Annotated in this window: 48 protein-coding genes, 1 tRNA gene and 2 pseudogenes (2 of these 51 only partly in view); 32 read left to right on the top strand and 19 right to left on the bottom strand. The window is 72.0% G+C overall.

Features of this window, described 5'->3' with window-relative positions:
* Positions 1 to 444 carry the final stretch of an SDR family NAD(P)-dependent oxidoreductase gene (locus ABZY20_RS28460; protein ID WP_356444948.1) on the top strand. Its footprint begins 6234 nt before the window's first position, so the window shows 444 of its 6678 coding nt (coding positions 6235-6678); its start codon lies beyond the left edge, outside the window; its stop codon occupies positions 442 to 444.
* Positions 445 to 605: 161 nt separating this feature from the next.
* Here ABZY20_RS28460 and ABZY20_RS28455 read toward each other — a convergent pair whose 3' ends face one another.
* Genes ABZY20_RS28455 through ABZY20_RS28445 form a run of 3 tightly spaced genes read right to left on the bottom strand, consistent with a single transcriptional unit; the run spans position 606 to position 3735 of the window.
* Positions 606 to 1403, bottom strand: coding sequence for a sugar phosphate isomerase/epimerase family protein (locus ABZY20_RS28455; protein WP_356445020.1), 798 nt, complete (start codon positions 1401 to 1403; stop codon positions 606 to 608).
* A gap of 32 nt (positions 1404 to 1435) precedes the next feature.
* A complete protein-coding gene (locus ABZY20_RS28450; protein WP_356444946.1) occupies positions 1436 to 2587 on the bottom strand; it encodes a dihydrodipicolinate synthase family protein in 1152 nt (383 codons plus the stop codon).
* Positions 2584 to 3735, bottom strand: coding sequence for a Gfo/Idh/MocA family oxidoreductase (locus ABZY20_RS28445; protein WP_356444945.1), 1152 nt, complete (start codon positions 3733 to 3735; stop codon positions 2584 to 2586). Before ABZY20_RS28445 ends, ABZY20_RS28450 begins: the two co-directional genes overlap by 4 nt.
* Before the next feature lie 290 nt (positions 3736 to 4025).
* On the opposite strand from ABZY20_RS28445, the gene ABZY20_RS28440 reads away from it, so the two are divergent.
* A complete protein-coding gene (locus ABZY20_RS28440; RefSeq protein ID WP_356445018.1) occupies positions 4026 to 5075 on the top strand; it encodes a LacI family DNA-binding transcriptional regulator in 1050 nt (349 codons plus the stop codon).
* A gap of 258 nt (positions 5076 to 5333) precedes the next feature.
* Positions 5334 to 6137, top strand: coding sequence for a sugar phosphate isomerase/epimerase family protein (locus tag ABZY20_RS28435; RefSeq protein WP_356444943.1), 804 nt, complete (start codon positions 5334 to 5336; stop codon positions 6135 to 6137).
* Positions 6138 to 6165: 28 nt separating this feature from the next.
* Here the strand turns inward: ABZY20_RS28435 and ABZY20_RS28430 are convergent, their stop codons facing one another.
* Positions 6166 to 7113, bottom strand: a complete 948-nt coding sequence (locus ABZY20_RS28430) for an EamA family transporter (protein WP_356444941.1) — start codon at positions 7111 to 7113, stop codon at positions 6166 to 6168.
* A gap of 114 nt (positions 7114 to 7227) precedes the next feature.
* Between ABZY20_RS28430 and ABZY20_RS28425 the strand changes: the two genes are divergently transcribed.
* The 4 genes and pseudogenes from ABZY20_RS28425 to ABZY20_RS28410 all read left to right on the top strand — a co-directional run bounded on the left by ABZY20_RS28425 (position 7228) and on the right by ABZY20_RS28410 (position 11295).
* Positions 7228 to 8145 (top strand): LysR family transcriptional regulator, encoded by a 918-nt coding sequence (locus ABZY20_RS28425; protein ID WP_356444939.1) that lies wholly within the window; start codon positions 7228 to 7230, stop codon positions 8143 to 8145.
* A 42-nt stretch (positions 8146 to 8187) separates the two neighbouring features.
* Positions 8188 to 8358, top strand: a pseudogene (locus tag ABZY20_RS28420) (LysR family transcriptional regulator); the annotation flags it as partial.
* Between the two features lie 328 nt (positions 8359 to 8686).
* Positions 8687 to 10525: a glycoside hydrolase family 3 protein gene (locus ABZY20_RS28415; protein WP_356444937.1), complete on the top strand. Its 1839-nt coding sequence runs from the start codon at positions 8687 to 8689 to the stop codon at positions 10523 to 10525.
* A gap of 113 nt (positions 10526 to 10638) precedes the next feature.
* On the top strand, positions 10639 to 11295 hold the full coding sequence (locus ABZY20_RS28410; RefSeq protein WP_356444935.1) for a hypothetical protein: 657 nt from the start codon (positions 10639 to 10641) through the stop codon (positions 11293 to 11295).
* Between the two features lie 38 nt (positions 11296 to 11333).
* On the opposite strand, the gene ABZY20_RS28405 is transcribed toward ABZY20_RS28410, so the two are convergent.
* The 3 genes from ABZY20_RS28405 to ABZY20_RS28395 form a co-directional block, all read right to left on the bottom strand.
* Positions 11334 to 12767, bottom strand: coding sequence for a S28 family serine protease (locus ABZY20_RS28405; protein WP_356444933.1), 1434 nt, complete (start codon positions 12765 to 12767; stop codon positions 11334 to 11336).
* 115 nt (positions 12768 to 12882) lie between these two features.
* Entirely contained in the window at positions 12883 to 13275 is a 393-nt protein-coding gene (locus ABZY20_RS28400; protein WP_356444931.1) for a hypothetical protein, read from the bottom strand.
* A 493-nt stretch (positions 13276 to 13768) separates the two neighbouring features.
* Positions 13769 to 17509, bottom strand: a complete 3741-nt coding sequence (locus ABZY20_RS28395) for an ABC transporter ATP-binding protein (protein WP_356444930.1) — start codon at positions 17507 to 17509, stop codon at positions 13769 to 13771.
* Positions 17510 to 17715: 206 nt separating this feature from the next.
* Between ABZY20_RS28395 and ABZY20_RS28390 the strand changes: the two genes are divergently transcribed.
* The 4 genes and pseudogenes from ABZY20_RS28390 to ABZY20_RS28375 all read left to right on the top strand — a co-directional run bounded on the left by ABZY20_RS28390 (position 17716) and on the right by ABZY20_RS28375 (position 20567).
* Positions 17716 to 18546, top strand: coding sequence for an endonuclease (locus ABZY20_RS28390; RefSeq protein WP_356444928.1), 831 nt, complete (start codon positions 17716 to 17718; stop codon positions 18544 to 18546).
* Between the two features lie 152 nt (positions 18547 to 18698).
* Entirely contained in the window at positions 18699 to 19496 is a 798-nt protein-coding gene (locus ABZY20_RS28385; RefSeq protein WP_356444926.1) for a helix-turn-helix transcriptional regulator, read from the top strand.
* Positions 19489 to 19701 (top strand): annotated as a pseudogene (locus tag ABZY20_RS28380) (DUF397 domain-containing protein); the annotation flags it as partial. The gene ABZY20_RS28385 and the pseudogene ABZY20_RS28380, both read left to right, overlap by 8 nt.
* A 278-nt stretch (positions 19702 to 19979) precedes the next feature.
* Positions 19980 to 20567 carry a hypothetical protein gene (locus ABZY20_RS28375; protein WP_356444924.1) on the top strand — a complete coding sequence of 196 codons (588 nt, stop codon included), beginning with the start codon at positions 19980 to 19982 and terminating at the stop codon, positions 20565 to 20567.
* A 76-nt stretch (positions 20568 to 20643) separates the two neighbouring features.
* Here ABZY20_RS28375 and ABZY20_RS28370 read toward each other — a convergent pair whose 3' ends face one another.
* The 3 genes from ABZY20_RS28370 to ABZY20_RS28360 are packed head-to-tail and all read right to left on the bottom strand — an operon-like array spanning position 20644 to position 24829.
* Positions 20644 to 22329, bottom strand: coding sequence for a thiamine pyrophosphate-binding protein (locus tag ABZY20_RS28370; RefSeq protein WP_356444922.1), 1686 nt, complete (start codon positions 22327 to 22329; stop codon positions 20644 to 20646).
* On the bottom strand, positions 22326 to 23306 hold the full coding sequence (speB, locus tag ABZY20_RS28365; protein WP_030838119.1) for an agmatinase: 981 nt from the start codon (positions 23304 to 23306) through the stop codon (positions 22326 to 22328). The genes ABZY20_RS28370 and speB overlap by 4 nt, the downstream gene beginning before the upstream one ends.
* 56 nt (positions 23307 to 23362) lie before the next feature.
* On the bottom strand, positions 23363 to 24829 hold the full coding sequence (locus ABZY20_RS28360; protein ID WP_356444920.1) for a sodium:solute symporter: 1467 nt from the start codon (positions 24827 to 24829) through the stop codon (positions 23363 to 23365).
* Between the two features lie 129 nt (positions 24830 to 24958).
* Here ABZY20_RS28360 and ABZY20_RS28355 point away from each other — a divergent pair, with 129 nt between their 5' ends.
* Both ABZY20_RS28355 and ABZY20_RS28350 read left to right on the top strand, forming a co-directional pair.
* Complete coding sequence (locus ABZY20_RS28355) at positions 24959 to 26434, top strand: PucR family transcriptional regulator (RefSeq protein ID WP_356444918.1); 1476 nt, start codon at positions 24959 to 24961, stop codon at positions 26432 to 26434.
* Positions 26435 to 26527: 93 nt separating this feature from the next.
* A complete protein-coding gene (locus tag ABZY20_RS28350; protein ID WP_356444916.1) occupies positions 26528 to 27316 on the top strand; it encodes a phosphatase in 789 nt (262 codons plus the stop codon).
* On the opposite strand, the gene ABZY20_RS28345 is transcribed toward ABZY20_RS28350, so the two are convergent.
* From ABZY20_RS28345 to ABZY20_RS28335, 3 genes are all read right to left on the bottom strand, one after another.
* A complete protein-coding gene (locus ABZY20_RS28345; RefSeq protein WP_356444914.1) occupies positions 27309 to 28205 on the bottom strand; it encodes an acyl-CoA thioesterase II in 897 nt (298 codons plus the stop codon). The genes ABZY20_RS28350 and ABZY20_RS28345 overlap by 8 nt on opposite strands.
* A gap of 35 nt (positions 28206 to 28240) precedes the next feature.
* Positions 28241 to 29398 carry an acyl-CoA dehydrogenase family protein gene (locus ABZY20_RS28340; protein WP_356444913.1) on the bottom strand — a complete coding sequence of 386 codons (1158 nt, stop codon included), beginning with the start codon at positions 29396 to 29398 and terminating at the stop codon, positions 28241 to 28243.
* A gap of 226 nt (positions 29399 to 29624) precedes the next feature.
* Entirely contained in the window at positions 29625 to 30218 is a 594-nt protein-coding gene (locus ABZY20_RS28335) for a TetR/AcrR family transcriptional regulator (protein WP_356444911.1), read from the bottom strand.
* An 86-nt stretch (positions 30219 to 30304) separates the two neighbouring features.
* Between ABZY20_RS28335 and ABZY20_RS28330 the strand changes: the two genes are divergently transcribed.
* From ABZY20_RS28330 to ABZY20_RS28315, 4 genes are read left to right on the top strand one after another with little or no spacing between them, the layout of a single operon-like run.
* Positions 30305 to 31921 (top strand): carboxyl transferase domain-containing protein, encoded by a 1617-nt coding sequence (locus tag ABZY20_RS28330; protein WP_356444909.1) that lies wholly within the window; start codon positions 30305 to 30307, stop codon positions 31919 to 31921.
* Between the two features lie 14 nt (positions 31922 to 31935).
* Entirely contained in the window at positions 31936 to 33852 is a 1917-nt protein-coding gene (locus tag ABZY20_RS28325; protein ID WP_356444907.1) for an acetyl/propionyl/methylcrotonyl-CoA carboxylase subunit alpha, read from the top strand.
* The gene (locus tag ABZY20_RS28320; protein WP_356444905.1) at positions 33849 to 34799 is read left to right on the top strand and encodes a hydroxymethylglutaryl-CoA lyase; all 951 of its coding nucleotides are present in this window, start codon (positions 33849 to 33851) and stop codon (positions 34797 to 34799) included. The genes ABZY20_RS28325 and ABZY20_RS28320 overlap by 4 nt, the downstream gene beginning before the upstream one ends.
* Before the next feature lie 5 nt (positions 34800 to 34804).
* Positions 34805 to 35965: an acyl-CoA dehydrogenase family protein gene (locus ABZY20_RS28315; protein ID WP_356444903.1), complete on the top strand. Its 1161-nt coding sequence runs from the start codon at positions 34805 to 34807 to the stop codon at positions 35963 to 35965.
* A 110-nt stretch (positions 35966 to 36075) separates the two neighbouring features.
* Here the strand turns inward: ABZY20_RS28315 and ABZY20_RS28310 are convergent, their stop codons facing one another.
* Positions 36076 to 36387, bottom strand: coding sequence for an Imm53 family immunity protein (locus ABZY20_RS28310; RefSeq protein ID WP_356444901.1), 312 nt, complete (start codon positions 36385 to 36387; stop codon positions 36076 to 36078).
* A 13-nt stretch (positions 36388 to 36400) separates the two neighbouring features.
* The gene (locus ABZY20_RS28305; protein WP_356444899.1) at positions 36401 to 36886 is read right to left on the bottom strand and encodes a polymorphic toxin-type HINT domain-containing protein; all 486 of its coding nucleotides are present in this window, start codon (positions 36884 to 36886) and stop codon (positions 36401 to 36403) included.
* On the opposite strand from ABZY20_RS28305, the gene ABZY20_RS28300 reads away from it, so the two are divergent.
* From ABZY20_RS28300 to ABZY20_RS28270, 7 genes are all read left to right on the top strand, one after another.
* Positions 36855 to 37592, top strand: a complete 738-nt coding sequence (locus ABZY20_RS28300; RefSeq protein ID WP_356444897.1) for a hypothetical protein — start codon at positions 36855 to 36857, stop codon at positions 37590 to 37592. The two genes, ABZY20_RS28305 and ABZY20_RS28300, sit on opposite strands and share 32 nt — an antisense overlap.
* 204 nt (positions 37593 to 37796) lie before the next feature.
* Positions 37797 to 38840 (top strand): ABC transporter substrate-binding protein, encoded by a 1044-nt coding sequence (locus tag ABZY20_RS28295; RefSeq protein WP_356444895.1) that lies wholly within the window; start codon positions 37797 to 37799, stop codon positions 38838 to 38840.
* A gap of 67 nt (positions 38841 to 38907) precedes the next feature.
* A complete protein-coding gene (locus ABZY20_RS28290; protein WP_356444893.1) occupies positions 38908 to 39762 on the top strand; it encodes a siderophore-interacting protein in 855 nt (284 codons plus the stop codon).
* 154 nt (positions 39763 to 39916) lie between these two features.
* A complete protein-coding gene (desA, locus tag ABZY20_RS28285) occupies positions 39917 to 41359 on the top strand; it encodes a lysine decarboxylase DesA (protein WP_356444891.1) in 1443 nt (480 codons plus the stop codon).
* Positions 41343 to 42620: a lysine N(6)-hydroxylase/L-ornithine N(5)-oxygenase family protein gene (locus ABZY20_RS28280; RefSeq protein ID WP_356444889.1), complete on the top strand. Its 1278-nt coding sequence runs from the start codon at positions 41343 to 41345 to the stop codon at positions 42618 to 42620. Before desA ends, ABZY20_RS28280 begins: the two co-directional genes overlap by 17 nt.
* Entirely contained in the window at positions 42617 to 43168 is a 552-nt protein-coding gene (locus tag ABZY20_RS28275) for a GNAT family N-acetyltransferase (RefSeq protein WP_356444887.1), read from the top strand. Before ABZY20_RS28280 ends, ABZY20_RS28275 begins: the two co-directional genes overlap by 4 nt.
* The gene (locus ABZY20_RS28270) at positions 43165 to 44934 is read left to right on the top strand and encodes an IucA/IucC family siderophore biosynthesis protein (protein WP_356444885.1); all 1770 of its coding nucleotides are present in this window, start codon (positions 43165 to 43167) and stop codon (positions 44932 to 44934) included. The genes ABZY20_RS28275 and ABZY20_RS28270 overlap by 4 nt, the downstream gene beginning before the upstream one ends.
* 152 nt (positions 44935 to 45086) lie before the next feature.
* On the opposite strand, the gene ABZY20_RS28265 is transcribed toward ABZY20_RS28270, so the two are convergent.
* Positions 45087 to 46691, bottom strand: coding sequence for a beta-N-acetylhexosaminidase (locus ABZY20_RS28265; RefSeq protein WP_356444883.1), 1605 nt, complete (start codon positions 46689 to 46691; stop codon positions 45087 to 45089).
* 80 nt (positions 46692 to 46771) lie between these two features.
* Between ABZY20_RS28265 and ABZY20_RS28260 the strand changes: the two genes are divergently transcribed.
* From ABZY20_RS28260 to glmS, 3 genes are all read left to right on the top strand, one after another.
* Positions 46772 to 47650 carry a DUF4429 domain-containing protein gene (locus tag ABZY20_RS28260; RefSeq protein WP_356444881.1) on the top strand — a complete coding sequence of 293 codons (879 nt, stop codon included), beginning with the start codon at positions 46772 to 46774 and terminating at the stop codon, positions 47648 to 47650.
* A 138-nt stretch (positions 47651 to 47788) separates the two neighbouring features.
* Positions 47789 to 48046, top strand: a complete 258-nt coding sequence (locus ABZY20_RS28255) for a hypothetical protein (protein ID WP_030241288.1) — start codon at positions 47789 to 47791, stop codon at positions 48044 to 48046.
* 12 nt (positions 48047 to 48058) lie between these two features.
* A complete protein-coding gene (glmS, locus tag ABZY20_RS28250; protein WP_356444879.1) occupies positions 48059 to 49876 on the top strand; it encodes a glutamine--fructose-6-phosphate transaminase (isomerizing) in 1818 nt (605 codons plus the stop codon).
* Between the two features lie 200 nt (positions 49877 to 50076).
* Here glmS and ABZY20_RS28245 read toward each other — a convergent pair whose 3' ends face one another.
* Both ABZY20_RS28245 and ABZY20_RS28240 read right to left on the bottom strand, forming a co-directional pair.
* Complete coding sequence (locus ABZY20_RS28245; protein ID WP_356444877.1) at positions 50077 to 50634, bottom strand: GPR1/FUN34/YaaH family transporter; 558 nt, start codon at positions 50632 to 50634, stop codon at positions 50077 to 50079.
* A gap of 128 nt (positions 50635 to 50762) precedes the next feature.
* Positions 50763 to 51290: a universal stress protein gene (locus tag ABZY20_RS28240; RefSeq protein ID WP_356444875.1), complete on the bottom strand. Its 528-nt coding sequence runs from the start codon at positions 51288 to 51290 to the stop codon at positions 50763 to 50765.
* 306 nt (positions 51291 to 51596) lie between these two features.
* Between ABZY20_RS28240 and ABZY20_RS28235 the strand changes: the two genes are divergently transcribed.
* The 4 genes from ABZY20_RS28235 to ABZY20_RS28220 all read left to right on the top strand — a co-directional run bounded on the left by ABZY20_RS28235 (position 51597) and on the right by ABZY20_RS28220 (position 54452).
* Positions 51597 to 51929 (top strand): hypothetical protein, encoded by a 333-nt coding sequence (locus tag ABZY20_RS28235; protein WP_356444873.1) that lies wholly within the window; start codon positions 51597 to 51599, stop codon positions 51927 to 51929.
* A 377-nt stretch (positions 51930 to 52306) separates the two neighbouring features.
* The gene (locus tag ABZY20_RS28230; protein ID WP_356444871.1) at positions 52307 to 53560 is read left to right on the top strand and encodes a helix-turn-helix domain-containing protein; all 1254 of its coding nucleotides are present in this window, start codon (positions 52307 to 52309) and stop codon (positions 53558 to 53560) included.
* A gap of 99 nt (positions 53561 to 53659) precedes the next feature.
* A complete protein-coding gene (orn, locus tag ABZY20_RS28225; RefSeq protein WP_356444869.1) occupies positions 53660 to 54262 on the top strand; it encodes an oligoribonuclease in 603 nt (200 codons plus the stop codon).
* Between the two features lie 117 nt (positions 54263 to 54379).
* A tRNA-His gene (locus tag ABZY20_RS28220) sits at positions 54380 to 54452 on the top strand.
* A gap of 98 nt (positions 54453 to 54550) precedes the next feature.
* Here the strand turns inward: ABZY20_RS28220 and ABZY20_RS28215 are convergent.
* Positions 54551 to 55606, bottom strand: a complete 1056-nt coding sequence (locus ABZY20_RS28215) for a LacI family DNA-binding transcriptional regulator (protein WP_356444867.1) — start codon at positions 55604 to 55606, stop codon at positions 54551 to 54553.
* 400 nt (positions 55607 to 56006) lie between these two features.
* Between ABZY20_RS28215 and ABZY20_RS28210 the strand changes: the two genes are divergently transcribed.
* Positions 56007 to 56899, top strand: the 5' portion of a protein-coding gene (locus ABZY20_RS28210; protein ID WP_356444865.1) for an extracellular solute-binding protein. Its footprint extends 412 nt past the window's final position; the window shows 893 of its 1305 coding nt (coding positions 1-893); the start codon lies at positions 56007 to 56009; its stop codon lies off the right edge, out of view.

Raw genomic sequence — 56899 nt, 5'->3', positions numbered from 1 at the left:
TTCAGGCGGTTCACGGAGTACGTGCGCACCACCTACGGACGCGATCTGGACCTCTCGTACGACGAACTGGCACGCACTCCCGAGCGGCAGCACATCGACGTCGTCATGCGCAAGGTGGCCGAAGCCGGTCTCGACATGAGTCCCGGCATCATGGAACACCAGCGCACGTCGTACATCGACGCGCGTGTCGGAGAACGCTACACGCCGCGGCCCACCGACCTCCCCGTCGTGCTCTACCGGGCACAGCAGCCGCAACCCCTGACGACCGCTCTCGACCCGCGGTACCTGAGGACGGAGGCGGACCTCGGGTGGGCACCCTTGTGCCCCCGTCTTGACGTCGTGCCCGTTCCGGGCGACCACCTCTCCCTCATCGACCCCCCGCATGTCACCGTCATCGCCCGGCACCTCACCGAGGCGCTCGACGCTGCCCATGGCCAGCCCTGAGTCCGCCGGTGGCCGCCCCTCGGGTCCTCGGCGGTCCCTCCGTGGTGCGCGGCCGGGCGGCCGGCCGGCGGCGCACCACGCCCGGTGGGGTGCCGCACCGGACGCCGGCGTCCGGTGCGGCACCCTGCGGCTCGCGCTCCGGGTACGGAGGCGTGGCGGCTCTACGCCGCGTGCCGCAGGAAGCGCTCCGCGGTCTCGGCGAGCACCTCGCGGCCGTCCCGGGCCCACAACGCGTCGTTGAACAGTTCGACCTCGATGGCACCGGTGTATCCGGCCGCCTCCACGTGGCCCTTCCACTCCCTCATGTCGATCGCGCCGTCGCCGATCTGGCCGCGGCCGGTCAGGACGCCCTCGGGGAGCGGGGTCGTCCAGTCGGCGAGCTGGAAGGTGTGGATGCGGCCGGACGCGCCCGCGCGGGCGATCTGCGCCGGGGCCGTGTCGTCCCACCAGATGTGGTACGTGTCGACCGTGACGCCGACCTGCCGCGCCGGGAAGCGTTCCGCGAGGTCCAGGGCCTGGGCCAGCGTGGAGACCACGCAGCGGTCCGAGGCGAACATCGGGTGCAGGGGCTCGATCGCCAGGCGCACCCCGTGCCGCTCGGCGTAGGGGCCCAGTTCCGCCAGGGCCTCCGCGATGCGCTCCCGCGCGCCGTGCAGGTCCTTCGAGCCGGCCGGGAGACCGCCCGAGACCAGCACCAGGGTGTCCGTGCCGAGCGTCGCCGCCTCGTCGACCGCGCGGCGATTGTCGGCCAGCGCCTCGGCCCGCTCGCGCGGGTCGATCGCCGTGAGGAAGCCGCCCCGGCACAACGTCGTCACCGTCAGGCCCGCGTCCCGGACCAGCTTGGCGGTGGCCTCCAGGCCGTGGCCCTGGACCGGCTCCCGCCACAGGCCGACGTTGCGGACACCCAGCTCGCCACAGGCGTCGACCAGTTCCGGCAGCGACAGCTGCTTGACCGTCATCTGGTTGATGGAGAAGCGCTCCGGCGATCCGCTCACTGTTCCACCCCGTACACGCCCAGCAGCGTCCTCATCCGCTCCTCCGCCAGCTTCGGGTCGGGGAACAGGCCCAGTCCGTCGGCGAGTTCGTAGGCCCGGGCGAAGTGCGGCAGCGAACGGGCCGACTGCAGCCCGCCGACCATCGTGAAGTGCGACTGGTGGCCGGCCAGCCAGGCCAGGAACACCACGCCCGTCTTGTAGAAGCGGGTCGGGGCCTGGAAGAGGTGGCGGGACAGGTCGACCGTGGGGTCCAGCAGGCCGCGGAAGCCCTGCACGTCACCGGTGTCCAGGACCCGGACCGCCTCGGCGGCCAGCGGGCCCAGCGGGTCGAAGATGCCGAGCAGGGCGTGGCTGTAGCCCTGGTCGTCGCCCGCGATCAGCTCGGGGTAGTGGAAGTCGTCGCCCGTGTAGCAGCGGACGCCCTTCGGCAGCCGGCGGCGGATGTCGATCTCGCGCCGGGCGTCCAGCAGGGAGACCTTGATGCCGTCGACCTTGTCGGGGTGCGCGGCGATGACGTCCAGGAAGGTGCGGGTGGCGGCGTCCAGGTCCGCCGAGCCCCAGTAGCCCTCCAGCGCCGGGTCGAACATCGGGCCCAGCCAGTGCAGGATCACCGGCTCGGACGCCTGGCGGAGCAGGTGCCCGTAGACCTCCAGGTAGTCCTCGGGGCCCTGGGCCGCCGCGGCCAGCGCACGCGAGGCCATCAGGATCGCCTGGGCGCCCGACTCCTCGACGAGGGCGAGCTGCTCCTCGTAGGCGCGGCGGACGTCCTCCAGCGTCCCGGAGGCGAGCTGGTCGGTGCCCACGCCGCAGGCGATCAGGCCGCCGACCGCCCTGGCCTCGGCGGCGGAGCGGCGGATCAGCTCCGCCGCGCCCGCCCAGTCCAGGCCCATGCCGCGCTGGGCGGTGTCCATGGCCTCGGCGACGCCCAGGCCGTGCGACCACAGGTGGCGGCGGAAGGCGAGGGTGGCGTCCCAGTCGACGGCGGCGGGCGAGTCGGGCGACACGTCCGCGTACGGGTCGGCGACGACGTGCGCGGCCGAGAAGACCGTGCGGGAGGTGAAGGGGGCACCGGACGTGACGGCGAGCGGCTCGGTACGGGGCTCGTAGGTCCGCGTCGAGCCGTCGCCGTCCGGGAGTCGGATGGTCACAGCGAGATCTCCGGCACCTCGATGCGGCGGCCCTCGGCCGAGGAGGCGAGGCCCAGCTCGGCGAGCTGCACACCGCGGGCGCCGGCCAGCAGGTCCCAGTGGTAGGGGGCGCCGGTGTAGACGTGCTTGAGGAACAGCTCCCACTGGGCCTTGAAGCCGTTGTCGAACTCGGCGTTGTCCGGGATCTCCTGCCACTGGTCGCGGAAGACCTCGGTGACGGGGATGTCCGGGTTCCAGACCGGCTTGGGGGTGGCCGAGCGGTGCTGGACGCGGCAGTTGCGCAGGCCGGCGACGGCCGAGCCCTCGGTGCCGTCCACCTGGAACTCGACCAGCTCGTCGCGGTTGACGCGCACGGCCCAGGAGGAGTTGATCTGGGCGATGGCGCCGCCCTCCAGCTCGAAGATGCCGTAGGCGGCGTCGTCGGCGGTGGCGTCGTAGGGCTTGCCGTTCTCGTCCCAGCGCTGCGGGATGTGGGTGGTGGCGGTGGCCTGGACCGACTTCACCCGGCCGAACAGCTCGTGCAGCACGTACTCCCAGTGCGGGAACATGTCGACGACGATGCCGCCGCCGTCCTCCGAGCGGTAGTTCCAGGACGGGCGCTGGGCGGCCTGCCAGTCGCCCTCGAAGACCCAGTAGCCGAACTCGCCGCGCACGGACAGGATCCGGCCGAAGAAGCCGCCGTCGATGAGGCGCTTCAGCTTCAGCAGGCCGGGGAGGAAGAGCTTGTCCTGGACGACGCCGTGCTTGATGCCGGCCTCGTCGGCCAGCCGGGCGAGCGCGAGGGCGCCTTCCAGGCCGGTGGCCGTCGGCTTCTCCGTGTAGATGTGCTTGCCGGCGGCGATGGCCTTCTTCAGGGCCTCCTCGCGGGCCGAGGTGACCTGCGCGTCGAAGTAGATGTCCACCGTCTCGTCGGCGAGGACCGCGTCCAGGTCGGTGGAGACGTGCTCCAGGCCGTGCCGCTCGGCCAGTGCCTTCAGGGCGTGCTCACGGCGGCCGACCAGGATCGGCTCGGGCCACAGCACGGTGCCGTCGCCGAGGTCGAGGCCGCCCTGGTCACGCAGGGCGAGGATGGAGCGGACCAGGTGCTGGCGGTAGCCCATGCGCCCGGTGACGCCGTTCATGGCGATACGCACCGTCTTGCGTGTCACGTCGTTCCCTTCGTACGCGGTCGTCGCGCCGCGTACGCCCGACTGGTGAGCGGTACAGCAAGCGCTTTCTATACAGAGAGAAGCTAGCCTCTGACGGCGGTCCGGACAAGACCGTGACCAGGACGAGTTGTTCGAGGGGGCGAACAAGTGGGGGCCGGGGGCTTAAGGTCTGCTCGGAACCATGGCCAAGGGTGAGTGCGGCGAAAGCCCTCGACCTGCCCGGAACCATGACCACGGGTCTGGATGTGTACGAGGGCGTACGACGAGATGCGCGACCGGAGGACGACGAGATGACGGTGACCCTGGCGGACGTGGCGGCCCGCGCGCAGGTCTCGCCCGCGACGGTGTCGCGCGTGCTGAACGGGAACTATCCCGTGGCGGCCTCCACCCGCGAGCGGGTGCTCAAGGCCGTGGACGAGCTGGACTACGTGCTCAACGGGCCCGCGAGCGCCCTGGCCGCCGCCACGTCCGACCTGGTCGGCATCCTGGTGAACGACATCGCCGACCCGTTCTTCGGGATCATGGCGAGCGCGATCCAGGCCGAGATCGGGGGTCCGGGGGGACGCGCGGGTGGGGAGAGGCTGGCGGTGGTCTGCAACACCGGCGGCTCCCCCGAGCGGGAACTGACGTATCTCACCCTGCTGCAGCGGCAGCGGGCCGCGGCCGTGGTGCTCACGGGCGGGGCGATCGTGGACGCGGCGCACCAGGCGGCGATGGACGCGAAGGTGCGCAAGCTGATCGACGCCGGGACGAAGGTCGTGCTGTGCGGGCGGCCCCCGGCGCCGGACACCGGGGCGATCGCGCTGACCTTCGACAACCGCGGGGGCGGGCAGGAGCTCACCGAGCACCTCATCGGGCTCGGGCACCGGCGGCTCGGATACATCGCCGGCCCCGAGGAGCGGACCACCACCCGGCACCGGCTGGAGGGACACCGGGCCGCACTCGCCGCGCACGGGATCGAGGAGGACCCCCGCTGGACCGTGCACGGGCGCTACGACCGGCAATCCGGCTACGAGGCGACGCTGGAACTGCTGCGGCGGGACCCGTCCCTGACGGCGGTCGTCGCGGCGAACGACTCCGTCGCACTGGGGGCGTGCGCGGCCCTGCGGGACTCGGGCCTGCGGATCCCGGAGGACGTGTCGGTGGCGGGCTTCGACGACCTGCCCTTCAGCATCGACGCCGTGCCCTCGCTGACGACCGTGCGCCTGCCGCTGGCGGAGGCGGGGGCCCGGGCCGGCCGGATCGCGATGGGCCGCGAGGAGGCACCGCCCGGGGGGATCGCCTCGGTGCGGGGGGAGTTGATGGTGCGGGGGTCTTCGGGGGTGCCGCGGGTTTCCTGAGGGGTGGGGGGTGAGCGCGGGGGCGCGTTTCACTTGGGGCGCCTTCCGTCCGGGGCGCCGCCGGGGGGCTGCCAGGGGGCGCTGCCGCTCCCGCCCGTCGCCACGAACGGCCGCGTACGAAGGACACGCGAACCGGTGGGGGAGGCCGACGCGGGTCCGACCGCACCCGCCCGGCCGGCACCGGCGTCCGGATCTTCACGCAACACCAGAGTGGTGAAGGGGAATCGAGGGCGGGGGTCGCGGGTAATCTCCCTCGACATGAAGCTGGCGTTCTCCACCCTCGGTGTCCCCGGCCTGCCCCTGCCCGACGTGCTGCGGCTCGCGACCGCGCACGGCTACCACGGAGTCGAGCTGCGCGCCCATCCCGAGGAACCGGTCCATCCCGGCCTCGACGCGCAGCAGCGGGCCGAGGTGGCGGCCGAGTTCAAGGGCTCGGGCGTAGAGCTGCTGGGCCTCGCGGGCTACACGCGGGTCGCCGCGCCGGGCGACGACGAGCCCGTCCTGGCCGAGCTGCGCGCCCTCCTCGACCTGGCCCGTGACCTCGGTGCCCCGTACGTCCGGGTCTTCCCCGGCGGCGACCTGGACGTCCAGACCCCGGAGGAGGCCGACGCGACGGCCGCCCGGCGCCTGGGCACGGCCGCCGAGCACGCGAACGACCTGGGCGTGCGCATCCTGCTCGAGACCCACGACTCCCACCGCACCGCCGCCGACGCCATGCGCGTCCTGGGCCTGGTCGGCCACCGTCAGGTCGGCGCGCTCTGGGACGTCATGCACACCTGGCTCGGCGGCGAACAGCCCTCCGAGTCCTACGCGGCCCTCTCCCCCCACCTCGGCTACGTCCAGGTCAAGGACATCGCCTCCCCGGAGGACACCACCCCCCTCCCCCTGGGCGAGGGCGTCCTCCCCCTGGCCGAGTGCGTCGAGGTGCTCTCCCGCCACGGCTGGGACGGCTGGCTGTGCTGGGAGTACGAGAAGCGGTGGTACGAGTCGGCGGCACCCCTGCCGGACCTGCTCGGCCCCGGGCGGGACCATCTGTCCCGGCTGCTGAACGAGTCGGCGTGAGCGGTGGGGCGGCCCGCTCCGGTCCGCTTCAGGACTCCTGAGGCGCCGCTCCCGCCGTGCTGACCCTCCCGGCAGGCGCCGCGGGGGCGGGTCCGGCGTGCCGCGGGCTAGACGGTGTGCCGCGGCGCGGGGTCAGTGACGTCAGGGCCACCCCGCCCACCAGCAGCGCCGCCGCGCCCCAGCGCAGCGGGCTCACCGGCTCGCCCAGGAACAGGAACGCCGAGGACATGCCGAAGACCGGGACCAGCAGGGAGAAGGGCGCCACCGTCGAGGCCGGGTGGTGGCGCAGCAGCAGGCCCCACGCGCCGAACCCGAAGACCGTCGTGATCCAGGCGACGTAGACGACCGTGCCCGCGCCCTGCCAGTCCAGGGCGCGCAGGGCCGCCAGGTCGCGGGCCGGGCCCTCGGTCAGGAGGGACAGGACCAGCAGGGGCAGGACCGGGACGGTGCTGACCCACACCATGAAGTTCAGGGCGTCCGGGGGCGCCGCCCTGCGGGTGAGGACGTTGGAGGCTCCCCAGCAGGCCGCCGCCGCGACGACCAGGGCGAAGGCGCCGAGCGGGCCGGAAGCTCCCTCGTCCGCCGCCGCCACGGCGATGCCGGCCAGGGCGACGAGCATGCCCAGCAGCCGGACGCGGGAGGGGCGTTCGCCCAGGGTCAGGGCGGCGAACCCGGCCGTGAAGACCGCCTGGATCTGCAGGACCAGGGACGACAGACCCGCCGGCATGCCCGCGTCCATGCCGACGAACAGCAAGCCGAACTTGGCCACCCCCAGCACCAGGCCCACCGCCACGATCCACCGCCACGCCACCTTCGGGCGGCCCACGAGGAACACCGCCGGGAGCGCCGCCGCCAGGAAGCGCAGGGCGGAGAAGAGCAGGGGCGGGAAGTGGTCCAGGCCGATCTCGATGACCGTGAAGTTGACGCCCCAGACGGCGGCGACGAGGACGGCGAGAGCGGTGTGTGACGGGCGCATGCCGTGAGCATCGCCGCCCGCGACCGTGAAGCACCAGCGATGATTGCTGCATGGTTGGATGAAGCAGCGCTAAGCATCGGCTTCGCCGAGCTCATACGGAACACGGGAGGGCCCATGCTCGATCTCCAGCGGCTGCGCGCCCTGCACGCCGTCTCCGTGCACGGCACCGTCGGCGCCGCCGCCGTCGCGCTCGGGTACACGCCCTCCGCCGTGTCCCAGCAGATCGCCAAGCTGGAGCGGGAGACCAGGACCGTGCTGCTGGAGCGCGAGGGGCGCGGCGTGCGGCTCACCGACGAGGCCCGGCAACTGGCCGCCACCGCACGGGAGTTGCTGGCCATCGTGGAGCGTGCGGAGACCGAGCTCGAGCAGCGGCGGGGCCTGCCTGCGGGGCGGCTCACCGTCGCCGCGTTCGCGTCGGCGGCGCGCGGGCTGATGCCGGCCGTGCTGGCCGAGCTGGGCCGCAGGCACCCCGCCCTGGACGCCCGGCTCTCCGAGGTCGATCCGCATCTGTCCGTGGACCTGGTGGCGAAGGGGGCCGTCGACCTGGCCGTGGCGCACGACTGGGACATCGCGCCGCTGCCCGCCCCGCCCGGCGTCGAACAGGCCGTCATCGGCGACGACCTGTGCGACCTGCTCGTCCCCGAGGGGCATCCCTTCGCCGGGCGCGACGACGTACGGCGGGAGGAGCTGGGCGGCGAGCGGTGGATCTGCCAGCCGCCGGGGCGGGTCTGCCACGACTGGCTGCTGCGCACCCTGCGCGCGGCCGGGCACGAGCCGGACATCGTCCACCAGGCCGACGAGAACCCGACCCTCGTCGCCCTGGTCGCGGCCGGGCTCGGCGTCGCCCTCATCCCGCGACTGGGTCGCGGGCCGCTGCCCCCGGGGGTGGTGGAGGTGCGGCTCGACCCGATGCCGGTGCGGCGGCTGTACGCGCTGTGGCGGACGGGGGCCGCCCGGCGTCCGGCCATCGCCGAGACCGTGCGGACGCTGGGCGAGCAGTGGCCGAAGGCGTCGGCACACACGCCTCGCTGAGCCCTTGGCCCACACCCGTCCCGACGTGCGAGACATCCGGCCGGGCCGCTACCGCCATGAAGCGGCGTGACGGCGATGCCGCTCGTCCCGATGCCCGGCCGGCGGCTGTACGCGCTGCGGTGGACCGGAGCCGCCCGGCGTCCGGCCATCGCCGAGACCGTGCGGACGCTGGGCGAGCAGTGGCCGAAGGCGTCGGCCCACACGCCTCGCTGAGCCCTTGGCCCACACCCGTCCCGACCTGCGGGAAACCCGGGCGGGGCAGGGAACCCGGGTGGGGCCGGGACCGTCCCATCCGGGACCGCCGGAGAGTCACCGCGGTGCGGTGTCGGCCCTCGCTGCCGCAGCGTTCGCCGACCACCCTCTCCGCCGCACCGGGGCCGGCGGCACCGCCGCCATCGGTGCGCTCCCCTCCAGCCGCGCCGGTGGCGGCCCGCCGTGTGGGCGCGCGTTCCCTTGACTGGCAGAAACTTCCCGGTTATTGGTGGCCTCTTGGAAGTTTCCTTCAGCGGATCCGAGGGACCCCCCTCCGGAAGGAGCCCACGTGCACGACACCGGCACGGGAAGCACGGGAAACACCGCACAGCCCTCCAGACGCACCGTCCTGGCCGCCACCGCCACCGCCGGCGTCACCGCCGCCCTCGCGGCCGCGACGCCCTCCCACGCCGGCCCGGCCGGCGACCGCGAACTGCGCTCCCTGCTTTCCCGCATGACGCTGGAGGAGAAGGTCGGGCAGCTGTTCGTCATGCGGGTCTACGGCCACTCCGCCACCGACCCGGACCAGGCCGACATCGACGCCAACCTCAAGGAGATCGGGGTCCGGACGGCCGCCGAACTGGTGGCGAAGTACCGGGTCGGCGGCATCATCTACTTCGCCTGGGCGCACAACACCCGCGAGCCGCACCAGATCGCCGCGCTGTCCGACGGCATCCAGCGGGCCTCCCTCGGGCTGCCGCGCGGGCTGCCCGTGCTCATCTCCACCGACCAGGAGCACGGGATCGTCGCCCGGGTGGGCAAGCCCGCGACGCTGTTCCCGGGGGCCATGGCCGTCGGGGCGGGCGGGTCGCGGTCCGACGCCCGGACCCTCGGGCGCATCGCCGGACGCGAGCTGCGGGCCATGGGGATCCGGCAGGACTACTCCCCCGTCGCCGACGTGAACGTCAACCCGGCCAACCCCGTCATCGGCGTGCGCTCCTTCGGCGCCGACCCGCGGGCGGTCGCCCGGCTGGTGGCCGCCGAGGTGGCCGGGTACCAGGGCTCCGGGGTCGCCGCGACCGCGAAGCACTTCCCGGGGCACGGGGACACCAACGTCGACAGCCACACCGGCTTCCCGACCATCACGCACAGCCGGGAGGAGTGGGAGCGGCTGGACGCGCCGCCGTTCCGGGCCGCGATCGCCGCCGGCATCGACTCGATCATGACGGCCCATCTGATGGTCCCGGCCCTGGACGACTCCGGCGACCCGGCCACCCTCTCCCGCCCGATCCTCACCGGCATCCTGCGCGAGCGGCTCGGCTTCGACGGCGTCGTGGTGACCGACTCGCTCGGCATGGAGGGCGTACGGACCAAGTACGGCGACGACCGGGTGCCGGTGCTCGCGCTGAAGGCGGGCGTCGACCAGTTGCTGAACCCGCCCGACCTGGACCTCGCCTGGAACGCCGTCCTGACGGCCGTGCGCGAGGGCGAGCTGACCGAGCAGCGGCTCGACGAATCGATCCTGCGGATCCTGCGGCTGAAGTCCCGGCTCGGGCTGTTCCGTTCGCCGTACGTCGGTCAGGACGGGGTCGGCCGGCACGTCGGCACCCGGCCGCACCTGGCGGCGGCCGACCGCATCGCCGAGCGCACGACGACCCTGCTCGTGAACGAGGGGCGGCTGCTGCCGCTGTCCCGGCTGCGGTACCCGAAAGTGCTCGTGGTGGGCGCGGACCCGCTCTCGCCGTCGGGGACGACCGGCCCGCCCACGGGCGTCCTCGCGGGCGCGCTGTCCGAACTGGGCTTCTCCGCCACCGCCCTGTCGACCGGCACCGCCCCCTCCGCGGCGACCGTCGCGAAGGCGGTCGCGGCGGCGGGCGAGGCGGACGCGGTGCTGGTCGCCACGTACAACGTCACGGCGACCAGCAGTCAGAAGACGCTGGTGGAGCAGCTCGTGGCGACCGGGAGGCCGGTCGTGGCGGTCGCGATCCGCAATCCGTACGACGTGGCCCACCTGCCGTCCGTCCCGGCCTGCCTGGCCGCCTACTCCTGGACCGACGTCGAGCTGCGGGCAGCCGCACGGGTGATCGCCGGGCGGGTGGAGCCGCGCGGGAAGCTGCCGGTCGCGGTGCGGCGGGCGGACGACCCGGAGCAGGTGCTGTACCCCATCGGGCACGGTCTGTCGTACTAGACGTACGCCAGGGAACGGGCGCACCACCCCCAACGTGCGCAAACCGCCCCAGGTGCCTGGCGTGCGCCCGCCGCGGCGGGCCACGCTGGGCGGGGGCACTTCGGGGGTTCGCGATGCGTGAGAGAAGGTCCGCGGGGGTGGTCCGGGGACTGCTGGTGCTGCTGGGTGTGGTGCTGACCGGGTGCCAGAGCCCGGCCGGCGGCGCGGCGGAGGACGGGCGGCTGGGCGAGCCGGCGGCCGGGAGGGCCACCGCGCTCTCCCCGGCGCCGGCCCGGCCGTCCGGGTACGGGGCGGTGTTCCTGGGGAGCGGCGAGTGCAGTTCCTTCGGCACGACGAGCTTCACCGAGGTGCCGTGCACCGGCGAGCGGGCGGCGGCCCGGGTCGTGGCGCGGCACGACGGCGCGGTGCGGGACGGGCCGCGCTGCCCGGGCACCACCGACTTCGTGCTGCACATCAGCGAGCAGCGGCCCTCCTTGGACGAGGACGGCGACGGCGTGGTGCCGCAGGGCTACGCCTGTATGCGCAACCTCCAGCCGCCGCACCCCGGAGACCCGGGCGGCGGGGGCGGGCCGCGCACCATCGTCGGCGACTGCGTCTACAGCGTCGGGGACGGGCAGGTCCGCGAGACCGCGTGCGACGGCGAGGGCGGCCGGAAGCCGGAGTACGAGGTGACCCGGGCGGTGGCGAAGCGGTCCGGCTGTCCCGGCTCGACCGCGCTGTACGTCCGGCTCGGCGGGGACCGGCCCGTGGGGTGCGCCCGGCCGCTGTGAGCGACCGGGCGCGGGTGACGGGTGACCGGAGGCCGGGCTTACGGACGCAGCGTCATCTCGCGCTGCGGGTCCCGCTTGTCCAGCTTGGCGTCGAACTTCGCGAGCGGCTTCGCCGCCTGCGGGTCGGCCTGCACCGTGCCGGAGGCGACGCCGGCCCAGTCCAGGATGCGGGCGGTGGCGAGGGCCTTCTGCTCGGGCACGAGGCCGGCGACGTTGGCGCCGTGGTTCATGCCGGGGGCGGTGAAGACGTACGAGTCCTTCGCGCCCTTGCCGAGGCGGAACGGCTCGGCGCTCCACGGGTCGTTCTCGCCGTTGACGAACATCATCCGGCGGGCGTTGTGCCGGACCCAGGTGTCGACGTCGCGCATCGCCCACGGCTGGAACCGCATGGGGATGTCCCGCGGGACGAAGTTGCGCGGCGGCTGGTAGCCGTAGCGGATGTACTGCTTCTCGATGTGCGGGAAGCGGATGGTCGGCGCGCCGAGCTGCGTGCCGGCCTGGTAGTAGTACGGCGTGTAGTTCGACAGGCCCTGGTCGGCGTAGGCGGAGAAGCCGGAGATGGTGTCGACGGAGGTCCAGATCTCGTCGTCGGTGGCGTTCTTCGCGTCGGCCGGGATCTGCTCGCAGTCGGAGAGCCGGCTGTACTGCCAGAAGCCCCACACGTAGTCCAGGACGGTCGCCTCGTAGGCCTTGTCCAGGCTGCCGATGGTCGTGAAGGTGAGGCCGTTGTCCTGGGCGAAGGCGGCGTACTTCTTCTCCAGCGGCTCGCGGCGCACCAGCGCCTCGCGCTGCACGGCGTTCAGCCGGTCACGGCACTCCTTGGTGCCGACGGTGGCGAAGAAGCGGTCGTAGGCCGAGTCCTCCTTGTTCACGACGTCGTTGGGGGCGACGTAGGCGACGACGCCGTCCATGTCGCGGGGGTAGAAGCGCTCGTAGTAGGTGGCGGTCATGCCGCCCTTGGAGCCGCCCGTGGAGATCCACTTCTTGTCGTAGATGCCCTTCAGCGCCGTGAAGACGCGGTGCTGGTCGCTGGCGGCCTGCCAGATGTCCAGCTTGGACCAGTCGGCCGGGTCGGGCCGCGACGGGGTGAAGAAGCGGTACTCCAGGGAGACCTGGTTGCCGTCCACGATCTGGGTCGGCTCGCTGCGGCGGGGCGTCGTGGAGACGTTGTAGCCGCTGGTGAAGAACACCGTCGGGCGGGCGACGTCCTTGTGCAGCACGGTGATGCGCTGCTGGAACGTGCCCTTGGACGGCTTGCGGTGGTCGACCGGCTGCGTGTAGTTCAGGACGAAGAAGCGGTAACCGGTGTACGGCTTCTCCTCCACCAGGCTCATGCCCGGTACGGAGAGCAGTCTCTCCTTGATGTCGGTCGGGCCGGTGGCCTCCGGCTCGGCGGCGGTGGCCGCTCCGGCCGTGCTCAACGTGCCTATGAGCACTGTGAGCGCCAGCAGCCATCTGAGCGCCTTGCGCATGCGCACTCCCCTGTGAGACAGATGTGCGCCGGAAGCTAGCGGACCAACTCGCCCCAGCACCAGGGGACATGGGGAAAACCCTCGGTGCGGGCGGGCGCCGGGGGGTGCCGTGGCGTCAGCACAGGATCCAGCCGGAGCTGTACCGTCCCGCGCCCACCCTGCCCTTGAGCCACACGCAGCGGCGTCCGGCGTGCACGGTCACCGGGCCCGCGTGGTAGGCGTAGCGGCCCTCGTCGACGACCGGCCGGTTGCCGCGCGCCTGCACGCTCACCGACATCTTCCGCTTCACGCCGGGCTTCTTGGTGACGGTGACGGCGCAGACGTAGCCGCCGCGCTTGTAGACGAGCACGGTCCCGGTGGCGAACGGCAGGGTGCGGACCTTGCGGCCGGGGCACTGCGAGGCCGCGGCTGCCTGCGCCTCCCCCGGCGCGGCGACGGCGAGCAGCCCGGAGGCGGTCAGCACGGCCAGACCGAGGGCCAGCCGCCGGCGTATCGCTCCACTGTCCACTGTCGTCCTCCCGCACCGCGTCGTCCGCGTCCATCGGCGTACTGCTGTACGGACGCATGACGTACGCCGGACGGTTGCGCGGCCGACGCGGACCCGCCGGGCGGCGTCCGTCCGTCGGCGGCGCCACGGACGGACGGGACAGGCCGCCCGGCCTCCCGGCGTCAAGGAAGGGCGGGGACCCGCCACCGGCCTCCCGGCGGCACGGGAGGGCGGCAACCCGTCACCCGGCCCACCGGCGGCACGGGAACCCGGCAACCCACCATCCAGCCCACCGGCGGCACGGAAAGGCAGCAACCCGCCCGCCCTCCAGCCCACCGGCGGCACGGAAAAGCGGCGACCCGCCACCCGGCCCACCAGCGGCACCGGCGGGACACCGCGTCAAGCCCCCGGCACCGTCCGAGGCGGCACGCGACGCTCGGCCGATCCAGCCCCCGGGCTTCAGCGGCGGCACCTGCGGGAACACCACGCCCGGGCCTCCGGCCCGGCGGCGCGGTCAGCGGGAGGCGCCGACCGGCTCCTCCGGCTCGGCCGCGCCGATGAACGTGCGCCACAGCCGCGCGTAGCGGCCGTCGCGGGCCAGCAGTTCGTCGTGGGTGCCGTCCTCGGCGACCCGGCCGTGGTCCATGACGACGACCCGGTCGGCGCGGGCCGCGGTGGTGAGGCGGTGGGCGACCACGAGAGTGGTGCGGCGGCCGGCGAGGCGGTCGGTGGCCTGGTTGACCTGGGCCTCGGTGGCCAGGTCCAGGGCGGCCGTCGCCTCGTCCAGCAGCAGCACGTCCGGGTCGACCAGCTCGGCGCGGGCCAGGGCGATCAGCTGGCGCTGGCCCGCGGAGAGGTTGCGGCCCCGCTCGGCGACCTCGTGGAGGTAGCCGCCCTCCAGGGTGGCGATCATGTCGTGCGCGCCGACCGCGCGGGCCGCCGCCTCGACCTCGGCGTCGGTGGCGTCCGGGCGGCCGTAGGCGATGGCGTCGCGGACGGTGCCCTTGAACAGGTACGCCTCCTGCGGGACGACCCCCAGACGGTGGCGGTACGACGTGAGGTCCAGGTCCCTGAGGTCGGTACCGTCGACGGTGACCCGGCCGCCCGTGGGGTCGTAGAAGCGGGCCACGAGCTTCACCAGGGTCGACTTGCCCGCGCCGGTCTCGCCGACGAACGCGACGGTCTGCCCGGCCGGGATGCGCAGGGAGACCCCGTCCAGGGCCGCGTCGCCCGCGTCACCGGCGCCGTAGGCGAAGCGCACGTCCTCGAAGGCGATCTCGCCGCGCAGGGCGCGCACGCCCAAGGGCTTCTCGGCGGACTTCGTCGACGTGGGCTCGCGCAGCAGTTCCTGGATGCGGCCCAGCGAGACGGTCGCCTGCTGGTAGCCGTCGAAGACCTGGGAGAGCTGCTGCACGGGCGCGAAGAACAGGTCGATGTAGAGCAGGTACGCCACCAGCGAGCCGATGGCGAGCGTGCCGTCGTCGACCCGGGCGCCGCCCACGACCAGCACGGCCGCCGCCGCCACCGACGACAGGAACTGCACGAACGGGAAGTACACGGAGATCAGCCACTGGCCGCGGATGCGCGCCCGCCGGTAGCTGTCGCTGCGCTCGGCGAAGCGCCGCCCGCCGTCCCGCTCGCGCCGGAACGCCTGCACGATCCGCAGCCCGGACACCGACTCCTGAAGGTCGGCGTTGACCGCCGAGACCCGTTCCCGGGCCAGTTCGTACGCCTTCACGCTCGCCCGGCGGAAGAAGAACGTGGCGATGATCAGCGGCGGCAGTGTCGCGAACACGACCAGGGCGAGCTGCACGTCCAGCACCAGCAGGGCGACCATGATGCCGAAGAAGGTGACGACCGAGACGAAGGCGGTGACCAGGCCCGTCTGCAGGAACGTCGACAGCGCGTCGACGTCCGTGGTCATCCGGGTCATGATCCGGCCGGTCAGCTCCCGCTCGTAGTAGTCGAGCCCGAGGCGCTGGAGCTGGGCGAAGATCTTCAGGCGGAGCGAGTACAGGACCCGCTCGCCCGTCCGCCCGGTCATCCGGATCTCGCCGACCTGGGCGGCCCACTGCACGGCCACCGTCAGCAGCGCCAGCAGGGACGCCGCCCACACGGCGCCGAGCGCGGCCTCGGTGACGCCCGAGTCGATGCCGTGCCGGATCATGATCGGCAGCAGCAGGCCCATGCCCGCGTCGACGGCGACCAGACCGAGGCTGACCAGCAGCACCGCCCCGAAGCCGCGCAGCAGCCGGCGCAGGCCGTAGGACTCCTCCGGGCGCACGGCCCGTGACTCGTCGACGTCGGGCACGTCGGTGGCCGGGGGCAGCGCCTCCACCTGGGCGAGCAGTTCGGGGGTGGCGGGGCTCTCGGCGAGGGCGGTGTCCTTTTGCTCGCGGTCGCCGCTCCACAGCCGCGGGGTGACGCCCCGCTCGGCGTCGAACTCGGCGTCCAGCTCGTCCCGGACGGAGGTGTCCTCCCGGGGGCCGGCCGCCGGGGTGTGGCCCGGGGAGACGCCGCCCAGCTCGTCCGGGTCGGTGAGCAGCCGCCGGTAGAGGGCGGAGCGGCGCTGCAGCTCGTCGTGGGTGCCGATGTCGGCGAGCCGGCCGCCGTCCAGGACGGCGATGCGGTCGGCGAGGTTCAGGGTGGAGCGGCGGTGGGCGATCAGCAGGGTCGTGCGGCCCCGCATGACCCCCTTGAGGGCTTCGTGGATCTCGTGCTCGACCCGGGCGTCCACGGCGGAGGTGGCGTCGTCCAGGACCAGCAGGCGCGGGTCGCTGAGGATCGCGCGGGCGAGGGCGACGCGCTGGCGCTGGCCGCCGGAGAGGGTGAGTCCGTGCTCGCCGACGGTGGTGTCGTAGCCGTCGGGCAGCTCGCTGATGAAGCCGTGCGCCTGGGCGGCTCGGGCGGCCTTCTCGATCTCCTCCTGGGTGGCGTCCGGGCGGCCGTAGGCGATGTTGCTGCGGACGGTGTCGGAGAAGAGGAAGGAGTCCTCCGGGACCAGCCCGATCGCGGCCCGCAGCGACTCGGTGGTCAGCTCGCGCACGTCGTGCCCGCCGACCAGGACGGCACCGCGGGTGACGTCGTAGAAGCGCGGCAGGAGCAGGGAGACGGTGGACTTGCCGGAGCCGGAGGAGCCGACGACGGCGAGGGTCTCGCCGGGCCGGATGTCGAAGGAGAGGCCGTCGAGGACCGGGCCGGTGCTGCCGGGGGTGGCCTCGTAGCCGAAGGAGACGTCGTCGAACTCGACCGTCGCGGGGGCGTCGGCCGGCAGTTCCTTGTGGCCGTCCTTCAGGAAGGGCTCGGTGTCGATCAGCTCCAGGACGCGCTCGGTGCCGGCGCGGGCCTGCTGGCCGACGGTGAGCACCACGGCGAGCATGCGGACCGGGCCGACGAGCTGGGCGAGGTAGGTGGAGAAGGCGACGAACGTGCCGAGCGTGATGTCGCCGCGCACCGCCAGCCAGCCGCCGAGCGCGAGCATGGCGACCTGCCCGAGGGCGGGGACGGCCTGCAGGGCGGGGGTGTAGAGGGAGTTCAGGCGGATGGTGCGCATCCGGCCCGCGAAGAGCCTGCGGCTGACCTCCCGCAGCTTGCCGGTCTCCTGCTCCTCCTGCCCGAAGCCCTTCACGACGCGTACGCCGCTGACGGAGCCGTCGACCACGCCCGCGACGGCGGCGGCCTGGGCCTGGGCGTACCAGGTGGAGGGGTGCAGCCGGGTGCGGCTGCGCCGGGCGATCCACCACAGGGCGGGTGCGACGGCCAGCGCGACCAGGGTCAGCGGCACGGACAGCCACGCCATGACCACCAGGGAGATCACGAACAGCGCGATGTTCCCGATGGTCATCGGGAGCATGAAGAGCAGGCCCTGGATCAGCTGGAGGTCGCTGGTGGCGCGGCCGACGACCTGGCCGGTGGACAGCTCGTCCTGGCGGCGGCCGTCGAGCCGGGTGATCGTGCCGTACATCTCCGTCCGCAGGTCGTGCTGGACGTCGAGGGCGAGGCGGCCGCCGTAGTAGCGGCGGACGTAGGTGAGGACGTAGACGGCCAGGGCGGCGACGATCAGCAGGCCGGCCCAGGTGGTCATGGACCGGGTGTGGTCGCTGATGACGTCGTCGATGATCACCTTGGTGATCAGGGGGACGAGGGCCATGACGGCCATGCCGGCGAGGGAGGAGCCGAGGGCGAGTACGACGTCCTTGGGGTGGCGCCAGGCGTAGCCCCACAGTCGTCGTGCCCATCCCCGTTGCGGTGTCACGCCGGTGCCTTCCTGTCGTTCTGGTCTGCGTTCTGGTCTGCGTTCTGGTCTGCGTTCTGGTCTGCCGGAAGGCTCCAACGCCGCAGGCGGCGGTTTTCATCCCCGCCGACACGCAATCGCCACGTCCCGTCCATTCCCTCGGCTACATGTTCATGTCACGCTCTCGGCATCCCCTTCGTGCAACCCGCGTAGATCGGACACCCCACATGCTCGCGACACGCATCCGGCGCCGGAAGGCGTCGGCGCTCGCCACGGCCGCCGTACTCGCCGTCCTCGCCGCTCCCGCCGTCGCCGCCACCCCGGCCACGGCCACGGAGACCGCCCCGACGGCCGTGACGACGGCGGCGGACTACGACCCGGCGTACTACGAGGACGCCGTCGGCAAGAGCGGTGACAGCCTCAAGGACGCCCTCCACACGATCATCAGCGACCAGACGAAGCTGTCGTACTCGGCGGTCTGGGAGGCCCTGAAGGTCACCGACCAGGACCCGGCCGACAGCGGCAACGTGATCCTGCTGTACTCGGGCATCTCCCGCAGCAAGTCCCTCAACGGCGGTGACGTCGGCGACTGGAACCGCGAGCACGTGTGGGCCAAGTCCCACGGCGACTTCGGCACCTCCACCGGCCCCGGCACCGACCTGCACCACCTGCGCCCCGAGGACGTCCAGGTCAACTCCGTGCGCGGCAACAAGGACTTCGACAACGGCGGCGGCTCGTTCACCGACAGCGGCGGCAGCCTCACCGACTCGAACTCCTTCGAGCCGCGCGACGCGGTCAAGGGCGACGTGGCCCGCATGATCCTCTACATGGCCGTCCGCTACGAGGGCACCGACGGCTGGCCCGACCTGGAGCCCAACGACTCCGTCAGCAACGGCAGCAACCCGTACCACGGCCGCCTCCCGGTCCTGAAGCAGTGGCACCAGGAGGACCCGCCGAGCGCGTTCGAGCAGAACCGCAACAACGTCATATACGACTCCTACCAGCACAACAGGAACCCGTTCATCGACCACCCGGAGTGGGTCGAGGCGATCTGGTAGGCCGCCTCGGACGTCCCGCACGAGGCCGTCGTCGACTCCGCCGACTTCGAGGATCTCGCTTTCCGTAGCGATCGAGTCACGGAGTGGGACGGCGCGGTCTAGGCTCGCCAGGGGGTCGGATGTGACCAGTCATTCGTCACAAAGGAGTGGCCATGACCAGCACGTACGGTGACTGGCTGAGGCAGCGGCGGGAAGCGGCGGGGCTGACGCAGCAGCAGCTCGCGGACATGACGGTGATGACGCGTTCGCACATCGCCCACATCGAGGCGGGCCGCCGCGTCCCGTCCAAGGAGGACGCCCGGCGACTGGACACGGCCCTGAACACCGGCGACGTGCTGAGCAGTTTCCTGCCGACGGAGGACGTGGCGGTCGCCGACTACTTCGAGTCGGCCCGGCAGCTCGAACAACAGGCGGTGATGATCCGCGAGTTCGCCCTGTCGTTCGTTCCCGGCATCCTCCAGACGGAGGCGTACGCGCGAGCGGTCCTGAACACGGCGTTCCCTCGGGTGAGTGACGAGGAATGCGACAGGCGCCTTGTCACACGCCTTGAGCGGGCGAGGATCCTCGACGATCCGGTGACGCCGGTGGTGTGGGTGCTGCTGGACGAGGCGGTGCTACGCCGGGCTGTGGGCGGGCCGGAGGTGATGGCGGAGCAGGTCATGCACATGGTCCGCCTGGCGGAGAGAGGCCGCGTACGCGTTCACGTTCTGACGTTCGAGCTGGGTTTTCACCCACTGATGGAGAACATGCTCAGCCTCATGTGGTTCGACGACCAGCCACCCGTCGCGTACAGCGAGGGCCTCCGCATGGGGAGATTGCACGACTCCCCGTCCGTGGTACAGGAGTTGCAGGGCCGCTACGATCTCGCGATGAGTGATGCGCTGCCGCTCAAGGAGTCGATGTCCCTGCTGCGGGCCACAGCCGAGGAGTACGGACGCCGCCATGACTGATCCGATAGCCGCCAGGGCCGAAGCATCGCAGGGCTGGCGCGCGTCGTCCCACAGCAACAGCGAGGGCGGCAGCTGCCTGGAGGTGCTGGACGGACACCCGGCAGGCGTACCCGTCCGGGACTCCAAGGTCCCGGACGGCCCGGCCCTGGTCTTCGGCGCCGGAGCGTGGTCGCCGTTCGTGTCGGCCCTCAAGGCGGGTTTCCCCTCCTGGCAAGGAGAGCGACCACGGCAAGAGCACCAACTCGCAGTCGACTTGCGGCTCGCAGACCGCCGCCTCTCGCGGCCGGGCCAGTCGACGATCCACCGTCCGGACCCGTCCGACATCGGCTGATTCCCCGGCACCCGCCCTACCGGCGCACCCTGACGACCTCGGGCCCCCGGTCCGGGGCCGGCGGCGCGTCCCCGATCATGGACACCGGGTGTCCGGCGAACGGTGAAGGGAAGCACGCGGTGGGCCACTGCCTCGAGATGAGCACCGGCGACATGAGAACGGTGGTGCGGCTGCTCACCTCGGTGGAGCGGAGCGAGCAGCAGGAGCGCACGCTGGCCCGGATCCGCGCGGAGTGCGCGCGCACGGACGCCCGCTTCCGGGAGCAGGGCATCGACCTGGAGGTGTCCATCCGCCAGGCCCTGGACGAACTCGTCGACGGCACCCCGAGCACCGACCTCTGCCCCGCGTACAGCTACGCCTTCTACCAGGCCGTCGCCGCGCACTTCTCCGACCCCACCGACCTCGGCACCTGGCGGCGGCCGTCGTGGTTCTACGCGCTGGACGACGAACTGGCCCACCACGGCGTGCCGTCCGACCTGCTCCCCGGCACGTTCCTGTTCAGCGGCCCGCCGCTGCGCCTGCCCCACCCGGGCGACGCGGTGCCCGCCATCGGCACCCTGCCGGCCCGGCGGGCCGCCGCCCTCGCGGACGCCTACGAGTCCGTACTCGTCCGGCTGAGCCCCGAATTCCGTGACGCTGCACGCCGGTTCGCCGAGGCGATGCGGTTCGAGGCGGCGGAGTGGGAGAGCGCGCGCAGGCGCGGGACGAACCCGGACACGCTGCTGTTCTGGTTCCACTGACCGCTGCGGGAACGCCCGACGCCGCTCCTCGTACGGAGCGCCGCCCGTGCGTAGCAGGGGTGCGCCGGGGCCTCGCTCAGTCCAGGTGCGTCGGCGCGAACATCCGCAGCACCGCGGGCAGCAGGACCACCGAGGGCCCGGGCGTCCGCAGCGCCTTGGCGAGGTCCCGCTCCAGGCTCTCCGGGCTCGTCCGGACCCCGGGGACGCCGAAGGACTCCGCCAGGGCCACGTAGTCGGGCCGGGTCAGCTCCGTCGCGGTGGCCTGGCCGAACGCGTCGTTCATGTACTCCCGCAGGATGCCGTAGCCGCCGTCGTCGACGATGAGCCAGGTGACGTCCAGGTCGTACTGGCGGGCGGTGGCCAGCTCGGCGATGGAGTACAGGGCGCCGCCGTCGCCGGAGACCGCGAGGACGGGCCGGGTCGGGTCGGCCGCCGCCGCGCCGAGTGCCGCCGGGAAGCCGTAGCCGAGGCCGCCGGCGCCCTGGGCGGAGTGCATGTGGTTGGGGCCCTTGGCGTCGAAGGCCGACCACGCCCAGTACGCGAGGATCGTCATGTCCCAGAAGGACGGCGAGTCGGCGGGCAGCGCCCTGCGGACGGACGCCAGCACGTCCTGTTCCAGGGTGAGTTCCTGGGCGGCGATGCGGTCGGCGACCTTGCCGAGCAGCTCCCGGACCCGGTCCGGCGCCGTCCCGTCCTCCCTGGGCGACACCGTCTCCAGCAGCGCCTGCAGGGCCAGGCGGGCGTCCGCGTGGATGCCCAGGCCCGGGTGGTTGGACTCCAGCTTGCCGAGGTCGGCCTCGATCTGGACGACCCGGCCGCGCGGCCTGAACGTGTGGTAGTTCGAGGAGAGTTCGCCCAGTCCCGAGCCGACGACCAGCAGGACGTCCGCGTCCTCCAGGAAGTCGGTGGTGTGCCGGTCCTCGATCCAGGACTGCAGCGACAGGGGGTGCGTCCAGGGGAACGCGCCCTTGCCGCCGGGGGTGGTGACCACCGGGGCCTGGATCAGTTCCGCGAGCTGCCGCAGCTTGCCGCTCGCGTCCGCCCGCACCACTCCGCCGCCCGCGATGATCGCCGGCCGGATGGCCTTCGACAGCAGGTCGGCGGCGACGGCGGTCAGTTCGGGGCGCGGCGGCAGTTCCTCCGGGAAGGCGTCACCGCCCGTCACCACCGGGATCGCCGTCCCGGCGAGCAGCACGTCCTGCGGGATCTCCACCCACACCGGGCCGTGCGGGGCCGACAGCGCCGACTTCCAGGCCGCCTCGATCGCGGACGGGATCTGCGACTGCGTGCGGACGGTGTGGACGGACTTGACCACACCCCGGAACGAGGCCGCCTGGTCGGGGAGTTCGTGCAGATAGCCGTGCCGCCCGCCGCCCAGGCCCGCCCGCGGGACCTGGCTGCTGATCGCCAGCACGGGCGCGGAGGCGGCCGCCGCCTCCTGGAGCGCGGCGAGGGACGTCAGCGCGCCCGGCCCGGTCGACAGCAGCAGCGGCGCGGCCTCGCCGGTGATCCGGCCGTAGGCGTCGGCCGCGAACCCGGCGTTGTTCTCCACGCGCAGGCCGATGTACCTCAGGTCGGAGCGGCGCAGCGCGTCGAACATGCCGAGGGCGTGCTGGCCGGGCAGGCCGAAGACGGTCGTCGCGCCGAGGGCGGCCAGGGTCTCCACGACCAGGTCTCCGCCGTTGCGGCCGTCAGGAGGGTTCAGCGCGGCCTCCGTCTGGGCGGGTGTCGGGCGGAGCACCAGGTCGTGGTCGTGGGTCACTTGGCTTCCGAGTCCTTCCGGGCCGCGGCGATCTGGCGGGACATGATCGTGGTCAGTTCGTACGCCGTGTGGGACGCGGCCACCGACGTGATCTCCGCGTGATCGTACGCGGGCGCCACCTCGACGACGTCCGCGGAGACCAGGTTGCAGGAGGCCAGGCCGCGCAGGATCTCCAGCAGTTCGCGCGAGGTCATGCCGCCGGCCTCGGGCGTGCCGGTGCCCGGGGCGTGGGCCGGGTCGAGGCAGTCGATGTCGATGGAGATGTACAGCGGCCGGTCGCCGATGCGCTGGCGGAGCTGGTCGGCGACCTCGTCGGCGCCGCGCCGGTAGACGTCGGCCGAGGTGACGATGCCGAAGCCCATCTTCTCGTCGTCGGTGAGGTCCTGCTTGCCGTAGAGCGGGCCGCGGGTGCCGACGTGGGAGAGGGCGGAGGTGTCGAGGATGCCCTCCTCGACCGCGCGGCGGAACGGGGTGCCGTGCGTGTACTCGGCGCCGAAGTAGGTGTCCCAGGTGTCGAGGTGGGCGTCGAAGTGCAGCAGGGCGACCGGGCCGTGCTTCTTCGCGACCGAGCGCAGCAGGGGCAGCGCGATGGTGTGGTCGCCGCCGAGGGTCATCAGGCGGGCGCCCGTGCCGAGCAGGTCGTCCGCGGCGGCCTCGACGGTCTCCACGGCCTCGTTGATGTTGAACGGGTTCACCGCGATGTCGCCGCCGTCCGCGACCTGGGCGAGGGCGAACGGGGAGGCGTCCTGCGCCGGGTTGTACGGGCGCAGCAGCCGGGACGCCTCGCGGATCGCGTTGCCGCCGAAGCGGGCGCCCGGCCGGTACGAGACACCAGAGTCGAACGGCACGCCCACGACGGCGACGTCGGCCCGGCCGACCTCGTCCAGCCGGGGCAGCCGGGCGAAGGTCGCGGGACCGGCGTACCGGGGGACGCGGGAGGAGTCGACGGGCCCGCGGGGAGTCTCGTTGCTGCTCATGGAGAAATGCCTTCTTTCCTACGCTTCATCGCGTATGTGCTGCTTGCTCTACGACTCTACTGGGAAGCCGGGACCGGTTCGGACGGGCGTTCGGGAGAGCGCCCGGCGAGCCGCTCGCGCCAGGCGGCGAGCACGGCGGCGTCGGTGGCGGGGGTGGCCAGGGAGACGACCAGGTAGGCGGCGAGGGAGGCGAGCAGGCCGTAGTAGACCGGCTCGTTGGCGAGGATGCCCCGGGTCGCCATCAGCACGATCACCGCGACGCCGCCGACCACCACGGAGGCCAGGGCGCCGTGCACCGTGCCGCGCCTCCACACCAGCCCGCCGAGGATCGGCACGAGCAGACCGCCGACGAGGAGGTTGTAGGCGACGGTCAGGGCCTCCACGACGTTGTCGATGGCGATGGCCGTGGCGATGACGGCGAGGCCCATCAGCAGGATGAAGGCGCGGTTGCCCTTCACCTCGTCGCGGTCCTCCGCGGCCTCCGTCCTGCCGAGGCCGCGCAGCCGGGACCAGATGTCGTTGTTGGCGACGGTGGCGCAGGCGATCAGCGCGCCGGAGGACGTCGACATCACGGCGGCCAGGGCGGCGGCCAGCACCAGGCCGCGCACCCCGACGGGCAGCTCGTCCTTGACGATCGTCGCGAAGGCGTCGTCCGCGCTTCCCAGCTTCGGGTACAGCACCTTGGCGGCCGTGCCGATCACGGCGCCGGCGAGGGCGTAGGCGAGGCAGTAGGTGCCGGCGACGGTCCCGCCCCACTTGGCGGTGCGGTCGCTGCGGGCGGTGAAGACGCGCTGCCAGATGTCCTGCCCGATGAGCATGCCGAAGGTGTAGATCAGCACGTAGGTGAAGATCGTCTCGCCGCCGATGCCGAGCGGGTCGAAGTACTCGGTGGGCAGTTGGGCCTTCATCTCGGCGAACCCGCCGGCCTTGACGACGGCGATGGGCAGCAGCAGGAGCAGCACGCCGACGGTCTTCACGACGAACTGCACCATGTCCGTCAGGGTGATCGACCACATGCCGCCGAGCGTGGAGTACGCCACCACGATCGAGCCGCCGAGCACGATCGCGAGGGTGCGGTTCAGGTCGAACAGGACGTCGAAGATCGTGGCGTACGCGATGGTCGAGGTCACCGCGAGCATCAGCGTGTACGCCCACATGACGACACCGGAGATGATCCCGGCCCGGCCGCCGCCGTACCGCAGGTCGAGCATCTCGGAGACGGTGTAGACCTTCAGCCGGGCGATGCGGGCGGAGAAGAAGACGGACAGCGCCAGCAGGCCGAGGCCGATGGTGAAGACCATCCAGGCACCGGAGAGGCCGTACTGGTAGCCCAGCCCCACCCCGCCGATGGTGGAGGCGCCGCCGAGGACGATCGCCGCCATGGTGCCGGAGTACATGGTCGGGCCGAGGCGGCGGCCGGCCACGAGGAACTCGCTCTTGGACCGGGCGCGGCGCATGCCCCACCAGCCCATGGCCAGCATTCCGGCCAGGTAGACGACGATCACGAGGTAGTCGACGGCCATGGGGCCTCCTTCGCACACGCTCGCTCGTGGGGACGAGGTTGACGAGGACTGACCCTAGGTGGCCGGAAAGCGACTGCGAAGTGTACGTTTCATCCATTCGAGCCGCACCGAGTGGAGGGAACGCACACCATGCCGGATCCGGCGGTCCCGCCCACTCCGCCGGTCGCGCTGCCCGCCCTGCTGGCCCGGGAGGACCTGGCCCTGCGGCACATCGCCGGGCCGTCCGCGCCCGGCGTCGTCGTCCACTGGGTGCACACCTCCGAGATGGCGGACCCGTACCCGTATCTGCTGGGCGGGGAGCTGCTGCTCACGGCGGGCGTGCACGTCCCGGAGGGGGCGGGGCCGGACTACTTCGACGGGTACGTGTCCCGGATCGTGGCGGCGGGCGGCGCGGCGTTGGGCTTCGGGCTCGCGCCGGTGCACGACACGGTGCCGCAGGCGCTGGCCGCGGCCTGCGACCGGCACGGGCTGCCACTGCTGGAGGTGCCGCCCCGGACCACGTTCTCAGGCGTGGCCCGCGCGGTCTGGCAGCTGATGGCGCAGGCCCGCCTGTCCGAACTGCGCCGGGTGACGGAGGCCCAGCAGAGCCTCGCCTCGGCCGCGTCCCGTCCCGACCCGGTCCCCTCCGTCCTGCGCCGGCTCGCCCAGCGGCTGGGCGGGTGGGCGGCGCTGTACGGGCCGGAGGGGACGGAGATCGCGGGAGCGGGGCGGGAGCCGGAGGACGAGGCGCGCCAGGCGCTGGCACGGCTCGCGGAGGTGGTGCGGCCGGGCGAGGGCCCGGGCGAGCGCGCCGCCCCCGCCTCCGCGACCGACTCCGCCGCCGGCCTCCACCTCGCCGCCTGGGGTCTGGGCGCCGGGCAGGGATTCGTGCTCGCGGTCGCCACCCCGCGGCGGGCCCCCGGCGACCACACCGTCGCCTCCGTCGCGGCCGTGCTGCTGACCCTGCTCACCGGCGAGCAGCTCAGCGGCACCGGCACGGCCCGTTCCTCCGCCCTGGTCCGGCTGCTGCTGGGCGCCCGGCCCGAGGAGGTCGCCCCGCTGCTGGGCGACGGGCCGTGGGTCGTCGTGCACGCGCGGCCCGACACGGACGGCGCCCCCGGCCCCGTCGCGGCCTCCGCGGTGGGTGCCGCGCTCGGTTCCGCCCTGGCCGACCCGGCGGGCGAGACCGTACGCGTCCTGGTCCCGGCCGGCCGGGCACCGGACCCGCTGCCCGGCTGGACCCTGGGCGTCAGCGCCCCCGCCGGCCCGGAGGACTGGGCCGCCGCCGACACCCAGGCAGCCCGCGCCCTGGCCCGGGCCCGCGCGACCCGCGCCCCGCTGGTCCGGCACAGCGCCCGCCCCGCCCTGGCCGACCTGGTGCCGCCCGGCGAGGCGGCGGCCCACGCCCGCACGCTCCTGGCCCCCGTCACGGACCACCCGGCCCTCACCGAGACCCTGCGCACCTGGCTCTCCCTGCACGGCAGTTGGGACCGCACGGCCGTCGCCCTGTCCGTGCACCGCAACACCGTCCGCCAGCGCGTCGCCCGCTGCGCCGCCCTGCTGGGGGCGGACCTCGACGACCCGGACGTCCGGATGGAACTCTGGTTCGCGCTGCGGCGGCTGTGAGTACCCGAGCGGGGTCCGTCTGAGTACGTGACGCACGTCCCAGCGTGCGATACGCCAGGGACGCCCACAGGCGGCTGCCCCACAATGGATGCCATGCCGATATCCGGGACACCCAGCCGCGCCGAACTCGTCGAACACCTCGTCAGGACGCGCATCGCGGGCGACGTCGCCACCCCCCGCGAGAACAACCTCTCCCACTACCGCAAGCTGGCGAACGGCGACCGCCACTACTGGCTCGGCCTGGAACTCGGCGACCGCTGGAGCGACGAGCAGGACGTCCTCGCGGTGATGGCGGAACGGGCCGGTGTGAACGACGACCCGGAGCACCGCTACGGGCAGGACACCATCGACCCCGAGCTGACGGTCGCGGCCCTGGAGCGCCTCGCCGGCCGGCTGCGCAAGGCGGCGGACGGCGGCCAGCGCGTGCTGTTCGCCACCGGCCACCCCGGCGGCCTGCTCGACGTGCACCGTGCGACCGCGCAGGCCCTGCGCACGGCCGGCTGCGAGATCGTCGTCATCCCGGACGGCCTGACGACGGACGAGGGCTACGTCATGCAGTTCGCGGACGTGGCCGTCCTGGAGCACGGCGCCAGCCTGTGGCACACCCACTCGGGCGAACCGATGAAGGCGATTCTCACGGGCCTGGAGCGCGAGGGCCGCCCGCTGCCCGACCTGGTCGTCGCCGACCACGGCTGGGCGGGGTACGCGGGGCAGCACGGCGTCGACTCCGTCGGCTACGCCGACTGCAACGACCCGGCCCTCTTCATCGCCGAGGCGGAGGGCACCGTGCAGGTGACGGTGCCCCTCGACGACCACGTGGTCAGCCCGCGCCACTACGACCCGATGACGGCGTACCTGCTCGCGGAGGCGGGCCTCAGCTAGCGCCCGGCCCGCCGGCGCCCGGCCCGCGCGGGACGCGGACCACGCCCTCCTGGATGACGGTGATGGCCAGCCGCCCGTCCTGCGTGTAGATGCGGGCCTGGCCCAGTCCCCGGCCGCCGGACGCGGACGGGGACTCCTGGTCGTACAGCAGCCACTCGTCGGCGCGGAACGGCCGGTGGAACCACATCGCGTGGTCCAGCGAGGCCCCGACGACGTCCCCCACGGCCCAGCCGCCGCGCCCGTGCGCGAGCAGCACCGAGTCGAGCAGCGTCATGTCGGAGACGTACGTGGCGAGGACGACGTGCAGCAGAGGACCGTCGGCGAGCTTGCCGTTGGTGCGGAACCAGACCTGCGAGTGCGGCTCGCGCGGCTCGCCGAACCTCCCGTACGGCGGCTCGTCGACGTACCGCAGGTCGACGGCGGCCCGTGCCTCGAGGAACCGCTCCACGACCCCCGGGTCGAGGTGCGCGTAGCCGCGCAGCCGCTCCTCACCCGTGGGCAGCGTGGCCGGATCGGGCGAGGGGGGCATGGGCTCCTGGTGGTCCAGGCCGTCCTCGGCCACCTGGAAGGAGGCCGAGAGGTGGAAGATCGGCTTGCCGTGCTGGACGGCGACCACCCGCCGGGTGGTGAAGGAGCGGCCGTCGCGGATCCGGTCGACGGTGTAGACGATGGGCGCGCCGGGGTCGCCGGGACGCAGGAAGTACGCGTGCAGCGAGTGCGCGGGACGGTCCTCGGGGACCGTCCGCCCGGCGGCGACGAGCGCCTGGGCCGCGACCTGCCCGCCGAAGACCCGCGGGACGACGGCGGACCGGGACCGGCCGCGGAAGATGTCCTCCTCGATCTGCTCCAGGTCGAGCAGATCGAGGAGGTCCTGAAGTGCCTGGCTCATGAGGACTGTTGTACCGGCCAATGACTACGGCCGGCTTACAGCCCCATGTCCTTCGCGATGATCGACTTCATGATCTCGCTGGTGCCGCCGTAGATGCGGTTGACGCGGTTGTCCGCGTACAGGCGGGCGATCGGGTACTCGTTCATGTAGCCGTAGCCGCCGTGCAGCTGGAGGCAGCGGTCGATGACGCGGTGCGCGACCTCGGTGCAGAACAGCTTCGCGGAGGCGGCCTCGGCGGGCGTCAGCTCACCGGCGTCCAGGGCCTCGGTGGCGCGGTCGGCGACGGCCTCGGCGGCGTCCACCTCGGCCTGGCAGGCGGCCAGTTCGAACTTGGTGTTCTGGAAGGCCGCGACCGGCTTGCCGAAGACGGTGCGCTCCTGCACGTACTGCTTGGCGAACCGGACGGCGGCCTTGGCCTGGGCGTAGGCGCCGAAGGCGATGCCCCAGCGCTCGGAGGCCAGGTTGTGGCCGAGGTAGGAGAAGCCCTTGTTCTCCTCGCCGAGGAGGTCCTCGACGGGGACCTTGACGTCGACGAACGCGAGCTCGGCGGTGTCGGAGGTGCGCAGGCCGAGCTTGTCGAGCTTGCGGCCGACGGAGTAGCCCTCGGACTTGGTGTCCACGGCGAACAGGGAGATGCCGTGCCGGCGGTCCTCGGCGGTGGGCGCGGAGGTGCGGGCGCACACGATCACGCGGTCGGCGTGCACGCCGCCCGTGATGAAGGTCTTGGCGCCGTTGAGGACGTAGTGCGTGCCGTCCTCGCTCAGCTTGGCGGTGGACTTCATGCCCGCGAGGTCGGAACCGGTGCCCGGCTCCGTCATCGCGATGGCCCACATCTCCTCGCCGGTGACGAACTTCGGCAGGTACCGCTTCTTCTGCTCGTCCGTCGCCAGCATCTTGATGTACGGCAGGGCGAGCAGCACGTGCACGCCGGAGCCGCCGAACTGGACACCGGCGCGGGCGGTCTCCTCGTACAGCACGGCCTCGAACTTGTGCGACTCCAGGCCGGCACCGCCGAACTCCTCCGGCACGTTGATGCCGAAGATGCCCAGCTCACCGAGCTTGTAGTAGAAGTCGCGGGGCGCCTGACCCGCCGCGAACCACTCGTCGTACACGGGTACGACCTCGGCCTCGATGAAGGCGCGGATGGTCTCCCGGAACGCCTCGTGATCCTCGTTGAACACCGTACGGCGCACGCCGCCACCTCCACGGACCTCAGCATGTCTAAGCGCTTGCTCACTCAAGATACCGGCGAGTATCAACCACCGTCCAGGGTGGGGGCGGGGTAACGCTCGTCACGCCGCGGGGACGCCGGGTGAACCCGGGGCGAGGTGCACCTGTCGAGGCACCCGAGGTGCCGGAGGGCTGAGATGCCGAGGGGCCTGAGATACCGGGAAGCCCGAGATGCCGAAGGGCGTGAGGTCAGCCCTCCGCCGCCGCGAACGCCCCCCGCGCCATCCGGTGCAGCAACTCCGCCGTCGCCCCCCGCCCCGGCAGCGACCCGCCCCTCCCCAGGTGCGGCGTCGAGTTCAGCAGCCCGAACACCGAGTGCACGGCGGACCGCGCCGCCGGCTCCCCCAGCCCCGGGTAGACCTTCCGCACGACCTCCACCCACAGCTCCACGTACTGCCGCTGCAGCTGCCGCACCATCTTCCGGTCGCTGTCCCGCAGGCGGTCCAGCTCCCGGTCGTGCAGGGTGATCAGAGGCCGGTCGTCGAGCGCGAAGTCGATATGCCCCTCGATCAGCGAGTCGAGCACCCCCTCCGGCCCACCCCCGTCCGCCTCCGCCAGCCTCCGCTTCGCCCCGGTCAGCAACTGCCCGCTGATCCCCACCAGCAGCTCCGCGAGCATCGCGTCCTTGCCCGCGAAGTGCCGGTAGAGACCGGGCCCGCTGATCCCGACCGCGGCGCCTATCTCGTCGACTCCGACCCCGTGGAAGCCCCGCTCGGCGAACAGCCGCGCGGCCTCCTTGAGGATCTGCTCACGGCGGGTGGGGGCGTCGGTTCTGGTGGCCATGAAATCAATTCTAGACAGGGAGGTTAGCGGTCGTTAACCTGAAGGAAATGCGTTAACGCTCATTAACACGTGAGGGGACCCGCAGGATGCACGAGGCACCGGAGCTCACGAGCGCGGCAGACCCCGCGTCGGAGGCCTTTCGGGCCAACGAGGAGGCGCACCGCACCCTCGTGGAGGAGCTGCGCACCAAGCTGGCCGCGGCCGCACAGGGCGGCGGCGAGAAGGCCCGCGCCCGCCACACCGCGCGCGGCAAGCTGCTCCCCCGCGACCGGGTGGACACCCTCCTCGACCCGGGCTCACCGTTCCTGGAGCTGGCCCCGCTCGCGGCCGACGGGATGTACGAGGACCAGGCCCCGGCCGCGGGCGTCATCGCCGGCATCGGCCGGGTCAGCGGCCGCGAGACGGTGGTCATCGCCAACGACGCCACGGTCAAGGGCGGCACGTACTACCCGATGACGGTCAAGAAGCACCTCCGCGCCCAGGAGGTCGCCCTCGACAACCGCCTCCCCTGCGTCTACCTGGTGGACTCGGGCGGCGCCTTCCTCCCGATGCAGGACGAGGTCTTCCCGGACCGCGAGCACTTCGGCCGGATCTTCTACAACCAGGCCCGCATGTCCGGCGCCGGCATCCCCCAGATCGCCGCCGTCCTCGGCTCGTGCACGGCCGGCGGGGCGTACGTCCCGGCGATGAGCGACGAGGCGGTGATCGTCCGCAACCAGGGCACGATCTTCCTCGGCGGTCCGCCCCTGGTGAAGGCGGCCACCGGCGAGGTCGTCACCGCGGAGGAGCTCGGCGGCGGCGAGGTCCACTCCCGGATCTCGGGCGTCACGGACCACCTCGCGGAGAACGACGCGCACGCCCTGCGCATCGTCCGCACGATCGTCTCCACCCTCCCCACCCGGGGCCCCCTCCCCTGGGAGGTCACGCAGGCGATCGAGCCCAAGGTCGACCCGCAGGGCCTGTACGGCGCGGTCCCGGTCGACTCCCGCACCCCGTACGACGTGCGCGAGATCATCGCCCGGGTCGTCGACGGCTCCCGCTTCGCCGAGTTCAAGTCCGAGTTCGGCCAGACCCTGGTCACCGGCTTCGCCCGGATCCACGGCCACCCGGTGGGCATCGTCGCCAACAACGGCATCCTGTTCTCCGAGTCCGCCCAGAAGGGCGCCCATTTCATCGAGCTGTGCGACCAGCGCGGCATCCCGCTGCTGTTCCTGCAGAACATCTCGGGCTTCATGGTCGGCAAGGACTACGAGGCGGGCGGCATCGCCAAGCACGGCGCCAAGATGGTCACGGCCGTGGCGTGCACGCGCGTGCCGAAGCTCACGGTCGTCGTCGGCGGCTCGTACGGCGCGGGGAACTACTCGATGTGCGGCCGGGCGTACTCCCCCCGTTTCCTGTGGATGTGGCCGAACGCCAAGATCTCGGTCATGGGCGGCGAGCAGGCCGCCTCGGTGCTCGCGACCGTCAAGCGCGACCAGCTGGAGGCGCGCGGCGAGTCCTGGCCCGCGGAGGACGAGGACGCCTTCAAGGCCCCGATCCGCGCCCAGTACGAGCGCCAGGGCAACGCCTACTACGCGACGGCCCGCCTCTGGGACGACGGTGTGATCGACCCGATGGACACCCGTCAGGTCCTCGGCCTGGCCCTGACCGCGTGTGCCAACGCGCCCCTGGGTGACCCCCAGTTCGGCGTCTTCCGGATGTGAGGGGACGGACGACGATGTTCGAGACAGTACTGGTGGCCAACCGGGGCGAGATCGCCGTGCGCGTCATCCGGACGCTGCGGTCGATGGGCGTGCGCTCGGTGGCCGTCTTCTCCGACGCGGACGCCGACGCCCGGCACGTCCGCGAGGCGGACACGGCGGTGCGGATCGGCCCGGCCCCCGCGTCGGAGAGCTACCTGTCGGTGGAGCGCCTCCTGGAGGCCGCGGCCCGCACCGGCGCCCAGGCCGTCCACCCGGGCTACGGCTTCCTCGCCGAGAACGCCGCCTTCGCGCGCGCCTGCGCCGAGGCCGGACTGGTCTTCATCGGCCCCCCGGCGGACGCGATCGCGCTGATGGGCGACAAGATCCGCGCCAAGGAGACGGTCCGCGAGGCCGGGGTGCCGGTGGTTCCCGGCGGCCGGGACCCGGAGCTGGCCGAGGCGGCCCGCGAGCTGGGCGCGCCGGTGCTGCTGAAGCCGAGCGCGGGCGGCGGCGGCAAGGGCATGCGCCTGGTGCGGGACCTGACCCGGCTGGAGGAGGAGATCGCCTCGGCCCGCCGCGAGGCCCGCGCCTCCTTCGGCGACGACACGCTCCTCGTCGAGCGCTGGATCGACCGCCCCCGCCACATCGAGATCCAGGTCCTGGCCGACGGCCACGGCAACGTGGTGCATCTGGGCGAGCGCGAGTGCTCCCTCCAGCGCCGCCACCAGAAGATCATCGAGGAGGCGCCCAGCGTGCTCCTCGACGAGCGGACGCGCGCGGCGATGGGCGAGGCGGCGGTCCAGGCGGCCCGCTCCTGCGGCTACCGGGGCGCGGGCACGGTGGAGTTCATCGTCCCGGGCACCGACCCGTCGTCGTACTACTTCATGGAGATGAACACCCGCCTCCAGGTGGAGCACCCGGTCACGGAGCTCGTCACCGGCCTGGACCTGGTCGAGTGGCAGCTGCGGGTGGCGGCCGGGGAGCCCCTGGGCTTCACCCAGGAGGACGTACGGCTGACGGGCCATGCGGTGGAGGCCCGGATCTGCGCCGAGGACCCCTCCCGCGGCTTCCTCCCCTCCGGCGGCACGGTGCTGAGGCTGCGCGAGCCGCAGGGCGACGGCGTCCGCACGGACTCGGGCCTCACGGAGGGCACCGAGGTGGGCAGCCTCTACGACCCGATGCTCTCCAAGGTCATCGCGTACGGCCCCGACCGCGCGACCGCCCTGCGCAAGCTCCGCGCGGCCCTGGCGGACACGGTCACGCTGGGCGTGCAGACCAACGCCGGCTTCCTGCGCCGCCTGCTCGCCCACCCGGCGGTGGTCTCCGGCGACATGGACACCGGCCTGGTCGAGCGCGAGGTGGAGGACCTGGTCGCCACGGAGGTGCCGGAGGAGGTCTACGAGGCGGCGGCGGCCGTCCGCGGGGAGGCCCTGCAGCCGGAGCCGGGCGGCTGGACGGACCCCTTCTCGGTCCCCAGCGGCTGGCGCCTGGGCGGCACACCGAAGCCGCCGGCCTTCCACCTCCGGGTGCGGGAGCCGCTGGAGTACACCCCGCGCGGTACGGCGACGGTCACCGGCGACCGGGTCGTGGTGACCCTGGACGGCGTCCGCCACACCTTCCACCGCGCCGCCGACTGGCTCGGCCGCGACGGCGACGCCTGGCACGTGCGCGACCACGACCCGGTGGCCGCGTCCCTCACCCGGGCGGCCCACGCGGGCGCCGACTCGCTGACCGCGCCGATGCCGGGCACGGTGACAGTGGTGAAGGTGGCCGTCGGCGACGAGGTGAGCGCCGGTCAGAGCCTGCTCGTGGTGGAGGCGATGAAGATGGAGCACGTCATCTCCGCCCCGCACGCCGGCAAGGTCACCGAGCTGGACGTCTCGCCCGGCACCACGGTCGCCATGGACCAGGTCCTGGCGGTCATCGCACCGAACGAGGAGGCGGCGGAATGACAGTCCCGGGGCTCCCGATGACCGTCCCGGCCGCGGACCTGCCCGCCCGGGTCCGCATCCACGAGGTGGGCGCGCGCGACGGCCTGCAGAACGAGCAGGCGGCCGTCCCCACCGAGATCAAGGCGGCGTTCATCCGCCGCCTGGCCGAGGCGGGCCTGACCACGATCGAGGCGACCAGCTTCGTCCACCCCAGGTGGGTCCCCCAGCTGGCGGACGCCGAGCAGCTGTTCCCGCTCGTCAGCGACCTCCCGGTGGCCCTGCCGGTCCTCGTCCCGAACGAACGGGGCCTGGACCGCGCCCTCGCGCTGGGCGCCCGCCGTGTCGCGGTCTTCGCCAGCGCCACGGAGTCCTTCGCCAAGGCCAACCTCAACCGCACGGTGGACGAGGCGCTGGCGATGTTCGAGCCGGTGGTGGCCCGGGCGAAGGCGGACGACGTCCACGTCCGCGGCTACCTGTCCATGTGCTTCGGCGACCCCTGGGAGGGCGCGGTCCCGGTCCCCCAGGTGGTCCGGGTCTGCCGCGCCCTGCTGGACATGGGCTGCGACGAGCTGAGCCTGGGCGACACGATCGGCGTGGCGACCCCGGGCCACGTGGTCGCGCTCCTCGCGGCCCTGGACGAGGCGGGAATCCCGGCCTCTGCCCTCGGCGTCCACTTCCACGACACCTACGGCCAGGCGCTGGCCAACACCCTCGCTGCCCTCCAGCAGGGCGTGACGACGGTCGACGCCTCGGCGGGCGGCCTCGGCGGCTGCCCGTACGCGAAGTCGGCGACCGGCAATCTCGCCACCGAAGACCTCGTGTGGATGCTGCGGGGCCTCGGCATCGACACCGGCATCGACCTCGGCCGCCTCGTCGCCACCAGCGCGTGGATGGCCGCCCACCTGGGCCGACCCAGCCCGTCCCGCACCGTCCGAGCCCTGTCCCACGAGGACACCGAGGAGCAGTGACCACCATGGACTACCGCCTTCCCCCCGAGCTGGAAGAACTCCGCCGCACGGTCGAGGAGTTCGCGCACGAGGTCGTGGCGCCCAAGATCGGCGACTTCTACGAGCGGCACGAGTTCCCCTACGAGATAGTCCGGGAGATGGGCCGCATGGGCCTGTTCGGCCTGCCGTTCCCGGAGGAGTACGGCGGCATGGGCGGCGACTACCTGGCGCTGGGCGTGGCCCTGGAGGAGCTGGCGCGGGTCGACTCCTCGGTGGCCATCACCCTGGAGGCCGGCGTCTCCCTCGGCGCGATGCCGATCCACCTCTACGGCACGGAGGCCCAGAAGCGGGAGTGGCTCCCCCGCCTCTGCTCGGGCGAACTGCTGGGCGCGTTCGGCCTGACGGAGCCGGACGGCGGCAGCGACGCGGGCGCGACCCGCACGACGGCGCGGCTGGACGAGTCGACGAACGAGTGGGTCATCAACGGCACCAAGTGCTTCATCACCAACTCGGGCACGGACATCACGGGCCTGGTGACGGTCACGGCGGTCACGGGCCGCAAGCCCGACGGCAAGCCGCTGATCTCCTCCATCATCGTCCCCTCCGGCACCCCCGGCTTCACGGTCGCGGCCCCGTACTCGAAGGTCGGCTGGAACGCCTCGGACACCCGCGAGCTGTCCTTCACGGACGTCCGCGTCCCGGCGGCGAGCCTCCTGGGCGAGGAGGGCCGCGGCTACGCCCAGTTCCTGCGCATCCTCGACGAGGGCCGCATCGCGATCGCGGCGCTCGCCACCGGCCTGGCCCAGGGCTGCGTCGACGAGTCGGTCAAGTACGCCAGGGAACGCCACGCCTTCGGCAGGCCGATCGCCGCGAACCAGGCGATCCAGTTCAAGATCGCGGACATGGAGATGAAGGCCCACACGGCCCGCCTCGCCTGGCGCGACGCGGCGGCCCGCCTGGTCGCGGGCGACCCCTTCAAGAAGGAAGCGGCCCTGGCGAAGCTCCACTCCTCCACGGTCGCGGTCGACAACGCCCGCGAGGCCACCCAGATCCACGGCGGCTACGGCTTCATGAACGAGTACCCGGTCGCCCGCATGTGGCGCGACTCCAAGATCCTGGAGATCGGCGAGGGCACGAGCGAGGTCCAGCGGATGCTGATCGCGCGGGAGTTGGGGTTGGTGGGCTGACCTCGAGCGCGGCCTGCGCCGACCTCGGTGCAGGCCACCACCGGGCGCCGCCCAGGCACGGAGAAGGGGCCTTCCGCACTACATGCGGAAGGCCCCATCCTTTGTTCACCTCAGCGTTCCGGCTTCTCCGCCTCATCGCTGGCGGAGCCCTCAGCCACCCTTTCGAAGAGGGCGTCCACGTCACGAAGGGCCAGAGGACTGCAGGCCGCCTGGAAGACTTTCCCATCACTCCATGCGATCATCCATTCTCCGCCTGAGAGATCGCGCCTTTCGCGCGGAACGAGAACACCTTCCAAATTCGTTTCGCTCACATCGATGTGAATGTGCCAACCGGGATTGTCCGTCGTGGCGATCCTGATGCCGAACTCGTGCTCCCATTCACCATCGCAGTTGGCTGCGTACCAGGACTGGATGTAACGCATACCTCGGTCCTCATCACGGGCACCCGAGGGGCCTTTCCCAGTCTTCCGGCGCACGCGCGTCACCCCCGTTCGGAAGATTGATGTGCGGCGTTTCTACCACCGTACCGTCCGCATTCGTATGCGCGGGCCCTTCGAGGTCGAACCTTTTCACGAGTTCCCAAGGAGCCGGATTACGCGGGTTGGACTGCGGCGCCCACTCCGCATACTTCTTGATCTGCCCCGTTCCGCCGTGGCGGACAAAGGTGGTGTGAGGACCTTCAGCATCGTAATTGGGTCGCTGACCAGGCTTTCGTCCTCCCATATTGTGCACGAGAAGACTTTCGTCACCCGCCACCACATAGTAGGTGTGCAGATCACGGACTGTGAGGTTGTGAACCGCGGCCGAACCGACCGTCCACCGCTCCAGGGAAGCGACCTGGACACGCGCCCCCTCACGGGTCCGCAGCCATGCTCCGGCCTTCAGATCGGTGGCATCGACCCACTCCCCGAGCTCCGGCACCCAGAACGGATACGTCTACGACAAGGCCGGTTTCGAGGTCGCCGTCGACCTCACCACCGCCTGCGACGGCGCACCGCTTCCCGAGGGACTCTGGGACATCTCCCTCGCCATCGGCGCACAGGGCGTCTCCCGCGAGGTCCGCATCGGCAGCAACCGGGGCGCCCAGGTCTCCGGTGCCCCGACGACGCATGTCGTCGACACCGGCGACGACATGCGCGCTGTGACGCTGTACGCCACCACACCGCACGGCAACTTCACGCTCGACATCGGCGAGCGGAAGCACGCCGTCCTGCCGCAGCTGAACGTCGCCACTGTGCGTTGGGCCCCCGACTCGCCCACGGAACTGGAGTTCGCCGGCCGCTGCACACTGGCCGCCGCCCCGGACGGCGCTCTCGCCGTCCACCTGGAGGACGGCTGCGGCCACAGCGCCGACTTCCCGGCCCGACCGGCCTCGCAGGCCGGTGGTGACTTCCTGGTGCGGGTGCCCGTCACGGAGTTGCCTTCCGGGCTGTGGAAGGGGCGGCTCCGGCTGGGCCCCTGGACCGTGCCGCTGCCGCCCGCTCCCCCGCACCTCGCCCCCGCCAAGTGGCGCCGCCGCGGCCTGCCCTGGTACGCGAAGCCGACGGTGGAAGGCGGGGAGGAGTTCGCGCTCCAGGTCGCCCGCACCGACCTGGTACGGGCCGTGACGCGGCGCCTCAACTCCTAGGCGGCGCGGCCGGGAAGCCCTGGTACCCGTGATCCGGATCACGGGTTCCGCCGGCATTCCCGCCCCCTCCCCCGGGCACGCATATCAACGCCCCCTGGACAAGATCTGAGGTTAGGCTAACCTAATCCTCGTTACCTCGTTCCAGCCGGGCGGGTCTTCGCCGTGCCCCGCCGTGGCTCCGTACGCACGAAAGCAGACCCCGTCATGCCGAACGCCAGCACCGCCCGCTTCTCCCGCCGCGGCATCCTCGCCGCCGGCGGCGCCCTCGGACTCGGCGCCCTCGTGACCGCGTGCGGCAGCGGGGACTCCGAGGACGGCGGCTCGGACGCGACGGGTGCCGCCAAGTCCGGTCCGTGGTCCTTCAAGGACGACCGCGGCACCACGGTGAAGCTCGGCAAGGTCCCGGCGAACATCGTCGCCTTCACCGGCGTCGCCGCCGCCCTCCACGACTACGGCATCTCCGTCAAGGGCGTCTTCGGCCCCACCAGGACGCCGGACGGCAAGCCCGACGTCCAGGCCGGCGACATGGACATCAGCAAGGTCACCGTCCTCGGCAACACCTGGGACCAGTTCAACGTCGAGAAGTACGCGGCCCTCGCCCCCGACGTGCTGATCTCCACGATGTTCGACGACGCCGGCACGCTCTGGTACGTCCCCGAGGCCTCCAAGGACAAGATCGCCAAGCTCGCCCCGAGCGCCGGCATATCGGTGTACGACCGTCAGCTCACCGCCCCGCTGCAGCGGATGTGGGAGCTGGCCGAGTCCCTCGGCGGCGACATGAAGGCCGCGAAGGCCGCCGACGCGAAGAAGCGGTTCGAGGAGGCGTCCGAACGGCTGCGCAAGGCCGCCAAGGCGCACCCCGACCTCAAGGTGATGGCCGGCTCGGCGAGCCAGGAGCTGTTCTACGTCTCCGGCACCAACCTCTCCGTGGACCTGGAGTACTTCAAGGCCCTCGGCGTGAACTTCGTCGAGCCGCCGGAGAAGGCCAAGTCCGAGGGCGGCGGCTGGTTCGAGAGCCTGAGCTGGGAGAACGTCGACAAGTACGCGGCGGACATCATCATGATGGACGACCGCACCTCGGCCATCCAGCCGGACGACATCACCGAGGCGACGTGGAAGAAGCTGCCCGCGGTCAAGGCCGGTCAGGTCATCCCGCGTTCCGCCGAGCCGATCCTGTCCTACGACAAGTGCGTGCCGCTCGTCGAGAACCTGGCCAAGGCCCTCGAGACCGCGAAGAAGGTCAGCTAGGCGCTCAGCACCGCGGGGACGCCGCCCGGGGCGCCCCCGTCCCTGACGACGACTCGGGAGTCCCTTCATGACCACCGCCGTAGCCGCCCCGTTCCGCTTCTTCTCCCTCCAGGTCGCGCGGACGAGGCGGCTCGGGCCGTCTCTGGTCCGGGTCACCTTCGCGGGGCCCGATCTACACGCCTTCCACTCCGACGGGCACGACCAGTCGCTGTCGCTGTTCCTGCCGCACCCCGGGCAGCCCGAGCCGGTCGTGCCGCTCGAACTCGGCGACGGCTGGTGGCAGGGGTGGCGTGAACTGCCGGACGACGTCCGGGCCGTGATGCGGTCGTACACGCTGCGCGGGCTGCGCCGCGACCCGGACGAGATCGACATCGACTTCGCCCTGCACGGCATCGGGCCGGGCGCCGGCGTCCAGGCCGGCCCGGCCTCCCGCTGGGCCGCCCGGGCCGCCGCGGGCGACCGTGTGCTGCTGCTCGGCCCCGCCGTCGCCGACAACCGGGCCATCCGCTTCCGGCCGCCGGGGGACACCGATCTCGTGGTCGTCTGGGGCGACGAGACCGCCGTACCGGCCGCCTCGGCCATCGTCGAGGCGCTGCCGCCCGGCACCCGGGCCCGCGTCTGGCTGGAGGTCCCGCACGCCGGGGACATCCAGGACCTGGTCACCGAGGCCGACGCCGAGATCACCTGGCTGGTGCGCGAGGACCGGGGCGCCGAGGGCTCCCCCATGGCCCTCGACGCCCTGCGCGCCGCCCGGCTGCCGTCCGCCGGGCGGCCGTACGTCTGGATCGCCGGTGAGTCCGGGTGCGTGAAGGAACTGCGCCGGCACTTCGTGCGGGAGCGCGGGATCGACCGCCGCCGGGTCACGTTCGTCGGCTACTGGCGTCGCGGGATGAGCGAGGAGCAGTTGCGGGCGGAGCGCTGACCCCTGCTCCTCGCCACCTCTCGGGCACCACGCGTGATCATGGTCACGACTCCGACTGATCCACAGGCGACTTAGGTTAGGCTAACCTAAGTCAGACCGCGGCTCGGCCCGCTCCCTGACCCGCACCGGACTGTCCCCACCGGAGGACCCCCACATGCGCTCGCACCTGCTCAACGACACCACCGCGGAGCGGTATCGCCGCTCCGTGACCGCCGGAGTCGAGCGGGTGGCCGCCAAACTCGCCGCCACCGACCGGCCGTTCACCGGCGTCACCGTCGACGCCCTCGCCCCCCGCATCGACGGGATCGACCTCGACCAGCCGCTGCACGACACCGCCGCCGTGCTGGACGAACTGGAGGAGGTCTACCTCCGGGACGCGATCTACTTCCACCACCCCCGATACCTGGCCCACCTCAACTGCCCGGTCGTCATCCCGGCCGTCCTCGGCGAGGCCGTCCTGTCCGCCGTGAACTCCTCGCTGGACACCTGGGACCAGTCGGCCGGCGGCACCCTCATCGAGCGGAAACTGATCGACTGGACGGCTGAGCGCATCGGCCTCGGCCCGGCCGCCGACGGGGTGTTCACCTCCGGCGGCACCCAGTCCAACCTCCAGGCGCTGCTGCTGGCCCGCGAGGAGGCCAAGACCCAGGACCTGGCGAAACTGCGCATCTTCGCCTCCGAGGTCAGCCACTTCAGCGTGAAGAAGTCCGCGAAGCTGCTCGGGCTCGGCCCGGACGCCGTGGTGTCCGTCCCCGTCGACCACGACAAGCGCCTGCAGACCGTGGCCCTCGCCCGCGAGCTGGAGCGCTGCCGGCGGGACGGTCTCCTCCCCATGGCGGTCGTGGCCACCGCCGGCACCACCGACTTCGGCTCCATCGACCCGCTGCCCGAGATCGCCGGGCTGTGCGAGCAGTTCGACACCTGGATGCACGTCGACGCCGCCTACGGCTGCGGCCTGCTCGCCTCCCTGAAGCACCGGGACCGCCTGGACGGCATCGAGCGCGCCGACTCCGTCACCGTCGACTACCACAAGTCCTTCTTCCAGCCGGTGAGTTCCTCGGCCCTGCTGGTGCGCGACGCCGCCACGCTGCGCCACGCCACCTACCACGCCGAGTACCTCAACCCCCGCCGCATGGTGCGGGAACGCATCCCCAACCAGGTGGACAAGTCCCTGCAGACCACCCGCCGCTTCGACGCCCTCAAGCTGTGGATGACGCTGCGCACCATGGGCGCCGACGGCATCGGGCAGCTCTTCGACGAGGTGTGCGCGCTGGCGCGGGAGGGCTGGAAGCTGCTCGCCGCCGACCCGCGCTTCGACGTGGTGGTCGAGCCGAGCCTGTCCACCCTGGTCTTCCGCTACATCCCGGGGTCCGTCACCGACCCCGCCGAGATCGACCGCGCCAACCTCTACGCCCGCAAGGCCCTGTTCGCCTCCGGTGACGCCGTCGTCGCGGGCACCAAGGTCGGCGACCGTCACTACCTGAAGTTCACCCTGCTCAACCCCGAGACGCAGACGTCCGACATCGCGGCCGTCCTCGATCTGATCGCCGGCCACGCCGAGCAGTACCTGGGAGAGTCCCTTGACCGCGCGTCCTGAAAGCCCCGCCTTGGTCCATGACTTCGTGGGGATCGGGCTCGGCCCGTTCAACCTGGGCCTCGCCTGCCTGACCGAGCCGATCCGCGAACTCGACGGCGTCTTCCTGGAGTCGAAGCCCGACTTCGAGTGGCACTCGGGCATGTTCCTCGACGGCGCCCATCTGCAGACCCCGTTCATGTCGGACCTGGTCACCCTCGCCGACCCGACGTCCCCGTACTCCTTCCTCAACTACCTGAAGGAGAAGGGCCGCCTCTACTCGTTCTACATCCGCGAGAACTTCTACCCGCTGCGGGTCGAGTACGACGACTACTGCCGCTGGGCCGCCCAGAAACTGAGCAGCATCCGCTTCGGCACGACCGTCACCGAGGTGACCCACGAGGACGGGCTGTACGTGGTGCGGACCGCCGGCGGCGACACCTACCGGGCCCGCCACCTGGTCCTCGGCACCGGCACCCCGCCCCACATCCCCGACGCCTGCCGGGGCCTGGGCGGCGACTTCATCCACAACTCCCGCTACCTGGAGCACAAGGCGGAGCTGCAGCGGAAGGACTCGATCACCCTGGTCGGCTCGGGCCAGTCGGCCGCCGAGATCTACCACGACCTGCTCGGCGAGATCGACGTCCACGGCTACCGGCTGAACTGGGTCACCCGCTCCCCGCGCTTCTTCCCGCTGGAGTACACCAAGCTCACGCTGGAGATGACGTCCCCGGAGTACGTCGACTACTTCCACGCGCTGCCCGAGGCCACCCGCTACCGCCTCACCGCCGAGCAGAAGGGCCTGTTCAAGGGCATCGACGGCGACCTCGTCAACGAGATCTTCGACCTGCTCTACCGGAAGAACCTCGGCGGCCCGGTCCCCACCCGGCTGCTCACCAACTCCGCGCTGCACAGCGCCCGGTACGAGGACGGCACCTACCGGCTGGGCTTCCGCCAGGAGGAGCAGGGCAAGGACTTCGAGCTTCAGTCGCAGGGCCTGATCCTGGCGACCGGCTACCGGTACGCCGAGCCGGAGTTCCTGGCGCCGGTCCGGGACCGGCTCGTCTACGACTCCCAGGGCAACTTCGACGTCGCCCGCAACTACGCCATCGACGTCACGGGCCGGGGGATCTTCCTGCAGAACGCGGGCGTCCACACCCACAGCATCACCAGCCCGGACCTGGGCATGGGCCCGTACCGCAACGCGTACATCATCCGGGAGATGCTCGGCTCCGAGTACTACCCGGTCGAGAAGACCATCGCCTTCCAGGAGTTCGCGGTATGAGCACCACCCGCCCCATCGGCGCCCTGACCGTACGCCCGCTCGACCCGCTGAAGGACGCCGCGCTGCTGCACTCCTGGGTCACGCACCCCAAGGCCGCCTACTGGATGATGCAGGACGCGACCCTGGAGGACGTCGAGCGCGAGTACCTGCGCATCGCCGCGCACGAGCACCACCACGCCTGCCTCGGCCTGCACGAGGGCCGGCCGGCGTTCCTGATGGAGAAGTACGACCCGCGGTACGTGGAGCTGGCCGGGCTGTACGACCCGGAGCCCGGCGACGTCGGCATGCACTTCCTGGTCGCCCCGACCGACCGGCCGATCCACGGTTTCACCCGGGCCGTCATCACGGCCGTGATGGAGGAGCTGTTCGCCGACCCCGGCACCCGGCGGGTCGTGGTGGAGCCCGACGTCCGCAACAAGGCGGTGCACGCCCTCAACGAGGCCGTCGGCTTCGTCCCCGAGCGCGAGATCGACAAGCCGGAGAAGCGCGCGCTGCTGAGCTTCTGCACGCGTGAGCAGTTCTCCGCTGCCCGAGGAGTGGCGATATGACCCTGTCCGACGCCGTGGCGCACCTGTCCCCCGAGCGCTGGGACCTGGCCAACCGCCTGCTGATCCGCAAAGCGCTCGCCGAGTTCGCGCACGAGCGGCTCCTCACCCCCGAGCGGGACGGCGACCAGTACGTCGTCCGCAGCGACGACGGCGCGACGAGCTACCGCTTCACCGCCGCACGCCGGGCCCTGGACCACTGGCAGGTGGCGCCCGAGTCGATCACCCGCCACCGCGGCGGCGCCGAACTGCCGCTCGCCGCACTGGACTTCTTCATCGAACTCCGCGAGTCCCTGGGCCTGAGCGACAGCATCCTGCCGGTCTACCTGGAGGAGATCTCCTCCACCCTGTCCGGCACCTGCTACAAGCTCACCAAGCCGGAGACGACGGCCGCCGAGCTGGCCCGCGCCGACTTCCAGACCGTCGAGTCCTCGATGACCGAGGGCCACCCCTGCTTCGTCGCCAACAACGGGCGGCTCGGCTTCGGCATCCACGAGTACCTCTCCTACGCGCCCGAGACGGCGAACCCGGTCCGCCTGGTGTGGCTGGCCGCGCACCGCTCGCGGGCGGCGTTCACGGCCGGTGCCGGCATCGCGTACGAGTCGTTCCTGCGCGGGGAGCTGGGCGAGGCGACCGTCGAGCGCTTCCACGGCGTGCTGCGCGAGAAGGGCCTGGACCCGGCGGACTACCTGTTCATCCCGGTCCACCCCTGGCAGTGGTGGAACAAGCTCTCCGTCACCTTCGCGGCGGAGGTCGCCCGGGAGCACCTGGTGTGCCTGGGCGAGGGCGACGACGAGTACCTGGCCCAGCAGTCCATCCGCACCTTCTTCAACCGCACCAGCCCCGAAAAGCACTACGTGAAGACGGCCCTGTCCGTCATCAACATGGGCTTCATGCGCGGACTGTCGGCCGCCTACATGGAGGCCACCCCCGCGATCAACGACTGGCTGGCCCAGCTCATCGAGGGCGACCCGGTGCTGAAGTCCACCGGCCTGTCGATCATCCGGGAGCGGGCCGCCGTCGGCTACCGGCACCTGGAGTACGAGCAGGCGACCGACCGGTACTCGCCGTACCGCAAGATGCTCGCCGCGCTGTGGCGGGAGAGCCCGGTGCCGTCCCTGAGGGAGGGCGAGTCGCTGGCCACCATGGCCTCCCTGGTCCACGTCGACCACCAGGGGGCGTCGGTCGCGGGTGCGCTGATCGAGCGGTCGGGCCTGGCACCGGCGGAGTGGCTGCGCCGCTACCTCCAGGCGTACTTCACCCCGCTGCTGCACAGCTTCTACGCCTACGACCTGGTCTTCATGCCGCACGGCGAGAACGTCATCCTGGTGCTGAAGGACGGGGTCGTGCAGCGCGCGATCTACAAGGACATCGCCGAGGAGATCGCGGTCATGGACCCGGACGCGGTGCTGCCGCCGGCGGTGGAGCGGCTGCGCGTGGAGGTCCCGGAGGACAAGAAGCTCCTGTCCATCTTCACGGACGTCTTCGACTGCTTCTTCCGCTTCCTCGCGGCGAACCTCGCCACCGAGGGGATCCTGGCGGAGGACGACTTCTGGCGCACGGTCGCCGAGGTCACCCGCGCGTACCAGGAGTCGACGCCCGAACTCGCCGACAAGTTCCGGCAGTACGACATGTTCGCCCCCGAGTTCGCGCTGTCGTGCCTGAACCGTCTCCAGCTGCGCAACAACCAGCAGATGGTGGACCTGTCGGACCCGTCCGGCGCGCTCCAGCTGGTGGGCACCCTGAAGAATCCCCTAGCGGACTTCTGACCTCCCGGCGGACGGGCACCCCGGAGTACGGTCCTCCGGGGTGCCCGTCGTTTCCAGGGGCGCGCGGCAGAGCCCCCTCAGGGGCGGGGCCGTGTCGATGTGCGGCGGCTCCGCCGCGCGGGCGCGGCCAGCCCCCACGCACCCGCGGAGACTCACCCCCCGCCGGAACCCCACGGCACCTGCGGCGACCGATACCACTCCATGCCCAGCGCATCCCACCGCTCGGCCTGCGCGGCGAGCCGCACCCTGTACCGCTCCCAGTCGTGCGTGGCCGCCGGCGACCAGCCCAGCTCGGCGACGCCCGGCAGGCGCGGGAACGCCATGTACTCGATGTGCCCGGAGTTCTCGATCGTCTCCGACCACATCGGCGCCTCCACGCCCCGTACGGCATCCGCCGGCACCCCGGGCAGATACGCCCCCGGGTCCCAGTCGTAGGACCGCCGCACCTCGACGTACCCCGCCCAGGACAGCCCCAGCGGCGTGTCCTCGGTGTACTTCATGTCGAGGTACACCCGGTCGGCCGGGGACAGGATCAGCCCCGTCCCGCTCTGCGCGGCCTTGACCACCCGCGCCTTCTCCTCCGGGCTCGTGCGGTCCAGTCCCCAGTACTGCGCGAGGGCGCCCTTCGCCGGGTTCGCGCCGGTCAGCTGGTGCCAGCCGACGACCGTCTTGCCGTACTTCGCGACGACCGGCTGCACCCGGTCCATGAACGTCACGTAGTCCTCGTGACTGGTGGAGTGCGCCTCGTCGCCCCCGATGTGCAGGTAGCGGCCCGGCGTGAGCGCGGCCAGCTCCCGGATCACGTCGTCGACGAAGTCGTACGTGATCTCCTTGCCGACGCACAGCGAGCTGAAGCCCACCTCGGTGCCGGTGTACAGCGGGGGTGCCACGCCGTCGCAGTTCAGGTCGGCGTAGGAGGCGAGGGCCGCGTTGGTGTGGCCCGGCATGTCGATCTCGGGGACGACCTCCAGGTGGCGGGAGGCGGCGTACCGCACGATCTCCTTGTACTGCGCCTTGGTGTAGTAGCCGCCGGGGCCGCCGCCCACCTGCGTGGAGCCGCCGTGGGTCGCCAGGCGCGGCCAGGAGTCGACGGCGATGCGCCAGCCCTGGTCGTCGCTGAGGTGCAGGTGCAGCTTGTTGAACTTGTAGAGGGCGAGCTGGTCGACGTAGCGCTTGACCTGGTCGACGGTGAAGAAGTGCCGGGAGACGTCCAGCATGGCCCCGCGCCAGCCGTAGCGCGGGCTGTCGGTGATGGTGCCGCCGGCGACCGGCCAGGGGCCGGGCTGGACGGTGTCCTTCTCGACGGCCGCCGGGAGGAGCTGGCGCAGGGTCTGGACGCCGTGGAAGAGGCCGGCGGGGGTCCCGGCGCTGATCGTGACGCCGCGGCGGCCGCTGTCCAGCCGGTAGCCCTCGGGCCCGTGGTCGCCCCGGTCGAGCCGGAGCCGGATGCCGCCCGCCCCTTCGGTGGTGACCGGGAGGCGGTAGCCGGTGGAGGGCCGCAGGACACCGGCGAGGTACTCGGCGACGCGGTGTGCCTCCCGCGGGCCGTCGACGCGGATGTGGGTGCCGCGGGTGATGCGGTACGGGCTGCCGCCGGGTTCGGCGGAGGCGGGGGCCGGTACGACCCGGTCGAGCGGGGTGGGGGTCACCGCCTGCGCCGGAGCGGCCCCGGTGACGCCGACGCCCACCGCGACGAGCAGCAGGGATCCGAGAAGGCGAAGCGCTCTGTGGTGCTGTCGTGCGAGACCGTCTCTCACAAAACCGTCCCTTCCGTGAGCCGTTGAGCTCCAAGAGGTCTGGACCACTATCCCGGGACACTGATGGAACAATCCACCCCATGGCGGAAATCATCCAGAAGGACGGCTCGTGGATCTTCGACGGCGAGACCCTGCGACTGACTCCCGGACGGGACAAGAACGTCGGCCTGTTACGCCGGGAGCTGGGGGAACTGGTCGTCCCGCTGGGCGCGTTGGCGGGGATCTCGTTCGAGCAGGGCAAGAGGAGCGGACGGCTGCGGCTGCGCCTGCGGGACGGCGCCGATCCCCTGCTGCAGGCGACCGGCGGACGGCTCACCGAGCCCCATGACCCGTACCAGCTGACGGTCGAGTCCGACCGCTACGGGGTCGCCGAGTACGTCGCGGACGAGGTCCGCAACGCGCTGCTGCTGGACCAGGTGCCGTCCGGCCCCGTGACCGAGTACCTGCTGCCGGGCCCGGCCGTCCCGCTGTCGGTCTCCGCCGGGGACGGCACCGCCGGTTTCGACGGGGAGCGCATACGCCTGGAGTGGAACTGGAAGACGGAGGACGCCAAGGCCGCCGCCGGCGCCCGCACCCTCGCGCTGGAGGACATCACGGGCGTGGAGTGGCAGCCCGCGGCCGGACTGGAGAACGGCCACCTCCGCTTCACCGTGCGGAACGCGCCCACCAAGGCCCCGCCCAAGTACGACCCGAACGCCGTGGAGCTGTGGGGCTTCAGGAAGGACCCGCTGATGGCCCTGGTCGCCGCGGCGGTCCAGGCGCGGCTCCCGCACCCGGCCCGGGCCGCCCTCCCGGCCGGCACCCGGCCGGAGCCGCCCGCCGCACCGGCCGCCAGCGCCGAGGACGATCACGACGCCCTGCTGCGCCGCCTGCGCGAGCTGGGCGACCTGCACCGCACGGGCGTGCTGACCGACGACGAGTTCGCCCTGGCCAAGCAGGCGGTCCTCAAGCGGATGTGAGACCTGCGGGGCGTCCCGCAGCCGCCCCGCCCGGGTCACCTGTACGGAAAGCTCATATATACAGGAAGCTCGTAGGCCGCTGCCCGAAAACGGGCAGAATTCTTGCGAAAGGCGCGCCCGTGCTTCAGGATCTACCGGGTGCACGACGAACTCGTTGATCATCTGACGCGGTCCAGCCCTCTCAGCAGGGGCGAGGCGCTGCGGGTGATCCAGGACGTGCTCGCCTACTTCGACGAGACGACCGAGGAGTACGTCCGTCGCCGCCACCGCGAGCTCCAGGCCCAGGGCCTGGTCAACGCGGCGATCTTCGAGCGGATCGAGGCGGACCTCAAGTACCGCGCGGTGGCCCCGCCGGAGCTCTCGCTCCGGCAGCTGCGGCGCATCGTCTACGGCTAGGAATACGTATACATGTGCGGAATCGTCGGATACATCGGGAAGCGTGACGTCGCTCCCCTGCTCCTGGAGGGCCTGCAGCGCCTGGAGTACCGCGGCTACGACTCCGCGGGCATCGTCGTCACCTCCCCGAAGGCCTCCGGCCTGAGGATGGTCAAGGCCAAGGGCCGCGTCCGCGACCTGGAGGCCAAGGTCCCGGCCCGCTTCAAGGGCACCACCGGCATCGCCCACACCCGCTGGGCGACCCACGGCGCCCCCTCCGACGTGAACGCGCACCCGCACCTGGACGCCGAGGGCAAGGTCGCCGTCGTCCACAACGGCATCATCGACAACGCCTCCGACCTGCGCCGCAAGCTGGAGGCGGACGGCGTCGAGTTCCTCTCCGAGACCGACACCGAGGTTCTGGTGCACCTCATCGCCCGCTCGCAGGCGACCAAGCTGGAGGACAAGGTCCGCGAGACCCTCCGGCTCATCGAGGGCACCTACGGCATCGCCGTCATGCACGCCGACTTCCCCGACCGCATCGTCGTCGCCCGCAACGGCTCCCCGGTCGTCCTCGGCATCGGCGAGAAGGAGATGTTCGTCGCCTCGGACATAGCCGCGCTGGTCACCCACACCCGCCAGATCGTCACCCTCGACGACGGCGAGATGGCCACCCTCAAGGCCGACGACTTCCGCACCTACACCACCGAGGGCACGCGCACCACCGCCGAGCCCACCACCGTCGAGTGGGAGGCCGCCTCCTACGACATGGGCGGCCACGACACCTACATGCACAAGGAGATCCACGAGCAGGCCGACGCCGTGGACCGCGTGCTGCGCGGCCGCATCGACGACCGCTTCTCCACCGTGCACCTGGGCGGCCTCAACCTGGACGCCCGCGAGGCCCGGCGCATCCGCCGCGTGAAGATCCTCGGCTGCGGCACCTCGTACCACGCGGGCATGATCGGCGCCCAGATGATCGAGGAGCTGGCCCGCATCCCCGCCGACGCCGAACCGGCCTCGGAGTTCCGCTACCGCAACGCGGTCGTCGACCCCGACACCCTCTACGTCGCCGTCTCCCAGTCCGGCGAGACCTACGACGTGCTGGCCGCCGTGCAGGAGCTGAAGCGCAAGGGCGCCCGCGTCCTGGGCGTGGTGAACGTGGTCGGCTCGGCGATCGCCCGCGAGGCCGACGGCGGCATCTACGTGCACGCCGGCCCCGAGGTCTGCGTGGTCTCCACCAAGTGCTTCACCAACACCACGGTCGCCTTCGCCCTCCTCGCGCTGCACCTCGGCCGCACCCGCGACCTGTCGGTGCGCGACGGCAAGCGGATCATCGAGGGCCTGCGCAAGCTGCCCGCGCAGATCGCCGAGATCATGGAGCAGGAGGAGGACGTCAGGAAGCTGGCCCAGCAGTTCGCGGACGCCCGCTCGATGCTCTTCATCGGCCGCGTCCGGGGCTACCCGGTGGCCCGCGAGGCCTCCCTGAAGCTCAAGGAGGTCTCCTACATCCACGCCGAGGCCTACCCCGCCTCCGAGCTCAAGCACGGCCCCCTGGCCCTGATCGAGCCGGCCCTGCCGACGGTCGCGATCGTCCCCGACGACGACCTGCTGGAGAAGAACCGCGCCGCCATGGAGGAGATCAAGGCCCGCAGCGGCAAGATCCTCGCGGTGGCCCACCAGCACCAGGAGAAGGCCGACGAGACGATCGTCGTCCCGAAGAACGAGGACGAGCTGGACCCGATCCTGATGGGCATCCCGCTCCAGCTCCTGGCGTACCACACGGCCCTGGCCCTCGGCCGCGACATCGACAAGCCGAGGAACCTGGCCAAGTCGGTGACGGTGGAGTAGCCGGCCTTCCCCTCTCAGGGGCGCGGGGCTGTATCGATGTGCGGCTTCGCCGCGTGAGCGCGAACAGCCCCCCGCGCGAACAGCCCCCGCCCACCCGCACAGGCCGGACAAGAAGACGGACCCCCATGCGCTGCCGCCGACGCGCGGGGGTCCGTTTTCACACGCCGGGGCCGCCCAATACCCCGACGCCGGCTGCCGTTTCAGCCGGTGGCCGTCACTCCCCGGCCGGCAGCACGCCTGGGAAGAGCGGTCGGCCAGTGCGCCAACGCGGCCGTCGCCGCGTACCACGCCACCGCACCCGCGGCGACGGCGAACCAGCCCCCGGCCTTCGCGAGCCCGTCGCTGTCCGCGAACGCGGCGATCGCGAGCAGCAGCAGCGACACACAGAACAGGCCGTGCGCGCCCCGCCCCAGCTGATCGCCGCCCGCCAGCGTGAGGGACAGCGCCACCAGGGCGAACAGCAGCAGGAACACTCCCGCCCCGTTGCCGGCGGCGTCGGACACGGCCCAGGTGAACCACAGGGCCCCGAGCACGGTGAACGCCGTGCCACCGGCGGCGTCCCCCTCGCGCAGGGACAGCAGCCCGGCGGCGAAGAGGGCGACTCCCCCCACCCACTGGGCGATTGACGCGGCGTCAGCGGCTGACACACCGTCGATCACGGCGGTGTGCCCCAGCCCGAAAGCCAACAGGGTGATTCCGAGGGCGAGTCGACCGGCCACGGTCGTGATTCCGCTTCCCGCGGAGACGTCTTTGTCCACGGCGGGCTCCCTTCGTGCAGGTGCAGTGGTGCGGTGTTCCGTATATGCCCTTCACAAGGGCACAAACACCTCTACGCGTGGGTAGATTCACGCGTGGCACAAGGAAGTTGGCGGACTGCTCCGGGGCGTCAGGGAATGACGATGACGGGCCGCTGCGCCCGCTTGGCGAGCCGCCCCGCGACGGAGCCGAAGATCCGGCCCACGATGCCGTGCGTCGAGCCGACGACGATCGCGTCGGCCTCGTACTCCCGGCCGACCTCTTCGAGTTCGTGGCAGATGTCGCCGCCGCGCTCGACCAGGATCCAGGGCACCTCGGCGAGGTAGTCCGCACAGGCCAGCTCCAGGCCGAGCACCTCGGTGCGGTGGTCCGGCACGTCCACGAACACGGGCGGCTCGCAGCCGGCCCACACCGTGGTCGGCAGCCGGTTCGCGACATGCACGATGATCAGGCCCGACCCGGAGCGATGGGCCATGCCGATCGCGTACGCCAGGGCGCGCTCGCTGGACGTGGAGCCGTCGAAGCCGACGACGACCCCGTGCTTGAAGGCGGGATCGCAGGAGTGGCGTGGCTCATCCGCCGCCAAGGGCTCGGCCGCCGTGGGATCGGCGACGGGCCGCTTGCGGTCCGCGGGTTCGAAGAATTCGTGACCGGCCATGGCTGTCTCGGCGTTGTGATCCTTTATGGGTGGGACATCAGTGTGCGGCGGAGCTGTGTCCGGGAATGGTCTTCCCAACCCCATACCCCCAAGGGTACGGCGGCACGCCTCCTTGGCCCAGCTCCCGCTCGCCGTGCGTGCGGGTTCCAGGGAGCATGCACGAGGCGACGCCCGTAACGCAATGGTTGCTGCCCTGTACAGGCGGTTTGCACGGGATTCAATTACCCGCGGGGGTGATCGGCGCCACCGGTGACCGACTCCCGGGCCGCGCGTTGAACACCACGAACCACGCCACAGGGAGCACCCATGCCCGGACCCCGCACCGCCGCCGAGGCGGACCGCGCGACCCCGCCGCCGCGGGACAGCGCGACGGACGTGGTCCGCTGGGCGGCCTTCAGCTGCCTGCTCGTCCCGGTCGTGCTGCTCGGCTACGGCACCTCGCTCGCCGGTGCCGCCGGCACCGCGCTCGGCCTCGCCGCCGTCACGGGCGCCTGCCGGTTCCTGCTGCGCCAGTCGGAGCGCGGCGCCGCCCGGCTCGCGGCCGAGGACCGGGCGCCCCACCGGGGCCGGCGGCACCGCACCGGAACGGGCACACACCGGGGCGGACGGCACACTGGAGGGGATACACCGGTCGGCTGACCGGTTTCCGCGCACGCGTGCGCTGCTTTTCAGCCAACTTCCCGCACCTGTGCATCACCCCGCCGAAGCACCCCCCAACCCCCGTTCGACCTGCGCGGAAAGGGCCTCAGGGGCCCTGCGCACCCTACGTGGATTGGCCACTGCGACAAGGCGCACTTCCCTGCACGCCCCACGAGTGCAACGCTTCGTGATCGAATGCTTCACGCCAAGTTGCCAAGTCGACAATGTGCCGAGTGACGAACCGGCCACTGCGGCACGACCGGACACAGTAGATTCGATCTTGACTGTCTACGGCGGGGGACTCGTGCAGGACCGAGGGGAAACGTGCAGGAGCGACACAACCGAGGAGCCGCGACCACCGAGGGGGGCTTAGCAGTATGAGCCACGACTCCACTGCCGCGCCGGAAGCCGCGGCCCGGAAGCTTTCCGGGCGACGTCGCAAGGAGATCGTCGCGGTGCTGCTGTTCAGCGGCGGCCCCATTTTCGAGAGTTCCATACCACTGTCGGTGTTCGGGATCGACCGCCAGGACGCCGGCGTACCGCGCTACCGACTGCTGGTGTGCGGCGGTGAGGACGGCCCCCTGCGGACCACAGGGGGCCTGGAACTCAGCGCACCGCATGGCCTGGAAGCGATCTCACGCGCGGGCACGGTCGTCGTACCGGCCTGGCGTTCGATCACTTCCCCGCCACCGGACGACGCGCTCGACGCGCTGCGCCGCGCCCACGAGGAGGGCGCCCGCATCGTCGGGCTGTGCACCGGCGCCTTCGTCCTCGCGGCGGCGGGCCTGCTGGACGGCCGCCCCGCGACGACACACTGGATGTACGCACCGACGCTGGCCAAGCGCTATCCGTCGGTGCACGTGGACCCGCGTGAGCTGTTCGTCGACGACGGCGACGTGCTCACGTCGGCGGGGACCGCGGCGGGCATCGACCTGTGCCTGCACATCGTGCGCACGGACCACGGCAACGAGGCGGCCGGCGCCCTGGCCCGGCGGCTCGTCGTGCCGCCGCGCCGCAGCGGCGGGCAGGAGCGCTACCTCGACAGGTCTTTACCCGAGGAGATCGGCGCCGACCCGCTCGCCGAGGTCGTCGCCTGGGCCCTGGAGCACCTCCACGAGCAGTTCGACGTGGAGACCCTGGCGGCCCGCGCGTACATGAGCCGGCGGACGTTCGACCGCCGCTTCCGCTCGCTGACCGGGAGCGCGCCGCTGCAGTGGCTGATCACTCAGCGGGTGCTCCAGGCGCAGCGCCTGCTGGAGACGTCGGACTACTCGGTGGACGAGGTCGCGGGGCGCTGCGGCTTCCGGTCGCCGGTGGCCCTGCGCGGGCACTTCCGCCGCCAGCTGGGCTCGTCGCCGGCCGCGTACCGGGCGGCGTACCGCGCCCGGCGCCCGCAGGGCGAGCGGCCCCAGGACACCGAGTCCGCCCCGGGCGGTCCCGGGCCGGGCGGTCCGGGCCACCCCGGGCACCCGGGCCACGGCGGTCATCCCGGCCACCCCGGCCAGGCACCGGCCGCCCTGCATCCGGAGCACCCGGTGCCGCTCCAGTCCCGCCGTACGGCGGCGGCGAGCGCGGTCGGGGCGTCGCCGGCCCTGTCGGCCAGCCTGCCGGGGCAGCGCAGCGCGACATGAGGTGGTGACAGGGCCCGCGGGGACAGCGTCCTCGCGGGCCCTGTGCCTTTCCCGGCACCGTCGGCACCGCCCGCGGCGGCGAGCCGTAAGGTGAGGAACATGAACGATCGCATGGTGTGGATCGACTGCGAGATGACCGGCCTCTCGCTGTCGGACGACGCGCTCATCGAGGTGGCCGCCCTCGTCACGGACTCCGAGCTGAACGTGCTCGGCGAGGGCGTGGACATCGTCATCCGGCCGCCGGACCAGGCGCTGGAGACGATGCCGGAGGTGGTGCGTCAGATGCACACCGCGTCCGGACTCCTCGCCGAGCTGCCGAACGGCACGACGCTGAAGGACGCCGAGGACCAGGTCCTGACGTATGTGCGGGAGTTCGTCAAGGAGCCGGGCAAGGCCCCGCTGTGCGGCAACTCCGTCGGCACCGACCGCGGCTTCCTGCTGCGCGACATGCCGACGCTGGAGGACTACCTCCACTACCGGATCGTCGACGTGTCGTCGATCAAGGAGCTGGCCCGTCGCTGGTACCCGCGGGCGTACTTCAACAGCCCGCAGAAGAACGGCAACCACCGCGCGCTCGCCGACATCCGCGAGTCGATCGCGGAACTGCGGTACTACCGTGAGGCCGTCTTCGTCCCGCAGCCCGGCCCCGACTCGGAGACCGCGCGGGCGATCGCGGCGAAGCACGTCCTGCCTGCCCAGTAGGCGTGACAGGGGCCCGACGCGGGGGCCACCGGGAAAGCCTGGCGCGAGCACCCCTTCGGACCCTGTACACTTTTTCTCGGCCGGTCGGGGAACGCACTGATCTCCAAGCCGGTCATGGTGGGTGTAGCTCAGCTGGTAGAGCACCTGGTTGTGGTCCAGGATGCCGCGGGTTCGAGTCCCGTCACTCACCCTGTGAAGAAGAGGGGCTGCTCCGGGAGACCGGGGCAGCCCCTCTTCTCGTGTCGCGGCGGCACCCGGCCGCACCCCCCGGCGCGGCCCGGGCCGGCGTCAGGACGACGCCCGGGACACCAGCTTCGTGGCCAGCACCAGCTGGTGGCGCTCCAGGCTCCGGGACGCCGACGGGCGGCGGTCGGCGATCTCCGCGAGGAGGAGGTCGATCATCCGGCGGCCCATCTCCTCGATCGGCTGGCGGACGCTGGTGAGGGGCGGGTCCATGTGGCGGGCGATGGCCGAGTCGTCGTAGCCGACGAGCGCCACGTCGTCGGGGATGCGGCGGCCCGCCTCGCGCAGGGCCTGCCGGGCGCCGGCCGCCGTGACGTCGGAGGCCGCGAAGACCGCGTCCAGGTCCGGGTGGCGCTCCAGCAGCGCCGTCATCGCGCGCAGACCGCCCTCCTCGGTGAAGTCGCCCGGCTCGATCAGCGTCTCGGTGTCCTCGTGGCCCGCCTCGCGCAGGGCGTCGCGGTAGCCGTCGATACGGCGCTGGGCGCCGTAGACGTCGAGCCGTCCGGTGATGTGGGCTATCCGGCGGCGGCCGCGGGAGAGCAGGTGCTCGACGGCCTGACGGGCCCCGCCGTAGTTGTCCGAGTCCACCGAGGCCAGCGTCTCCGTGGCGGATCGGGGACCGCTGATGACCGCCGGGATCTCCAGCTGGGCCAGCAGGTCGGGCAGTGGGTCGTCGGCGTGCACCGAGACGAGCAGGACGCCGTCCACCCGGTGGGCGGCCAGGTACTGGGCCAGGCGCTGACGTTCGCGGTCGCTGCCCGCGAAGATCAGCAGCAGCTGCATCTCCGTCTCGGACAGCTCCGCCCCGACACCCTTGAGCATGTCGGAGAAGTACGGCTCCGCGAAGAACCGCGTCTCCGGCTCGGGCACGACCAGCGCGATCGCGTCCGTGCGGTTGGCGGCCAGGGCGCGGGCCGCGGTGTTGGGGACGTAGCCGAGCTCGGCGACCGCCGCCTCGACGGCCGCGCGGGTCGCGTCGCTGACCCGGGGCGAGCCGTTGATCACCCGGGAGACGGTGCCGCGGCCCACACCGGCGCGGGCCGCCACCTCTTCGAGGGTGGGCCGGCCCCCGCTCCGGCCCCGCACTCCGTGGCTTGCCATGGGCCCCGCCTTCCTTCGTGTGTCACGCTGGCTGGAATCTAACAGCCCCGTCAGAGCCGGTGACCGCCCCTGCCGGCCAGGGTCTCCGGGAACTCCGCTTCGGCCCGGACGCACCCGGCGGAGCGCGGGGTGACTGAAACGAGTCAACCTCGCACACCCGCGCACGGCTCCACGGGTCCAGTTAACAGCCCGATAACTGAACGCATCTCGCGGCGCTCGTTCCCTTGACACCCTCGCCCCGACCCGCAACCCTTCAACACATCACTGGTGGGAGCGCTCCCACAGTACCTGACACATACACATCCCGCACGTTCCCCGCCCGAGCCGCAGCGAGTAAAAAGGGCCCAACAATGCAGTTGGCCCGGGGGGTCGGCACGTCAGGGCAACAGGAGGACCTCAGATGCGAGCACGTAAGGCGGTAGTGCTGGCGGCGGTGGCGTCGCTGGGCGCCGGGCTGCTGGCCGGTTGTGCCGACGACGGCGGCAACGACTCGGGATCGTCGGGCGGCGGTGACGGCAAGACCGTCATCACCCTGGGTCTCTTCGGCACCTTCGGCTTCAAGGAGGCCGGGCTCTACGAGGAGTACGAGAAGACCCACCCGAACATCAAGATCCAGGAGAACGTCACCGAGCGCAACGAGAACTACTACCCCGCGCTGGTCAACCACCTCACCACCAACAGCGGCCTGATGGACATCCAGGGCGTCGAGGTCGGCAACATCGCCGAGGTGGTCGCCACGCAGGCCGGCAAGCTCGAGGACCTCTCGAAGGCGCCCGGCGTGAAGAAGGACAACTACCTCGACTGGAAGTGGCAGCAGGCCACCACCAAGGACGGCCAGACCATCGGTCTGGGCACCGACGTCGGCCCGATGGCCATCTGCTACCGCAAGGACCTCTTCGAGAAGGCCGGTCTGCCGACCGACCGCGAGGAACTCGCGAAGATGTGGTCGGGCGACTGGCAGAAGCTGATCGACGTCGGCCAGAAGTACAAGAAGAAGGCGCCCGCGGGCACCACCTTCATGGACTCCCCCGGCGGCCTGATGAGCGCCATCATGTCCAGCGAGAAGGTCCGCTACTACGACGAGTCCGGCAAGGTCATCTACAAGGACAACCCGGTCGTCAAGAAGTCGTTCATGATGACCGCCGAGGCGGCCGAGGACGGTCTGGCGGGTGCGCAGACCCAGTTCCAGCCGGCCTGGGACACCACCATCGCCAACGGCAAGTTCGCGGCGATGTCCTGCCCGCCGTGGATGCTCGGCTACATCGAGAGCAAGTCCAAGCCGGAGGCCCAGGG

It is taken from the genome of Streptomyces sp. NPDC006624, from assembly GCF_040611555.1.
Taxonomy (GTDB): domain Bacteria; phylum Actinomycetota; class Actinomycetes; order Streptomycetales; family Streptomycetaceae; genus Streptomyces.
The sequence above is the reverse complement of the archived record's forward strand: the minus strand, read 5'-3'. Positions and strand labels throughout refer to the sequence as shown.

What these genes read in the sequence shown, in the direction of transcription:
- ABZY20_RS28290 (WP_356444893.1), top strand. Translation starts at nt 38,908, where the DNA reads ATGACCACCGCCGTAGCCGCCCCGTTCCGCTTCTTCTCCCTCCAGGTC.
- ABZY20_RS28360 (WP_356444920.1), bottom strand. Translation starts at nt 24,829, where the DNA reads ATGGCCGTCGACTACCTCGTGATCGTCGTCTACCTGGCCGGAATGCTG.
- ABZY20_RS28295 (WP_356444895.1), top strand. Translation starts at nt 37,797, where the DNA reads ATGCCGAACGCCAGCACCGCCCGCTTCTCCCGCCGCGGCATCCTCGCC.
- ABZY20_RS28435 (WP_356444943.1), top strand. Translation starts at nt 5,334, where the DNA reads ATGAAGCTGGCGTTCTCCACCCTCGGTGTCCCCGGCCTGCCCCTGCCC.
- speB (WP_030838119.1), bottom strand. Translation starts at nt 23,306, where the DNA reads ATGAGCAGCAACGAGACTCCCCGCGGGCCCGTCGACTCCTCCCGCGTC.
- ABZY20_RS28455 (WP_356445020.1), bottom strand. Translation starts at nt 1,403, where the DNA reads ATGACGGTCAAGCAGCTGTCGCTGCCGGAACTGGTCGACGCCTGTGGC.
- ABZY20_RS28355 (WP_356444918.1), top strand. Translation starts at nt 24,959, where the DNA reads ATGCCGGATCCGGCGGTCCCGCCCACTCCGCCGGTCGCGCTGCCCGCC.
- ABZY20_RS28320 (WP_356444905.1), top strand. Translation starts at nt 33,849, where the DNA reads ATGACAGTCCCGGGGCTCCCGATGACCGTCCCGGCCGCGGACCTGCCC.
- desA (WP_356444891.1), top strand. Translation starts at nt 39,917, where the DNA reads ATGCGCTCGCACCTGCTCAACGACACCACCGCGGAGCGGTATCGCCGC.
- ABZY20_RS28375 (WP_356444924.1), top strand. Translation starts at nt 19,980, where the DNA reads ATGAGAACGGTGGTGCGGCTGCTCACCTCGGTGGAGCGGAGCGAGCAG.
- ABZY20_RS28230 (WP_356444871.1), top strand. Translation starts at nt 52,307, where the DNA reads ATGAGCCACGACTCCACTGCCGCGCCGGAAGCCGCGGCCCGGAAGCTT.
- ABZY20_RS28430 (WP_356444941.1), bottom strand. Translation starts at nt 7,113, where the DNA reads ATGCGCCCGTCACACACCGCTCTCGCCGTCCTCGTCGCCGCCGTCTGG.
- ABZY20_RS28235 (WP_356444873.1), top strand. Translation starts at nt 51,597, where the DNA reads ATGCCCGGACCCCGCACCGCCGCCGAGGCGGACCGCGCGACCCCGCCG.
- ABZY20_RS28345 (WP_356444914.1), bottom strand. Translation starts at nt 28,205, where the DNA reads ATGAGCCAGGCACTTCAGGACCTCCTCGATCTGCTCGACCTGGAGCAG.
- ABZY20_RS28410 (WP_356444935.1), top strand. Translation starts at nt 10,639, where the DNA reads ATGCGTGAGAGAAGGTCCGCGGGGGTGGTCCGGGGACTGCTGGTGCTG.
- ABZY20_RS28270 (WP_356444885.1), top strand. Translation starts at nt 43,165, where the DNA reads ATGACCCTGTCCGACGCCGTGGCGCACCTGTCCCCCGAGCGCTGGGAC.
- glmS (WP_356444879.1), top strand. Translation starts at nt 48,059, where the DNA reads ATGTGCGGAATCGTCGGATACATCGGGAAGCGTGACGTCGCTCCCCTG.
- ABZY20_RS28330 (WP_356444909.1), top strand. Translation starts at nt 30,305, where the DNA reads ATGCACGAGGCACCGGAGCTCACGAGCGCGGCAGACCCCGCGTCGGAG.
- ABZY20_RS28240 (WP_356444875.1), bottom strand. Translation starts at nt 51,290, where the DNA reads ATGGCCGGTCACGAATTCTTCGAACCCGCGGACCGCAAGCGGCCCGTC.
- ABZY20_RS28425 (WP_356444939.1), top strand. Translation starts at nt 7,228, where the DNA reads ATGCTCGATCTCCAGCGGCTGCGCGCCCTGCACGCCGTCTCCGTGCAC.
- orn (WP_356444869.1), top strand. Translation starts at nt 53,660, where the DNA reads ATGAACGATCGCATGGTGTGGATCGACTGCGAGATGACCGGCCTCTCG.
- ABZY20_RS28310 (WP_356444901.1), bottom strand. Translation starts at nt 36,387, where the DNA reads ATGCGTTACATCCAGTCCTGGTACGCAGCCAACTGCGATGGTGAATGG.
- ABZY20_RS28325 (WP_356444907.1), top strand. Translation starts at nt 31,936, where the DNA reads ATGTTCGAGACAGTACTGGTGGCCAACCGGGGCGAGATCGCCGTGCGC.
- ABZY20_RS28335 (WP_356444911.1), bottom strand. Translation starts at nt 30,218, where the DNA reads ATGGCCACCAGAACCGACGCCCCCACCCGCCGTGAGCAGATCCTCAAG.
- ABZY20_RS28440 (WP_356445018.1), top strand. Translation starts at nt 4,026, where the DNA reads ATGACGGTGACCCTGGCGGACGTGGCGGCCCGCGCGCAGGTCTCGCCC.
- ABZY20_RS28390 (WP_356444928.1), top strand. Translation starts at nt 17,716, where the DNA reads ATGCTCGCGACACGCATCCGGCGCCGGAAGGCGTCGGCGCTCGCCACG.
- ABZY20_RS28260 (WP_356444881.1), top strand. Translation starts at nt 46,772, where the DNA reads ATGGCGGAAATCATCCAGAAGGACGGCTCGTGGATCTTCGACGGCGAG.
- ABZY20_RS28405 (WP_356444933.1), bottom strand. Translation starts at nt 12,767, where the DNA reads ATGCGCAAGGCGCTCAGATGGCTGCTGGCGCTCACAGTGCTCATAGGC.
- ABZY20_RS28350 (WP_356444916.1), top strand. Translation starts at nt 26,528, where the DNA reads ATGCCGATATCCGGGACACCCAGCCGCGCCGAACTCGTCGAACACCTC.
- ABZY20_RS28385 (WP_356444926.1), top strand. Translation starts at nt 18,699, where the DNA reads ATGACCAGCACGTACGGTGACTGGCTGAGGCAGCGGCGGGAAGCGGCG.
- ABZY20_RS28215 (WP_356444867.1), bottom strand. Translation starts at nt 55,606, where the DNA reads ATGGCAAGCCACGGAGTGCGGGGCCGGAGCGGGGGCCGGCCCACCCTC.
- ABZY20_RS28315 (WP_356444903.1), top strand. Translation starts at nt 34,805, where the DNA reads ATGGACTACCGCCTTCCCCCCGAGCTGGAAGAACTCCGCCGCACGGTC.
- ABZY20_RS28275 (WP_356444887.1), top strand. Translation starts at nt 42,617, where the DNA reads ATGAGCACCACCCGCCCCATCGGCGCCCTGACCGTACGCCCGCTCGAC.